The sequence below is a fragment of the Acinetobacter minutum genome (assembly GCF_035916735.1).
Taxonomy (GTDB): domain Bacteria; phylum Pseudomonadota; class Gammaproteobacteria; order Pseudomonadales; family Moraxellaceae; genus Acinetobacter.
The window spans coordinates 1-51,570 of record NZ_JAQIHG010000016.1 but is presented as its reverse complement, the minus strand read 5'-3'; the positions used below and the strand labels follow the sequence as shown (position 1 = coordinate 51,570).

Here is a 51,570-nt window from a genome sequence, read left to right as displayed (position 1 = left end):
TGTCCGAGGGTTGTGAAGCTAAAACCACAGAAATACCCAAGAAAATGCCAGTCAATTTCTTAACTGACTGGCATTACGGTTCCAACCGGGCTTTTTTATTTTTATCGTTTCATTGGGGCTCATCAGCAGAAATGTTTTTTACTTATATTTATAGAGAATTTTCTTGAGAAATGGCTGGAAAACTTACCATCATGAACAGCAATCATCTGCTAATGAATTTTTCTATTCGTGCATTTCGTTAAAATATGGCAGAATAGACGGTTTTAAAGATTCTAGAGGATTGGCAGATGCGCTTTGTTGATGAAGCAGTCATTACCGTAGAGGCGGGCGACGGTGGCAATGGCGTAGCCAGTTTTCGCCGTGAAAAATTTGTACCCTTCGGTGGTCCGGATGGGGGCGACGGTGGTCGTGGCGGCAGCATTTATATTCAGGCTGACGACGATACCAGTACCCTTGTCGATTACCGTTATACCCGTAAATTTCGCGCTGAACGTGGTAAAAATGGTGCAGGCGCAAACTGTGCAGGCCGTGGCGGTCAAGATGTGATCTTGAAAGTTCCAGTAGGCACAACCATCGTAGATACTGAATCAGGCGATATTATTGGTGACTTGGTGACCGATGGGCAACGCGTTATGGTTGCTGCAGGTGGTGATGGTGGTTTGGGTAATACTCACTTTAAATCATCCACTAACCGTGCACCACGTAAATGTACTCACGGCATTAAAGGCGAGTTCCGTGAAATTCGTCTTGAGCTGAAAGTACTGGCTGATGTTGGTTTGTTGGGTATGCCAAATGCCGGTAAATCGACTTTCATCCGTGCTGTTTCTGCGGCAAAACCAAAGGTGGCCGATTATCCATTTACCACCATGGTACCGAACCTGGGCGTGGTCGATGCCGACCGTCACCGCTCATTCGTCATGGCTGATATTCCTGGATTGATCGAAGGTGCTGCGGAAGGTGCTGGTCTGGGCATACGCTTCCTGAAGCATTTGGCACGTACCCGTATTTTGTTGCATATCGTGGATGTACAGCCAATTGATGGTTCAGACCCGGTACATAATGCCAAAGCGATTATGGGTGAGTTGAAAAAATTCTCACCAACCTTGGCGAAATTACCGATTGTATTGGTATTGAACAAGCTGGATCAGCTGGAAGACGAAGCACGTGATGAATGGTGCCAACATATTCTGGATGAGTTGCAATGGACAGGTCCAGTCTTTAAAACCTCTGGCTTGATGGCCGAAGGCACAAAAGAAGTCGTGTATTACCTGATGGATCAGATCGAACAGCAACGTGAACGCGAAGTTGAAGATCCTGAATATGCACGTGAAATGAAAGCCTTCCGTGATCAGCTGGAAGAAGAGACACGCGAGCAAACCATCGCTGCGAAAGAAGCCTACCGTGCTGCACGTAAGGCACAGCGTCTTGCAAGCCTTGAAGAAGGTGAGGATGACGACTTCGATGACGACGAAGATGATGATAACGATGTGGAAGTGATCTACGTACGTTAAGTAGAACCGAGGACAAGATGATAGAAGTGGTAAATGGGCAACGTCAGCTCACAGCGTGTAAACGGATCGTTGTAAAGATTGGATCATCTCTACTCACCGCAAATGGGCAAGGTTTGGATTTGGACGCGATTTCGCATTGGGCGAATCAGATTGCCAATCTACATAATGCCGGACATGAAATTATTTTGGTGTCCTCTGGTGCGGTGGCTGAAGGGATGGTTCGCATGAAACTGGCGAGCCGACCCACCGATTTACCGAGTCTGCAAGCTTGTGCCGCGATTGGTCAAATGGGTTTGATTCAAACCTGGTCGAGCGTGCTCGATCAGCATGATATCAAAACTGCCCAGATTCTACTGACCCATGATGATCTTGCGGATCGTCGTCGTTATCTCAACTCCTGTGATGCCCTGCAACATCTGATTGAGTGGCGCGTGATTCCTGTCATTAACGAGAATGACACGGTTTCAACCGATGAAATTCGCTTTGGTGATAATGATACTTTGGCGGCTATGGTAGCGGGTCAGGTACATGCGGATTTACTGATTATTCTGACTGATCAGCAAGGCATGTTTGATGCTGATCCACGTTCAAATCCGAATGCCAAACTGTTGACCAGTGTCCGTGCCTTGGATGATGAACTGTTTGAGATGGCGGGCGGCGGCGGCGTGTTGGGTCGGGGTGGTATGGTAACCAAAGTCCGTGCTGCACGTCTGGCCGCAAAATCAGGCTGTCCAACGCTGATCGCCAGTGGTGAGAGTGACAACGTCTTATCACGTCTGATGGCCGGTGAAATGTTGGGCACTTTGTTTACAACGGACAATGACCGTATTACCGCACACCAGCAATGGTTAGCGGCACATTTGCAAACTGCAGGCCGTCTGGTATTGGATGATGGTGCAGTCGCAGCCATCAAGGAACAGCACCGCAGTTTATTACCTGTGGGCGTGAAAACCGTCGAAGGGCATTTTGAGCGCGGTGATGTGGTGGAATGTGTCGATACACAAGGCAAGCGCATTGCAGTAGGACGAGTGAATTTCAGTTCGCGTTCAGCAGAACGGGTGAAAGGTCTGTCTTCGGATAAAGTTTTGCAGGTATTAGGTGAGGCCCGTTCTCTGGAAATGATTCACCGTGACCACATGGCAATTTATTAATTCAGTGCTGCTCTGTTATCAAAAGCTCGCTTAGGCGAGCTTTTTTATGTTTACTAGTGGCGGAAGTTGCTGATCGACACCGACCATAAAACACTGCTGTGCTAGGCTTAACATTTCTAGGTCTTCATGACTATTGCCATAAGCATAGACCTGTGCAAATTCCTCAAGTCGATATTGTTGTAACACCCGGCGTTTTTTCTCGGCACAGCTACAGTCTGCACTCAGGTAATTTCCAGTAAAACGCTGGTTCTGCACTTCAGTTGCGCTACAAATCAAGTCAATCGCCAAAGCATCACATAGGGGTTTTAAATATACGTCAACTGACGCAGAAACCAAGACCACACGGTCTCCAAGTTGCTGATGCTGTTGCAACCGTTCCAGCAATTGCGGATCTAAATCATCCAGTAACAGCTCAGCATAATCTTGAGCCAGTTTTTCTAGCTCAGTCGCAGAGGTATCTTTGAACATGGCCGCAAATAGTTTTGGACGCATGGCATGGGCAGGGTAGAGCTTTAAATAATAGGCTTGGATCCAGGGAAGAATTTTTAAACCTTGCCGCAAAATATGTCGTTTAGACAAGGCAAAGAAAATGAACCCGGTGAAACTGTCACGCTTACACAGGGTTCCATCAAAATCAAACAGGGCGAGATTTATATTTTGACGCGTTTGGCGCGTTGCATACATGAGGTATATCGTCCATTTACACGTGTTGCAAACCAGTTGGTATTGTAGTCCCGGCTCAGTTTCGGGCCGGAAATCACCACTTCAGGCATGATGGCATAAATGGGTTGTTTGCCTGTTTTGGCTTGGTACAGTTTTTTCACTGCAATGTAAGTTTGGGTTTCTTCAAAATCTTTTTCTTTTTCCTTACTGAGATCCGCACGGATCTGGCGAGGGGTGACCAGTACATTGTTAGCGGCAAAGACGGCAATCAGCTCACGTTCGGACTGGCTTTGGGTAGAACGTACATCACCATCTTTGGTATATAACAGCAAGTCGCCATCGAGATCGAGTTCTTCTTCAGTCAGGTCATTCAACATGCTTTGGAACGCTGCATTACGGCTAGAGTACATGCCTGAATTATAGTCTGCAAAACGGTACAAGGGTTTTTCATAGTCTGCCGGATACATCATCAGACGATGGATCCCGTAGTACAGACCGCCGTACTGCGTGTATAAATCGCTGCGCAATTCGGCTATATTCATGCTGGAACGTTTATGTTCCTTGGCGTAGCTGATATGGACCTGCATGGAACCCAACGTTGTAATTGGGTTCATTTTTTCTCCCATATCCTGTCCCACCAGTTTGGCGGCACCAGTTAAGGCACTGACATGGTAATGCTTGGTCATGTAGTCAAAAATTTCCTGATACAACAGGTCGAGTTCTTGCTCGGTTTTGACCTTACGCATTTGACTTAAATAATTGTTATCAGGACTAGGTTGATTCTTTAAGACATCTTCAAAATAACCGGCAATCGTTCCACCCAGCTTGTCGCCGAATTTTTCTTTAAATTTTTCTTCCAGACGTGTACTGACTTCCTTGACGGCTTTAGACCCGAGTCCCGGCACTTGAGGATCTGCAACAAAGTTGGATTCCTGATCTACGACCGCAATGACGCTACAGACATTTTGTTTATTTCGTGGAATCCCGAGCTGTTGCATGATGTCATGGATGTCTTTGGCCCAGGATGCTTTGTTTTGCACACGGCCTGGAATCAGACGGGCAATATGTTGATCCTCGAGTTCGGGTTCATCATTTTTAGACCACCATGAACTGTCGCCACAAGCAGCAAGACCAAGTGTCAAGGTAATGAGAGTGGTAGCTTTCAACAGGCGGGAAGGTTGAGACGATTTATTCATGCTGATGCAAACACATTCAGAAAAGGATGAGCCGACAGGGCGGATGCAGTATACTATGCGGGTTGCAAAAAGTATGAATATATATGTATATCGGTCCTTATCAGCTGTCAAATAATTTAATCGTTGCGCCTATGGCTGGCGTGACGGATCGCCCGTTCCGGACGTTATGCAAGTACTTTGGTGCTGGGCATGCGGTGAGTGAAATGATGACAGCCGACAAGACCTTACGTATGAGTAAAAAAAGTCTCTACCGGGCGAATTTTGATGGGGAGCTGGCTCCGATTTCCGCGCAGATAGCAGGTTCTGATCCTGAACAACTGGCTGAAGCAGCACGTTATCAGGTGGCGAATGGTGCACAAATTGTTGATATCAACATGGGCTGTCCGGCTAAAAAAGTCTGCAATAAACTGGCAGGTTCCGCCTTGTTGCAAGATGAAGATCTGGTGGCACGTATTCTGGACACTGTGGTGGCTGCGGTCGATGTGCCCGTGACTTTAAAAACCCGTTTGGGTTATTTAAATGGACAGGAAAATATTTTGCGTGTCGCACAACGGGCTGAACAGGCGGGGATAGCTGCTTTGGCATTGCATGGACGAACCCGTGAAGACATGTATTTAAATACTGCGCGTTATGAGCTGATCAAAGAAGTCAAACAACTGCTAACAATTCCTGTCATCGCGAATGGTGATATCGACAGTCCGGAAAAGGCCAAATATGTGCTGGATTATACCGGTGCAGATGCGGTGATGATTGGCCGCGCCGCGCAGGGGCGTCCGTGGATTTTTCGTGAGATCGCGCATTATCTGCAAACTGGGGAACATTTGGCTGCACCCGCGATTGCCGAGGTAAAAGCCGTCTTGCTCGGACATCTGGCCGAACTCTATGAATTCTATGGCGAATATTCAGGTTGCCGAATCGCACGCAAGCATATCGCTTGGTATACCAAAGGTCTGCATTCGAGTAATGAATTCCGCCAGCAGATGTATCAGGTGGAAAGCACTGCACAACAAGCGCAAGTAGTCGAGCAGTATTTTAATCAGTTGCTCGCGCAGGGTGAAACCCTCAATGACGTACAGACGGAAAATGTGAATCTGCTTGTAATGCATTAAGCATCATAAAACCCTTGAGGCAACTGAACCACAGTTGCCCCGGCGTGAATTAATGACCTTGTTTTATTTCTAAAACCAGCTGGTTGATCAGATCGGTTGCTTCAAGCTCACGTATTTGTGCGACATTACTGCCAGCCCAGAAAGCCCCATAACCTTGATCGCCTTGTGCGCTGGCGACAGCATGCAGTTGTTTCGCCACATCATAAGTATAAGGATAGCCTGGAACTTCAGGACGGTGTGGCTGTTCAATCTGCATGTGCCAGCGGTTGATCAGACCACGAGCCGGGCGACCGGAAATGCTGCTGGTGATTTGGGTGAGCGGCTGGTTGAATAAAGCCTGGCGATAGGCTGTATTGGCATTTGAACTGCGGCACTGTACAAAGGCAGTCCCCAGTTGAACGGCCTCTGCCCCGAGTTTTAACATCAATCTGGCCTGTTGACCATTCATGATGCCGCCCGCTGCAACAATCGGACGTTGACAGTGTTTGTGAATAAGCTGGACCAAGTCAGCGGTCTTAATAGAGGCATCAATCGCAGGATTAAAAATACCACGATGGCCACCGGCTTCAATGCCTTGGGCGATAATGATATCAATTCCGGCTGCTTCGATCGCTTGAGCTTCCGCTAGATTGGTCGCAGAAACCATCGTGATAATACCAGCCTGTTTCAGGGCCTGAATCTGTTTAGGATGTGGGATACCAAAGTGAAAACTGACCGCTTTGGGACGTGTGTCCAGTACCAGATTTAACAATTCATCATTATCACGAAAACTTGGGTAAATACATTGCAAGCTTTCTGGTGGAATAGCATCAAATTCAGCAAAAGCTGGACGTAGATATTCCATCCAGCGAGCAGCAGTTTCTGGATTCAGTGCTTCAGTTTCATGGCAGAAAAAGTTGAGCTGAAAAGGTTGCTCAGTCAGGGCGCGGGTCGCTTCAATTTGCTGGCGGGCGGATGCAATGGAACTTGCGCCTAAACCTAAACTGCCCAATGCTCCAGAATTGGAAACTTCAGCTGCCAGTTCAGGAGTAGACACGCCTGCCATTGGAGCAAGCAAAATTGGATGCTTAATGGATAATTGTTCTAGAATTGACATAAGTAACTGCTCCAGTTCATACAGATAACTTAGTCGAAATCATTTTTCTAAAGCAAACAATATTCAGTATTTTATACAAAAATACTGCATCAAATTCATCAGAAGGATTCGATTTTAAAGCATGTGTATACACGATACGGATATGTCGAAATACACTTCTATGTTCCTGACATAAGTGATTTACCAGCCAGTGTTAATGATGACCCCATGCCGAAAAATTATCCCGTTAAAAAGAAAAAAGCCCTTCGGGGCTTTTTTCTGTAGGCAAAGACTTAAAGATGATTAATTCTTCGCGTCTTCTTTCACGTTGCGAGCCCCTTTTTCTACACTATCAGCCGCCGTAGCGGTGGCGTCACGTGCGGCTTGTTCTGCTGCCTGAGCTGCTTCACGAGTTTCTTCCGCAGCTTCTTCAGCAGCCGCTTCAGTTTTAGCTGCTGCATTGCGTGCAGCATCATTCACATCATGTGCAGCTTGTTCAGAGGCTTTTTCTAAATGTTCACCTGTGGTGGCACCGGTCTCTGGTTTCTCTTCTTTATTACAGCCGACCAGTGCAACTGTTGTAGCAAGACCCAAAGCAATCAGTAGTTTATTCATTGTTGATTTTCCTTTTTTCGTTGTGATTCCAGCAGAATCTAAACACAAAAAAAGTCATGTGAATAAATGCAATTTGTTTATTCTGTTGCGAGACTGTTAAACAATGCTAAAAAAGCTGAGATCTGTTCACAGATCTCAGCTGAAAAAGTATCAAAAATAAGAGACTGTTACATTTATTGCCCATTTCGGATAATGTAATCAAAGGCAGAGAGAGAAGCCTTCGCACCTTCACCGGTGGCAATAATGATTTGCTTGTAAGGCACCGTAGTACAGTCACCGGCAGCAAATACACCTTTCAAGTTGGTTTCGTTGCGTTCATTAATCACAATCTCACCACGGCTATTCAGTTCCACCACTTCTTTCAGGAAGTCGGTATTTGGTAACAGACCGATCTGAACGAAAATCCCGGCCAAGGCAATTTCATGTTCTGTACCTGTTGTACGGTCCTGATAACGGAGTGCCGTCACCTGGCTGCCATCACCGACGACTTCCGTGGTCAAGGCTGATTTGATTACCGTGGTATTTGGCAAACTGTTTAATTTGTCCTGCAATACTTGATCGGCACGCAAAGTATCCGAGAATTCGAGCAGGGTGACGTGTTCTACAATCCCTGCCAAATCAATTGCCGCTTCTACGCCTGAATTCCCCCCACCAATCACCGCAACACGTTTACCTTTAAACAGTGGACCATCACAGTGTGGGCAGTAGGCTACACCACGGGTACGGTATTCTGCTTCACCCGGAACATTCATTTCTCTCCAGCGCGCACCGGTTGAGAGAATAACGGTTTTCGATTCAAGTTTTGCGCCATTTTCCAGCTCCACTTGCACCAGACCATTCGCGGTTTTGTCTGCACCGACCAAATGTTTCACTCGTTGCAGACTCATGATGTCCACACCATATTCACGGACATGTTCTTCCATCGCCGCAGCAAATTTAGGTCCCTGGGTTTTCTGTACGGAAGTGAAGTTTTCAATATCCATGGTGTCCATGACCTGACCACCCAAACGCTCCGCCACAATGCCGGTTTTGATGCCTTTACGTGCGGCATAAATCGCAGCGGTATTGCCTGCAGGGCCACCACCAATCACCAGCACATCAAAGGCCGCTTTGGCATTGAATTTTTCTGCATCTTTCGCGGCTGAGTTGCTGTCCAATTTGGCGATGATTTCTTCCAGCGTCATTCGACCTTGACCGATATGCTGGTTGTCCTGGAATACCATTGGAACCGCCATGATTTTGCGTTCTTCAACCTCTTCCTGGAAGAAAGCCCCATCAATCATGGTCGCTGTGGTACCCGGGTTGTAGATAGCGATCAGGTTTAATGCCTGCACCACGTCCGGACAGTTATGGCAGCTGAGTGAGACAAACACGTCAAAGTCAGCTTTCAGGTTCAGTCCTTTAATCTGGGCTAGAACTTCGTCAGACACTTTTGGCGCATAACCGGAAACCTGTAATAAGGCGAGAATCAATGAGGTGAACTCGTGTCCCATCGGCAAACCGGCAAAGTTCACGCGGGGCTGTTCACCAGCCTTGGCAATGCCGAAACTTGGACGACGGCTGTTTTGACCGTCAAAGCGAGCAGTTACCTGATCGGACAAGGCCGCAATTTCTTCCACCAGTTCTTTGATTTTGACGGCTTTGTCGGACTCATCGAGAGAAGCCACCAGTTCGATTGGGCCTTGTAAACGTTGTAATAAAGTTTTCAGTTGTGCTGTAGTGTTCTGATCTAACACGGCTTATGCTCCCAATATAGTGTCTATTTTCAATGGATTTATCATACGATAGCTTTCTTGATTGGTGAAATGTTTTATTTTTATAAAAACGATCGTTTTTTTAAATTAATGATTGGGTTTTAAAATTTTTAGGGCGGGCACTTTATTTTTCATCAAAAAATACTTTTATTTTTTACAGTAAATTTACATGATAGCGCTGCATCTTGGAGAGGGAGAGGTCAGCAGTGCAGTTGGCTCGAGGGATTTATCAGCATTATAAAGGACAGCTTTATCAGGTCTTTCACGTGGCACGGCATAGTGAAACAGGAGAAGCCCTCGTGGTTTATCAATGTCTGTATGGCGATTATTCGATGTGGGTTCGTCCACTAAGTATGTTTATTGAACAGGTTGAAATTGATGGACACTGGCAGGCACGTTTTCAATTGCTACAAGCCTTGGATTAAATGAAAAAAAGACGTGAAGAATGGGCTTCACGTCTGAAAGCGTTAAGCAATTGATAACTTGCAAAAATGTAAATCGTATTGCAGATATTTTTGTACAAAAGCCGCTTTATTCTCAGAGCGCAGCAAATTGTTATAAATAAATTCCGGAACCGGATGGTACAGTTCTCCCGTACCATTACTATAAAAAATCTTTAAGTAGCGAGATGCAGGGTTATATTTCCAGTGGATGACCACAAGCACTTTTTCCATACGCGTCCCTCCTTGTTATTTTTGTATAGGTGAAAACATCCTGTTTTTTTAAGGCTATGTCTTTATTGGTCTTGTTTGATTTGAATGTACTCCTGTTTCTGCAACCTGGGTAGAGGGATTGCATGAAAACCTTAAAATAAATCACAGACAATAAAAAACCACTCGCAGCGGAGTGGTTTTTTAGTTGAAATCTATTCTTTACAGATTAGATTTTACCAACTAGGTCGATTGAAGGAGCAAGTGTTGCATCGCCTTCTTTCCATTTAGCAGGGCAAACTTCACCTGGGTGAGCGTGAACGTATTGAGCTGCTTTTACTTTGCGAAGAAGTTCTTGCGCATCACGGCCGATACCGCCTGCATTGATTTCAACGATTTGGATTTTGCCTTCTGGATCGATAACGAAAGTACCACGATCAGCAAGGCCAGCGCCTTCAATTAATACTTCGAAGTTTTTAGCCAAAGTCCAAGTTGGGTCGCCAACCATTGGGTATTCGATTTTCTTGATTTCAGCAGAGCTGTCGTGCCAAGCTTTGTGAGTGAAGTGAGTATCAGTAGATACTGCATAGATTTCAACACCTAGCTTTTTGAATTCAGCATAGTTGTCAGCAAGGTCACCCAATTCAGTTGGGCAAACGAAAGTGAAGTCTGCTGGATAGAAGAAGAATACAGACCATTTGCCTTTAAGATCAGCTTCAGTAAGGTCGATGAATTGGCCGTTATGGAAAGCAGTTGCTTTAAATGGTTTAACTTCAGTATTAATTAAGCTCATCATTGTCTCCATGATTGAGATGATTATTGAATTTCGAGGTTTATCTTAAATAACTTTGTGTTATTGGTGAAATAGTATTTTTTTATTGAAGGAATCGGAAAAATGAATTTTATCCGTTTCCCGATGCTATTTCATCACACGCGCTGTGTTGTCTATTGAACTGGAATCAGATGATATCCGCATGACAACCACATCACGATTTTAGTGCTTTCAAATTTATGGAGACGAATGATCTGAATTCAAGGGCAGATGTTTTAAAAAAGAAAAAATATATCCCTGGTGGTTTGCTTTCTCTAGTCGGCATTCCCACGTAAAATAGGCGACCAACCTAGATTTTGTATATACAAGGATATGAGCCCGGTGCTGAGTCATTTAAATGTAGATCAATTTGTCATGGCGCGTGACCGACATCGTTTAAATCGACTGCGTAAAGGTAAAGAAGCCCATCCAGAAAAATATCAGGAACTGTTTGAACGTTCCAACCATAAAGTCCGTGAACGTCTGGCTCGCATTCCACAGATCAAGCTGAATCAGGAACTGCCGGTGACCCAGTATGCGGATCGGCTGATTCAGGCGATTCAGCAGCATCAGGTGATTATTGTGGCTGGTGAAACTGGTTCTGGTAAAACTACCCAGTTACCACAGATTGCCATGTTGGCTGGTCGTGGTCTCACTGGCCTGATCGGTCATACCCAGCCGCGTCGTCTGGCGGCACGCAGTGTGTCACAGCGCATCGCCGAAGAAGTCGGGCAGCAGTTGGGCGAGGCCATCAGTTTTAAAATCCGCTTCAATGAACAGGGTTCACAAGACTCAATTGTCCGTTTGATGACGGACGGGATTTTGCTAGCAGAACTGGCCAATGACAAATATCTGAGTAAATATGACACCATTATCATTGATGAAGCGCATGAACGTTCGTTAAATATCGATTTCATCATGGGTTATTTGAAACAGTTACTGCCAAAACGCCCTGATCTGAAAATCATTGTGACTTCAGCGACTTTAGACGTAAATCGTTTCAGCCAATATTTCAATAATGCCCCGATTTTTGAAGTCGAAGGCCGTAGTTATCCGGTTGAAGTGCGCTATCGTCCGATTTCTGAACTGACGATTGGTGGCAGTGATGATGATGACTTCGATGATTTTGAGGAAAACCTGCCGCGAGCGGTGGTGCAAGCGGTGGAAGAGTGTTTTCAGGATGCCGAAGAAAAAGGCCATCCGGAACATGCCGATATTCTGATTTTTGCCAGTACCGAGCAGGAAATCCGCGAACTACAGGAAACTCTGCAAAAATACGGGCCACGTCATACCGAAATTCTGCCGCTCTTTGCTCGTCTGGCCATTGCCGAACAGCAAAAAATTTTCAGCCCAAGTGGTAAAGGGCGACGGATTATTATTGCCACCAACGTGGCAGAAACCGCGTTGACTGTACCGAATATCCGCTATGTGATTGACAGTGGCTTTGCCCGCATCTCGCGTTATAACTATCGTTCTCGTGTACAACGCCTACCAATTGAAGCGATTTCGCAGGCAGCGGCCAACCAACGTAAAGGCCGTTGTGGCCGTATTGCACCGGGCGTTTGTATTCGTCTATATAGCGAAGAAGATTTCCTCAGCCGTCCAGAATTTACCGAACCGGAAATCAAACGGACCAACCTGGCCTCGGTGATTCTGCAAATGCAGAGTCTGGGTCTGGGCTCACTGGAACAGTTTGATTTTATTGAGCCACCGGATCATCGTTTGGTCAATGATGGACGTAAGCTGCTGGTTGAACTTGGCGCACTGAATGAAAATAAAGGTGAACTGACCAAAGTTGGACAGATGATGGCGCGGATGCCGATTGATCCGCGTCTGGCCCGGATGATCGTCGGTGGGGCACATTTTGGTGTGCTGAAAGAAGTGCTGATCGTCGTGTCGGCACTGGCGGTACAAGATCCACGTGAACGTCCGGCCGATAAACAGATGCAGGCAGATCAAAAACATGCCTTGTTTAAAGAAGCGGATTCCGACTTCCTGTTTTATTTAAAACTCTGGGATACGCTCAGTAACAATCAAGATATTCAAAGTGAAAACAAGCGGCGTGCCTTTGCGCGTCAGCATTTTTTAAGCTGGTTACGCCTGCGAGAATGGAAGCAGACCCATCGGCAACTGACCGAGTTGGCTGAAGGTTTAAAGTTATCGTTTAATGAAAAACCGGCCAATTATGAGAATTTGCATCGTGCTTTGTTGACTGGTTTGTTATCATTTATTGCCAACAAAACCGATGAACGCAATGTGTTTATGGCGGTGCGTCAGCAGAAAGCACGAATTTTCCCTGCTTCAACCTTGCATAAGACCAATACACCTTGGGTGATGGCCTTTGAAATGGTAGAAACCTCACAGGTATATTTGCGCACCTTGGCCAAGATTGAACCCGAATGGATTCTGCTCGCCGCGCGTGACCTGCTGAAATATCACTATTTTGAGCCGCACTGGTCGAAGAAAGCAGGGGTTGTGCATGCCTATGCACAAATCTCGCTGTTTGGTCTGATCATCCAGCCGAAACAGCAAGTCAATTTTGAAAAAGTTGATCAGGCCGCCGCGCATGAAATTTTCCTGCGTGATGCACTTACCACAGGCAATCTCGGCATTATGCCGCCATTCTTGCAGCATAACTTGCTCAAGTTGGAAGAGGTGGAACGGGTTGAGGATAAATTGCGCCGTCGTGATCTGGTGGTCGATGAAGAAACCATTTACCAGTTCTATGCTGAGCGTATACCGCCGGAAGTAGCGAGCCGACGCTCATTTGAAGACTGGCGAGCCACAGTTGAGCCGAAAAATCCGCGTTATTTATTTGTCGAAGATGATGCGCTGTGGCTCAATGACCGGCCGACTACACAACAGTTCCCAGATTATTTGCGTAATGGTGAGTTAAAGCTGGCGACCAGTTACCGCTTTGATCCAAGTCATGACGAAGATGGTGCGACCGTGAAAATTCCGTTACAGGCTTTGCCGCAAGTGGATGAAAACATCTGGTCGTGGGGTATTCCTGGTTGGCGTCAGGATTTGATTGAGGCCTTACTGAAAGTCTTGCCCAAGGACAAACGCCGTAATTTGGTGCCAATTCCGGATACTGCACGTAAGCTGCTACAAAAAATCGATGCGGTGCATTTGCGTGAACATCTGTTTCGGTTTTTGGCTTTCCAGTTGCGTGGTGAGCAGATCGCGGAAAAAGACTTTTCGTTTGAACGGGTCGAGCCGTATTTATTGCCTTTGATCAAGGTCGTGGATGAAAAAGGCCGGGTGATCGAGCAGGGACGTGATCTGAGTGAATTAAAAGCCCGTTGCCGTGTCGAAACTCATCGCCCTGTGAAACAACTAAAAGGGGAGTTTAAAACCTTCCCGGAGAGTTTTGTTTTTGAAGCCAGCCAGAAAGTGACCGGGGTGGTGGTCAAGCAGTATCAGGCTTTGGTTGCTGCCAAAGCATTTGCAGAATTGGAGGCTAAGGATGAATCCGGTGTGGTGATCCAGACCTTTAATGATCAGGCCGAAGCGATCCGCCAGCATCGTGAGGGCGTGATTCGTCTGATTCATTTACAGTTAGGGGATTTGATCCGCCAGTTGAAAAAGCAGATCGCCAAACCCTTAGCATTGGCCTATTCCCCTTTAGGGGATAAAGCTCAACTGGAGCAGATGCTGGTCTATGCTACCTTGCAATTGGCCATGGTGGATTTGCCGATCAATGCGGCAGAATTTCAACAGACCTTGGATGCAGTGAAAAAGAACTTCTTGTCGCAGGGACAAGAAGCTCTAAAGATGTTGAGCGAAATTTATATCCAGTGGCAAGAGATTCGACGAAAATTATTGATGATAGATGCTGATATTTTTGGCCGCAGCATCGATGATATTGAGGATCAGCTGGATTTAATGAGTCTGAAAGATTTTGTTTACTGTAAACAGGCTCGGACTTGGGTTGAATATCCACGCTATTTGAAAGCCTTGCTGATCCGTCTGGAGCGATTGCCGAATAACTTACAGCGTGATGAACAGGCGATTATGCAAGTGGATCCTTGGATGGATAAGTTATTCAACTTTAAAAATGAGGAACGTCTGCAAGATGAGTTGTACCCAATGGTGGAAGAACTGCGGATTTCCCTATTTTCACAGCCGATGAAAACCAAAATGCCAGTATCCCCAACACGTCTGCAAAAGATCTGGCAACAACTTGCGCTTTAAGTAGCAAATAGAGCAAATCTATAGTGTGAAGATGAAGCAGTCGTCTGAATGAAAAACGCAGCGACTGTTTCATCTTGCTATTTGCGCGAAAGGGTATATGGAATAAAACGATATCGTGAGCGATATTTAAAATTCGCAAATGATGCTATATCTTATCTATGAAATATCGGATCACGATTAAAAGGATCGATGCCTTTATATGAGGTTTTGAGATGAGTCAGCCGAATGATTCTGATGATCGCTAAGATTGCGATATCAGGGTCACTCGAATTAAGCCGTTACAATCCGATAGATCAGAATGACGAAAGTCGCAACGAGGACAATGAGAGATAGAATAATCAAGATATTATTAGAGGAAAATTTCATCATGGATGTTCTAGTTCTTATTTAAGAATTTATATAACAAAAACTTAACAAAAGAACAATCCGGTAGCTCTCTTTTTAAATTGATTCAATTCGCTGAAACATAAAAAATTATCAGCGTGATTGATTGAGCGTCGAGCAAAATTGCGCATATGATAAGCCCTGAAAAATCTGAACACAGAATCAAATCATGTTATTAAATTATGATCTGCAGCCAGCAGTTGATACTGCAATTTCCGATGCACCGACCATTGTCCTAATCCATGGACTCTTTGGAAGCATTGGCAATCTAGGTGTGATCGCGCGTGCCTTCAAGGAACGCTATCCTGTTTTACAATTGGACATGCGTAATCATGGTTTATCACCACAATCCGAAGAAATGGACTATGCGCACATGGCTGCCGATGTCCGAGAAACATTGGATGTCCTTCACATTGGATCCTGCATTCTGATTGGTCACTCAATGGGTGGAAAAGTGGCGATGCGGCTGGCCAGTTTAATTCCAGAACGTGTAGAAAAGCTGGTTATTCTGGATATGGCACCCGTTGCTTACCAGGTACGGCAGCATGATGAAATCCTCAAAGCTTTATTTGCAGTGGAACAAGCCCAGGTCAGTTCACGCACTGAAGCGACTCAAATTATGCGTCAATATTTGCAGCAAGACATGGTCATTCAATTTTTAATGAAATCTTTTGCTGCTGGAAAATGGCGTTTTAATATCCATGCGATCCAGGCGCATTATGCCGATATTCTGTCTTGGAAAACTCAAACCGCTTTTACAAAGCCAAGTTTGTTCATTCGAGGTGGGGTATCCCCATATGTTCAGGAGCAGTATCTATCCGCGATTGAGGCTCAGTTTCCTTTGGCACAAGTGCAAACTATTGAGCAGGCGGGACACTGGTTGCATGCAGAAAAACCAGATCAGGTGATTGATCTCATTCAGGAATTTTTGTAAGAACACAGGTAGATTATGTTGGGTAATCTACCTGAATAAATGAGGTATTTAACTGCTGTAATTTTTAGTTGAACGGGAGATATTTATATTCTTTCAGTCCTAATCCAAGGCTGCCAGCCAGGTGATCTGCTCAGGCCGTAAGAGCGGATATATTCAATAAACTGGTTTTGTTCGTTGACATGCAAGGGAGCATCGGACAATTCTAATTTCTGAAAACGAAAATGTTTACGAACTTTGCCTGCGAAGGCTGAAGAACCGAAAGCTAAATCTTCAAAACTCCCCCACCATTCAAGAATCAACATGTCCTGGAACTGTCGGTTGATTTCTTCACGTAATTCACTGGTGAGTGTTTCATGGGTTAAATCATGCAACATGGGCCAAACTACCTGATAGAGTGCCTTTAATTGACGACGATCTAATTGAAACATCAGCATTTCAATTTCAAGCAGATGATCACTCAAATCTGTAGGGCTTTCAAACCATTTAAAGACGCATAAATTTTCGAGTGCAAAGGCACCTCGGGCAAAATAGCCACAACTGTTCAATGTAGGACAAAAGTCGGTAGCGACTTCTCCCATACTGACGGCAACTGAATTTTCTATCATATTTAATAATATTTAATTCGTATTAAAAATCATAAATACCTAAAAAATAATTGAATGTAAATATCTTAAATTTAAGCATTTTGTTTTAATTTTTTTGAATCGTGATCACATTTATATTTAAGTTGGCTATTAGTGATGAATATCACAATGAACTTTTTGGCGATTTGTCAAATTTTGAGCAATCTACTTTTTCTTGATGATTGAGATGCTTAGCCACAGCCGAATTGCTGAACCTAACTATAAATTGAAAGAACATTCACGGAAGTTATAAATAACTCATCTTTAAGTTTAAGCTGTAAATAAATGTGTGAGCAGTATCTTTTGTCATTACAAAAGAAACATGTGTGCAGAATTCTGCTGAATCTTATGTTTTGGCCCATTTATTGAGTAGAGTTAAAAATACCCGCTTACTTGAGCGGGTATTCATGCAAGCATTTGGTGCTAGAGGTTTAATGGGATATTAGAATTTCTTTTCCAGAGTTAACCATACACTTGGGATCGAAGAGTTCACTCGGGATTCATAGAGCGTACCATCGGATTGTTGAGTCAAGAATTCCTTGTAATCTGTTGCCAGAATATTGCGAGCCGTCAAAGTTGTGCCCCAACCTTGTCCGAATTTCTTGCTTACACTGAGATCCAGATTTACACGTTGATTGGTGGTACGTTCATAAGGTTGATCGTTCAAGGCACGAGTAAATTTCGGTGTGTAATTCAGAGTAAAACTGGTGGAGAGCTGCCAAGGCTGGTAGCTATAAGATAGACCCATGCTGGCAGTGTACGGTGCAACATCGCTCGCCAGACGTTCACCGGTCGTATTATTGTCAATTTTAGCGCGAATGCTGGAAAGTTGCCCATTCAGCATTAAAACGTGACCTGCAGCCGTTTGTTTGATGGCATAACGCCCAGAAATTTCAACCCCATAAGCGGTTGCTTTGCTCTGGTTTTGAGGGCGCTGCACGTAACGGTCACCTTCGAGAGCAATCACGTTTTCGATATAATCCACAATGTTGCGCTGGAAAGCTGTCATATTCATACCACCTGATGCGGTGTTATAGCCTAAAGTGGTTTCAAGTGCAGTGATTCTCTCCGGTTTTAAGGTAGGATTGCCGCCGCGATCGGGGTTATTCAGGCTACCGGCATCGCTATCTGTGGAGATGCTGACCGTGGGGGCTAAACGACTGCTTTGCGGACTTTGAAAAGCACGGCTCAGGTTGGTTTGTAATGACCAGGCATCAGTGAATTCAAAGCGATGTGCTAAGACAGGACTAAAATGCTGATCATCATAATCGACCAGTCCTCTGCGTTGAATCCATTCCTGCCGAGCCCCAAAAGTTAAGGTTTGTTGTGGGGTAAAACGCCAACTGCCCTCACTATATAAAGCATATCGCCGTTCATCCAGTGTCTCGGCCACATTGCTTTTCAGTTCATTACTGCGCAAATCCGTGCCAAATTTGATCTGTTTGTCATCATCCAGCTTGCGCAAGCCATCATAAGCCAAGCCATACTCATGAATCGTTTCATCGGTATAGACCGAACGATCCAAAGAACGGGTTAATTGGGTTTCTGTCTGGCGTTCAGTTGAGAAGCGCACTTTGTCAGAAGCGTGATCGGCATTGCGTTCATAACGCGTGTTTAGCCTTATACTGCTGTTGTCATCATCCTGTAATTGTCCGTTGCGGTGACCCTGACTTTGCATGTCACGATAAAACAGTTCAGCCACCAGTTTCTGTTCATCATCCAGACTATATTCAACACGTGGCGCCAGCATTTGCATCACCCGGTCAGTAATACGTTTCTGCACGGTGCTTTTTCCCGTGTGATCGGTGGTCTGACTCATCGCTGTGGTATCTAGCCACATCTGATTGGCAGACAGGCTATAGCTCCAGGCATTTTGGCGACCATCGGTTTGTACACTGAGTTGTTTACGCATTTCCTGTTCTTGGCCAGAATCAACTTCGCCATAACCGATGCGAATATTGCCATTGATTAGAGCATCAAGCGGTTCTTTTAAAATAATATTGACGATCGCTGAAGAGGCAACTGAAGCCTGTGCCACACTAGGCTGTTTGACAATCTCGATCCGTTCAATCATATCAGTGGTAATGCTGTCGACGACCGACATGCCACCACGTGGACCACCTTGTACGGGTTCTCCGTTAATCAGGAAAGTGGGGCCACCTCCACCGCGAAAGCGCATCCCTGAAGCTACACTATTGCCACGTGGGCCTTGTCCGGGTGCAGGTAATTGGAAACCGGCGGCACGCCGTAAAGCATCACTCACTGACTGATCGCCATATTGCAACATTTCTTCGCGCGTCACGACCGTTTTGGCGACGGCGCTAATGTCTTGGTTCTGGTTGTCAGGGCTTGCCTGAAAAGTCAGGGTTTTGAGGATCTGTGGAGTAGATTCGGTTGTTGGTGTTGCCGAAGACGTTGTTTCTGTGTCTGCTGCCCACGCAGGTGAGGTGATGGCAAGGAGGGCTAAGCTCAGCGGCGTGATTTTCCTTTCAATGCGTTGAGACTTCATAATCAATCCAGCGAGTTCATATATGAGAAATTTTGTGGAAGCTTAACGTAAAATTATGAAGAAAATGAGAGGAATAGTAATTTCTATTCGCATTTATAAGAATTTTATAGCTCAGTTGAGTTGTGAAACTAGAGGAATGCCACATGCAACATATCTTTTTAGTCTAGGTGTATGGGGGAAAAACTGTTTTGTCGTAATGCAACAAGCCCCTGACTTGAGATCAGGGGCTTGAGGGTATTAGGGTTTGGGGGGGACTCTTTTTCGAGCTTCCTGCATTTGACTTATAATTATTGTTTTATGTCTGTGGAACATCCTGTTCCGTATGACTTAAATATAGAAAAAATGATACGAAGAGCAAAGCCGACAAAAACGCTTTGAGTTGTAATCTTTTGCTTACATTAAAACAATATTGTGTGCTTTAACCGTACGATTCATGTTTGAGAAAAAACTCGAAACAATTTTAAGGCTGGATTATTCATTTATTAATACTATACTAGGGTATAGTATAGATATTGGATTCAATGATGCCGAAACAAGTAGAAGACAAAAAGAAAATGCTGTTACGGGTACGCCGAATTAAAGGGCAAATTCAATCACTAGAACGAGCACTAGAAGACGACACCGCCTGTGCTTCTATTCTTCAGCAGATTTGTGCCATTCGCGGAGCAACCAATGGTTTGATGACCGAGCTTCTCGAGATCCATTTAAAAGACACCCTGGTATCGGGTGAAACCTCAGAGCAGGACAGAGCGGAGGAGCTGGTCGAGATCAGCAAAATCCTCAAATCCTATTTAAAGTAGCACCATTAGGAGATATTTCTATGAAATCTCGTGCAGCAGTCGCATTTGGTCCAGGTCAACCTCTACAAATTGTAGAAGTGGATGTCGCTCCACCGAAGGCCGGAGAAGTGCTGATCAAGATTAGCCATACGGGCGTGTGTCATACCGATGCTTTCACCTTATCGGGGGATGATCCAGAAGGCGTTTTTCCAGTCATCCTAGGCCATGAAGGTGCCGGTGTCGTGGTGGAAGTGGGTGAAGGTGTAACCAGTGTTCAACCTGGTGATCATGTGATTCCGCTGTATACCGCTGAGTGTGGTGAGTGTCTGTTCTGTAAGTCTGGTAAAACCAACCTGTGTGTGGCGGTACGTGAAACTCAAGGTAAGGGGCTAATGCCGGATGGTACGACTCGTTTCTCTTATAACGGTCAGCCAATTTATCACTATATGGGGTGTTCAACCTTTAGTGAGTACACTGTGGTTGCAGAAGTTTCTCTGGCCAAAATCCACCCCGAAGCCAACCATGAGCATGTCTGCCTGTTGGGCTGTGGTGTAACGACCGGCATTGGTGCGGTACATAACACGGCAAAAGTACAGGAAGGTGATAGTGTCGCAGTCTTTGGTTTAGGTGGCATCGGTCTGGCGGTGGTACAGGGTGCACGCCAAGCGAAAGCGGGCCGTATTATTGTGATTGATACCAATCCTGACAAGTTCGAACTTGCGAAACAGTTTGGTGCAACCGATTTTGTCAATCCGAAAGATTATGACAAGCCCATCCAGCAGGTGATTGTGGAAATGACCGGTTGGGGCGTTGATCATTCCTTTGAATGTATTGGCAATGTGAATGTCATGCGTGCGGCGCTGGAGTGTGCACATCGTGGCTGGGGACAATCCGTGATTATCGGCGTGGCAGGTGCCGGTCAGGAAATCTCAACTCGTCCATTCCAGTTAGTAACCGGACGTACCTGGAAAGGCACTGCCTTCGGTGGCGTTAAAGGTCGTAGTCAATTACCCGGCATGGTAGAAGATGCTATGAAAGGTGAAATCCAGTTAGAGCCGTTTGTCACCCATACCATGGGGCTGGATCAGATCAATGAAGCTTTTGATCTGATGCATGAAGGGAAATCGATCCGTAGTGTGGTGCACTACGATTAAGCTAAACTCTTGAGTGTAAATCTAGTCATCAAGCAAAAGGGTGCATAACGCTCTTTTGCTTGAGCCACTCTAAATTCTTTATTGATTTCACCGACTCGTTGTTCTATTCACAAGCATTTCAACCCAAACTTTCTGGAAGAATTCGATTTCTACAGATTCGAAGCCGATCAGACTAAAATTCCGGCAGAATTCTTCTTCTCAAGCAGATTGATCTCAAAAAAACGCTGAATGCAAACATCGCTCAGTTGTGATTGCTTGGTCATGTAGAGCTGTCAAAAGCAGATTTTTTAGCGCGATGTCATCATGAATTCATACCCATCAATAGACAAAAACATAATCAAACAAAACAATAGCAAAAAAGCCAAGGCTCAGTTACGATCAAGCTATAGCTTGAGTTTTGTGTAATAAAAGCAACACGTGCATAACAAAAAAACTGTCTTACAGGCGGATCTATTTTTATTCAGGTGAAGCACGTTTCAAGCGCGATGACATTTAATTTTGACAACCATAGAATGCACATCGCAGAGGGAAGTTTAGAACTTTATTAAAACGATAAACGGAGATGCATATGAGTGAACAACATTCAACAACAAAAGGTCAGTGCCCGGTGATGCATGGTGCACATACCGTGAGTGGTACATCGAATATGGCGTGGTGGCCGAATGCACTCAATCTAGATATTTTGCATCAACATGATCGCAAGACCAATCCATTACAAAATTTCAATTATCGTGAAGAAGTTAAAAAACTGGATGTCGCTGCACTGAAAAAAGACCTGACTGATTTCATGACTCAAAGTCAGGCTTGGTGGCCAGCAGATTGGGGTCATTATGGTGGTTTGATGGTGCGTATGGCTTGGCACTCTGCTGGGACTTACCGAATTGCGGATGGTCGTGGTGGGGCAGGAACCGGCAGCCAGCGTTTTGCTCCGCTTAACTCTTGGCCAGACAACGGTAACCTGGATAAAGCCCGTCGTTTACTTTGGCCGATTAAAAAGAAATATGGCAATAAACTGAGCTGGGCTGATCTGTTTATTTTGGCCGGTAATGTGGCTTATGAATCGATGGGATTCAAAACTTTCGGTTTTGCTTTCGGACGCGAAGATGTCTGGCACCCAGAAAAAGACATTTACTGGGGTGCTGAAAAAGAATGGTTGGCACCAACTGGAAGTGAAGGTAGCCGTTATTCAGGGCAACGTGATCTGGAAAATCCGTTGGCTGCGGTAATGATGGGGCTGATTTATGTCAATCCTGAAGGGGTGGATGGTCACCCAGATCCATTAAAAACAGCACAAGACATGCGTGTGACCTTTGCCCGTATGGCCATGAATGATGAAGAAACGGTGGCTTTGACAGCGGGTGGACATACTGTCGGGAAGGCGCATGGTAATGGTAATGCAGCCAATTTAGGACCTGCACCGGAAGCCTCTGATATTGAGGAACAAGGTTTGGGTTGGGTGAATCACACGACACGTGGTATTGGTCGCGATACCGTTACCAGTGGTATTGAAGGAGCATGGACCACCCATCCAACCCAATGGGACAACGGCTATTTTGATATGCTACTGAACCATGATTGGGAGCAGACTAAGAGTCCTGCAGGTGCTTGGCAATGGCAACCGGTGAGTATCAAGGAAGAAGACAAACCGGCGGATGTCGAAGATGCTTCTATTCGCTGTATGCCGATGATGACTGATGCCGATATGGCATTAAAAATGGATCCGGAGTATCGCAAGATTGCCGAGCGTTTCCATCAGGATCCTGCCTATTTTAATGAAGTCTTTGCACGTGCCTGGTTTAAATTGACCCATCGTGATCTTGGGCCAAAAACCCGTTATATCGGTCCGGAAGTACCTGCTGAAGACCTGATTTGGCAGGATCCAATTCCTGCAGGTCGTCGTGACTATGATGTGGCTGCTGTTAAAGCAAAAATTGCTGCAGCGGGTTTGCCAATTGCTGAAATGGTGGCGACAGCTTGGGATAGTGCACGTACCTTTCGTTGCTCGGATTATCGCGGTGGTGCCAATGGTGCACGTATCCGTCTGGCCCCTCAAAAAGACTGGCAGGGTAATGAACCTGAACGTTTAACTAGGGTTCTGGCGATTTATGAAAAAATTGCTGCCGAGACGGGGGCGAGTATTGCAGATGTGATTGTGCTGGCAGGAAATCTGGGGGTCGAACAGGCTGCCAAAGCCGCCGGTTTTGACATAGACGTTCCTTTTGTGCCTGGACGTGGTGATGCGACACAAGCGCAAACCGATGTGCAATCTTTTGAAGTGTTGGAGCCACTTGCTGATGGTTTCCGTAACTGGCTAAAACAGCATTATGTTGCGCAACCGGAAGAATTATTGCTGGATCGTGCGCATCTGATGGGATTGACCGCCATTGAAATGACCGTGCTAATGGGTGGGATGCGTGTCTTGGGAACCAATTATGCTGGTAGCCAAGATGGGGTCTTCACCGATCGGGTAGGTGTCTTGAGCAATGACTTCTTTGTACATCTGACCGATATGACCTATCGCTGGCAGCCGACTGGACGTAATTCGTATCAGATAATTGATCGTGCAACCGGTACCGTGAAGTGGACAGCGACTCGTGTAGATCTGGTTTTTGGTTCTAATTCGGTATTGCGTTCCTATGCGGAACATTATGCCCAAGATGACAACCAGGAGAAATTTGTTCATGATTTTGTTGCGGCTTGGAACAAAGTCATGAATGCAGACCGTTTTGATCTTGCCTGATGTTGATTCGTTTTCCTCAAGCTGAGCGTACTTGGCTTGAGGGGCAGGTTTGGATAGGTTGCAAGTGAAGCATGTATACAAAACCGATCCATAAAAAAAGGCCTTATCAGTGATAAGGCCTTTTTGAATTTTGGAGCGGGAAACGAGACTCGAACTCGCGACCCCAACCTTGGCAAGGTTGTGCTCTACCAACTGAGCTATTCCCGCAATCTATGTCGCGCATTATAGAGTGTTTCATTAAACTGTCAACACTCTCTCTGCATGACTGTCTAATTAATCGGCACGACGCCAGATGGTACCCTGACGGGTATCTTCCAGAACAACACCTTGCTCAAGCAAAGATTGACGAATTCCATCTGCTTTCGCGAAGTCTTTGGCTTTTTTTGCATCAATACGTTGCTGGATCAGATCTTTAATTTCAGCTTCTGACAAGCCTAAAGTTTCTTGACCAATATCTGATTTTAAGAACTCTTCAACCGGATGCTGCACAATCCCGAGAATGTTGGTGAGATGGTGTAGAGTAGAGTAATACACTGCTGCTTGTTCAGCTTGCTGCTCTTTGACAGCACGGTTCAATTCTTTATTGATTTCAAACAGTACAGCAATTGCTTCTGCGGTATTAAAGTCATCACGCATCGCCACATTGAAACGTTCGACAAAATTTTCATCAAGCGTATCTACGCTGTGATCAGCATACACTTGTTGATAGGCTTTAAAAGAGTGATAGAAACGAGTCAAGGTCGTTTTGGCTTCTTTTAATGCGGTATCCGAGAAATTGATCGGACTACGATAATGTGAAGAAACAATAAAGTAGCGGATCACTTCAGGATGGAATTTCTCCATCACGTCACGGATGGTGAAGAAATTTCCCAGTGACTTCGACATTTTTTCGCCATCGACATTGATGAAGCCGACATGCATCCAGTAATTAACATATTGCTCACCAGTCGCCGCTTCGCTTTGTGCAATTTCATTCTCATGGTGCGGGAACAGCAGATCGCTACCACCGCCATGAATGTCAAAATGGTTGCCTAGGCAGCAAGTGGACATTGCAGAACACTCAATGTGCCAGCCTGGACGGCCTTTGCCCCAAGGGGAGTTCCAGAACGGTTCATTTTCTTTGGCATGTTTCCACAGTACAAAGTCAAACGGGTGTTTTTTCTCGACTTCGACATCGACGCGTTCTGAGGCACCTGCTTGCATATCGTCGAGTTTACGACCCGATAAACGGCCATATTTGGCAAATTGGTCGACCTGAAAGTATACGTCACCATTGTCTGCCGGATAAGCAGCACCTTTATTAACTAAAGTGCCAATCATGCTTTGCATCTGATCAATATATTCGGTCGCGCGAGGAGACTCATCCGGATCCAGGCAACCCAAATGATGAGCATCGTCATTCATGGCCTGAATAAAACGGTCAGTCAGGGCTTGAATGGTTTCGCCATTTTCATTGGCACGTTTGATAATTTTGTCGTCAATATCGGTAATGTTACGCACATATTTGACTTGCCAACCCTGACTACGCAAAAAGCGGATGATGTAGTCAAATGCAACCATGACTCGAGCGTGGCCAATATGACAGTAATCATAAACCGTCATACCGCAAACATACATGTCGATATGACCTTCGACGCGAGGTACAAATTCAACTTTTTTACGTTGCTCTGAGTTGTATAGAACAAAAGGTTGCATATATAAAGGTCTTCAAAGGCTCAAACACAGGTTACTCATCATAACTGAAGCTCCATTTTTCACAAAGTTTTATGCAGTATTTTTATGGTGTTGTGAAAAGTTCATATTTTGAAAGCTGAGATTCGCGTAGATATGTTAAACTTCTGCACAATATTTTGATTGAAATTATGCGACTCTAATAAGAGTGAAGGTACGTTTATCTTGAATTCATCGAACATGTCCAATCAGATCGATTTCCAAAAAGTGGCACGCGAAACATTGCGCCTCGAAGAACAAGCCTTGCATGTATTGGCTGAGCAAATTGATGAGCGTTTTAGTCGTGCCTGTGAAATTATTTTGCAGTGCCAAGGCCGTTTGGTCGTGACGGGAATGGGGAAATCCGGTCACATTGGCCGTAAAATGGCAGCAACTTTTGCCTCTACCGGAACACCGTCTTTCTTTATGCATCCAGGTGAAGCCGGACATGGTGACTTGGGAATGCTAGTACGTGGTGACGTACTGATTGCGATATCGAACTCCGGTAAAAGTGATGAGATCATGATGTTGATGCCGTTAATCAAGCATCTTGGTGTGCCACTGATTACGATTAGCGCGAATGATACTGGACCGATGCCACAAAATGCCGACGTTGCTTTGACGCTGGGTGATTTGACTGAGGCTTGTCCACTTGGTTTAGCACCAACTTCGAGTACCACTGCAACGTTGGCTTTGGGCGATGCCTTAGCGGTTGCTTTGCTTGATGCACGTGGCTTTACTGCGGAAGATTTTGCCCGTTCACATCCGGCTGGTGCTCTCGGCAAACGTTTACTTTTGCATGTGAAACATCTGATGCATAAAGGGGCTGAATTGCCAAAAGTCAGACCGGATATGCCAATGAGTAAAGTGCTTTACGAAATCAGTGATAAACGTCTGGGTTTAACCACCGTAGTCGATGAACATGACACCTTATTGGGTATTTTCACCGATGGTGATTTACGTCGTATGATTGACCGTCAGCAAGGGTTTGATATCAATGTAGCGGTTGCTGATGTTATGACAAAAAAACCGTTTACAATTTCTGCGGAAGCACGTGCGGTAGAAGCTTTGGAATTATTGCGTGACAAGAAAATTAACCAGTTTGTTGTGGTGGATGAAGCGAATAAAGTCATTGGAGTCATTAGCATGCATGATCTGATTCAAGCAGGGGTAAATTAAATCATGGCATCGTATGTATTATTAGAGCATGCACGTCATATGCAGGCATTGGTTCTGGATGTAGACGGTATTTTAAGTGATGGTTTTATTACCTTAACCAATAGCGGCGATGAAATTAAATCCTTTGATATTCGTGACGGTCTGGGGATGAAGCTGGTACAACAGGCGGGCATGAAGGTGATCATTATCACCGGACGTCAAAGTCATATCGTCAATAAACGTATGACCGATTTAGGCGTAGACCTGATTTTTCAGGGTCGTGAAGATAAAGGTGTTGCACTGCGTGAAGCCTGTGCACAGCTCAATATCTTTCCTGAAGACTGTCTATACATGGGGGATGACTGGCCAGACCTTTCAGCTTTCTCGATTGCCGGCATGAGTGTGACTGTTCCAAATGGTCATGTAGAAGTACGACGTCGTGCAGATTTAGTCACACAAGCTATGGGCGGACGTGGTGCAGTACGTGAAGTTTGTGACATGTTGTTAACAGCCAAGGGTGTTTATCAGGAATTGCTTGAAAAATACTTGGCTGTGCCACATTAAACCTTTAAGCCTCTTTTGAAATGGAAATAGTGCCTGACCTATGGATACCAAAGTTCTCTATGCAATAGCGATTACCGTTGCGACCGTGAGTGGGGGCTATTACTATTTCAGTGGCAAAAGTCAAAAACTGGACATTGAGTCTGGCCGTAATATGACTTATGCCGCACAGGGAATCCAACTCACTCAAACAGACGAGCAAGGCAATTTGCATATTCGTGCAAAAATCGATCGTCTTGAGCAAGACATGCAGCGCAAAACCTCGCATTTGCAACACTTGGATGCCAGCCTGTATCAGCAGGGCAAAGTGGATGCCACTTTTTCTGCGCAACAGGGCAATGGTTTTAATGACAATGAAAAAATTGTCTTGAGTGGAGATGTGGTTGCTCGCAAGTTTGGTCCTCAAGGACAACTAGATTTCCGTACTGATGAGCTGACTGGTTATCCAAAACTCCGCCAGATTGAGACCAATCACCAGGTTGTGGTGCAGTCGCCACAGGCTGAATTTATCAGTCAGGGGCTTAAAGCCAATTTAAATGAAGGGCAGTACGAGTTTTTTAATATTCGAGGAAAGTATGCACCAAGTTCATAAATCATCATTATTCAACGCTTTCCTAAAAAAAGCGGCTTTTGTGGGATGCATGACCGCGTTTGCTACGGCTGCCTGGGCTTTACCATCGGATCGTAACCAGCAAATTTCCTTGGTGGCGGATCGTGCGACCTATAATGAGCAAAGCGGTGTAACGACTTATAGCGGCAATGTGGTGATTGAACAGGGCACTATGCGTCTGCAGGCTGATTCGATTGTAGCGAAGTTAAATGCGAATCGTGAGATTAGTACAATTACGGCTACAGGACGTCCGGCAAAATTCCAGCAGCAGATTGATGTGAAAAAAGGCTTGGCACGTGGTCAGGCACAAAAAATTGTTTATGATGCCTCAACGGGTATTATTACCTTATCGGGTGGCGCTTATCTTGTTCAGGATGGGGCGAGTATTCGCGGTTCAACCTTACGCTATAGTATGAACAAGGGCGATATCGAAGCAACGGGCGGAACAAATGGTACAGGTAAAGGCCGTGTACAAATTATTATTCCGCCGTCAGCGAGTAAGACTTTCCCGGGAGCACGTGATTAATGGAACAATCACTTCAGCAACCACAAACTTTATGTATCAAGCATCTTGCAAAAAATTACAGTAAACGTTGGGTCGTGCAAGATGTTTCCTTTACCATGCAAAGCGGCCAGATTGTTGGACTGTTGGGACCAAACGGTGCAGGCAAAACCACCAGTTTCTATATGGTGGTCGGATTGGTGCGGATGGATAAAGGTGAGATTCATCTGGATGATCTGGATTTATCTGATCTCGCGATGCATGAGCGTGCCCGCAAAGGGATTGGTTATTTACCGCAGGAAGCGTCGATTTTCCGTAAATTGACCATCGCTGAAAATATTATGGCGATTCTGGAAACTCGTAAAGATCTCAATAAACAGCAACGTCAGCAACGTTTAGACGAGCTGTTGCACGATTTTAAAATTACCCATATTAAAGATTCTCTAGGGATGAGTGTCTCGGGTGGTGAGCGCCGTCGTGCTGAAATTGCGCGTGCCTTGGCTGCTGATCCGAAATTCATGTTACTGGATGAACCTTTTGCTGGTGTTGACCCGATTTCCGTCGGCGATATCAAAGAAATTATCCGTGGTCTTAAAAATCGTGGTATCGGCGTTTTGATTACCGATCATAATGTTCGTGATACGCTAGCGATTTGTGAAAAGGCGTATATCATCAGTGAAGGTGCGGTGATAGCGGAAGGAACTTCACAAGAAATCCTGGACAACGAAACTGTTCGTCAGGTGTACTTAGGTAAAGATTTTACAGTTTAAGCTGTTATCAATTGCTTTAGAATCCTCATGTTTGCATGGGGATTTTTTATTTTCAAAGCAAAAAGCAAAACAGGTTATAATTTTACCGTTTTGTAGCCGTATTCTGATTTGACCTTATGCCATTCACGCTTGCTTATCCTGTTCAGTTTGAAGAAGAAATCAAAAAAAGCCGTTTTCAGGCGATGGCTGTGCCTGTTGACAGTGAGCAAGCGGTGAAAGACTTTCTTGAAGAAAACAAAGATCCTACCACCACACATCAGTGCTGGGCCTGGAAAATTGGTAATCATGTACGCTTTAATGATGATGGGGAACCCTCAGGTACAGCGGGACGTCCAATTTTAGCTACGATTGAAGGCAATGAGCTGACTAATGTGCTGGTCTTGGTCAACCGCTGGTATGGTGGCATTAAGTTGGGGACGGGTGGACTGGTTCGTGCTTATGGTGGCTGTGCAGGGCAATGTTTGAAACTGGCAGAAAAAATCGAGCTCATTCTGAAAAAACAGGTTACATTTCATTGCCATTTCAATGAATGGGCCATTTTGCAGTATGAATTGACCCAGCAGCAAATCGACTATCAGGAACACTACGAAGCCGATGGGGTGAGGATTGAAGCTCTAATGCAACTCCATCAAATTGAACCGTTTGCTTTAAAAATTCGGGATATCACGCGTGGTCGTGAGTCGTTAAAAATCATGGAAGATGAAGAAAATGACTGAAGCCGATCCTCTATTAAAATATCGTGAACAGCATCAGCATCGTCTGAATTACATGCCTTGGCTGTATTATTCACTTAAGCCCAAACATCGTGCTTGGGCAGAAGCTTGGCAAAAAGACTATCAAGCCTATTTGATGGAAATGGAAACCGTAGAGATTGGAGAGAACTGCTTTATCTCACCGCTCGCGCATATATTTGCCGAACCTGGCCGAAAAATCATCGTTGGTGACAACACTTTTATTGCAGCAGATTGTACCTTGCATGGTCCATTAACGATTGGTCGTGAAGTCGCGATCAACCATCACTGTATTCTGGATGGTGGTCGTGCAGGAATCATCCTGCATGATCAGGTGCGTATTGCCGCCTATAGTCATTTATATGCCTTCGATCATGGCATGGATCTGCAACAGCCCATCTATCAGCAAGCTGTCCGCTCACAAGGCATTGAAATTGGACGAGATGTCTGGCTTGGAGCACATGTCGGCATTAAAGATGGTGTCCATATCGGGGAACAGGCGATTGTTGGCATGAATAGCATGGTCTGTAAGGATGTTGAGTCGCGCCAGATTGTGGCGGGAAATCCAGCACAATTTATTCGTTGGCGTGAATAAAAACAGCAAAAAATGCGCTTTTAGGAATTTTCTTACAGAAATCCGACTGCTTTGCAAAAAAGTTGTGTTAATTTAAAAAATAAGAAAAAACCAAGGCCTGAAGCCCGAAGAGAGGCAGATTAAAATGAAAAGAGTGATTGCCTGTATTGATTCGTCGCCGTGTATTAATGCGATTGCAGAAGCTGCGGCATGGATTGCCAGTCAAACCCAACGTGAATTGGTCCTCTTACAGATTTTAGACTACTATCCGGCAAGCTATCATTTAGGGGAAATCAGTGGTGTCATCGGCTTTGAAAGTAATGCCATGTTACTGAAAGAGCTGGCTGAACTCGAACAGAAGCAAAGTGAACTGGCAGTTGATTACAGTAATAATCTGTTAAAGCATATCAGTGAATTGATCCAGGAAAAATATGGCATTACCGCCAGCAAAATTCAGGAAAAAGGCGATTTTCTGGAACAGAGTTTCCACATTCTGCAGGAAGATGACATTGCGGTGATAGGTCGCGTGGGTGATCATTCCGCAGACCGCCATAAACCGATAGGCACCAATGTGGAAAACTTTATTCGTGGTGCAAAATCAACTGTGCTTACAGTCGGAGAAAAGTTTACGCCACCGACACGATTTATTTTTGCCTATGAATATTCCCCAACCTGTCAAAAAATGATGAAACGGATTGCACAAAGTGATTTATTGCGTCAACTGCAATGTCATCTGCTTTATGTAGGCGATCAACCGGAAGTGCTGAATGAACCTGAGCAATATCTCCGCGATGCAGGGCTCGATGTCGTGCTTGAATACCGTTATGGCGATGTTGCAGAAAATATCCTAGAGTATCAGCGTGAACATTCTATTCAGTTGATCGTGCTCGGTGCATTCAGCCATAGCAAGATTCACCAGTTTTTCTTGGGCAGTATTGCAACGACTATTTTCCGTAATGCCAGTGTACCGCTGTTGGTGGCGAAATAATCCCTGACTTGTGATTTAAATTTATCCATAGTTATCCGCATTTATTGTGGATAACTGTATGGACAAGCACGTTAATCACTTGATAATTCTTGTAAAAAAAGACATGTTTGTTTTTTGTACAAGTGTAAGCGTTTATTTCACAATCGCTAAGGCGAAGCCATCATGTCCTTTGCAGCCCACTGTTTGCAGTGCCGTGCAGGATAAAATTTTCGGGTGATTTTGTAAGCTTGCAAACAGTTCGCGAATCCCTTTAATGCTGGGTTTATTGTTGTCGGGATTAATAATTTCTCCGGCACGAATGACGTTATCCATCACAATCACGCTGCCCGAATGGCACAAATTCAGACTGAGCTCGAGGTATTCGGCATAGCTCTGTTTATCCGCATCAATAAACACAAAATCAAAGGGTTCAAAGTTGCTGACTTCAATGCCACGTAAAATATCGGCTGCACGACCCACGCGCAGATCAATCGTTTGAGGCAGCTGGGCATTGTCGATATTCTCTTGCGCTAAAGCCGCATGTGTATCACGACCTTCGATGGTTAAAATATATCCATCGTCGGGCAATGCACGTGCCAGCCACAAAGTGCTATAGGCGGCAAAAGTTCCCAATTCCAGCACACGTTTACAGTGATTCATCTGTATCAGCATTTGCAACAGCATACCTTGGTTGGGAGCCACGGCAAGATGATCCGGGAAACCTTTATCGGCTGTATTTTTGAGGTTCTGTAGCAGCTTTGGGTCTTCAGGAATTAAATGTGAATCAATGAATTGATCGACTTCTGTCCACATTTGTTGCATGAGCGTGTTCCCTATAATGCGTTAAGCGCATTGTAAACTTTTCAATCTAGAGTGCAATTTTTAACAGGTAGATTGCTGAAATCTTCAACAAATCAATATCAAAAAAACTCTAAAATTAAGAATAACTGCTGCACATCGAACTGTTACGGGTGAGGTCAGGCCCCCAAGTCCGATAGCCTTGGGTATCAATATGGATTTGCCCTGAACGGTAGAGGCCTAAGCCCATATTTAAACTTTGTCCATGTTCAATCCAGAATTGACATAATTTAAACTTGGTATTTTCAATAAAGGCATAATCTTCCGGTTGGGGGATTTCGGGTCCAATCCTGAAATCAATGGCCGAGTTGAACAGGTGGCGTGAAGAATTTGCCCCTCCCGCACACTGATTTAATGGCAAATCCCGATACACAGAGGTCACTTCAAAATCGGTCAGGATTTTTGCAGCCACCATATATTTAAAAATTCGAATAGTCGCCAGCTGATTGTCCCAGAGCTGTTGGTTCGGTACAGCATATTGTGAGCCACCACAGCGTTGCCAATCCCGTGCCGTACGTAACAGTTCAAAGGTGGGGATAATATTGGAAACATTATTACGTGCAAGAAAATGTTCATATTCCTGCATCTGTTCCAAATTATTGCCGATTGCAGTCCAATTATAGAAAGATTCTGGTGTGACCTTAGGGGATGTCGGACGTTCAATGCTGATCCGTTCTTGCGGGATATAAATACGTGATCCGCTAGGAGAGGTCATTTGACCGGTTTTTTGAGGGGAGGTCGCACACCCGATCATAACAAGTGGGACGATACTTGTGGTAAGCAGGCCCTTCAAAAATTGCTTCATCGAAAAATCAATTACTTAATACACTACCGCCAGTATTTTAATCTAAATCGCCGCAAAAAAATGCTTTAAATTGCAATCAAATGTTCCGACTATGTATAAAAAAAGACCAGCATGTGCTGGTCTTTTATTGATCTTACTTTTCTAAGTATTGCAATTTATTAGGTTTACCATTCCATTCTTCACGATCAGCAGGCTGTTCACCAATCTGCGTGATATTTGGCCATTTCTGTGATAAATCCGCATTCAGTTCGATAAATACTTCTTGGCCTTCTGGTAATTCATCTTCAGAGAAAATGGCATTTGCTGGGCACTCTGGTTCACAAAGCGCACAGTCGATACATTCATCTGGATTGATTACGAGGAAGTTTGGACCTTCATAGAAACAGTCTACTGGGCAGACTTCTACGCAGTCTTGGTATTTACATTTAATACAATTTTCAGTGACAACAAAGGTCATGGCGACAGCTACCTAAAAATATGGTTTTAATTAATTGCCTTATTTTAGGCAAAAAAAGCCTCTAGTAACAATTGCTTTTATTGATATTTGTTATATGCCGGGCTACTAAATTTAATAAAAGTTGATCAAAATCGTGTATGGCTCCTATAAAAACGGACTTTTCCCCAAAAAAGTCCGTTCATATTTAGAAGATCAACACCGCTTTAATTTTGTTGAGCCAGTAATTCCTTTAATGCATATAATTCAGCGAGCGCCTGACGTGGACTAAGCTCATCAATGTCCAGATGCTGTAATTTTTCCAGCACAGGAGAAGGTGACACTACCTCAATCAGTTCAGGTTCAGGAGCGATTTCAACACTCTTTTCTAATGGTGCAAACAAGTCATTTTGTACGGCGGTATGTAAATGTTGCTGTTGCTGCTTTTCCAGAATTTTTAAGCGTTTTTGTGCTTCTTTAATCACGCTAGCCGGGATACCCGCAAGTTTGGCCACCTGTAAACCATGACTCTGACTGGCTGGGCCATGCTGGACTTTATGCAACAAGATCAGATTGCCATTGAGTTCTTTGGCGGTGACATGGTAGTTGTCGATCCCCGGTTCTTGTGCCAATTCGGTTAATTCAAAATAATGAGTGGCGAACAGACACAGACACTTCACACGTTTGGCCAGTTCTAAAACGCATGCCCACGCTAAAGACAGACCATCATAGGTACTGGTTCCACGACCGACCTCATCCATCAAGACCAAGGATTGCGAAGTGGCATGATGTAAAATCTGCGAGGTTTCGGTCATTTCCACCATAAAGGTTGATTTGCCTGTTGACAGGTCATCTGCAGAACCAATACGGGTAAAAATCCGATCAATCGGTCCGAGTCGGGCGGATTGTGCCGGAATAAAGCTACCGCAATAGGCTAGTAAGGTAATCAAGGCCGTTTGTCGCATAAAGGTTGATTTACCGCCCATATTTGGACCTGTAATGATGGCCAGACGGTGATGAAAATCCAGGCTGGTATCATTCGGGGTAAATGCCGTTTTACTTAAGGCCTCTACGACTGGATGCCGTCCTGCGACAATTTTAATGCCGATTTCTGCGTGAAATTCTGGACGTGCCCAGTTACGCAATCGGGCCTGATGGGCAAAGTTTGCCAGCAAATCGATTTGGGCAATCGCACTACTCATGATCTGCAAATTGGCAATGTCTTGTCGTAATTCTTCTAGCAACATCTCGAACAGCATTTTTTCCCGTGCCAGTGCACGAGATTCGCTGGAGAGGACTTTGTCTTCGAAACTTTTCAGCTCAGGCGTGATATAGCGTTCGGCATTTTTGAGCGTCTGCCGACGAATATAATGCTGAGGAGCCTGTTCGGCCTGGGCACGGGTGAGTTCAATGTAGTAGCCACTCACCCGGTTATAGCCAATTTTTAGGGTCGGAATCCCCGTTGCTTCACGTTCCTGAATTTCCAGATCAATCAGGAATTGTCCGGCATGGTCACGGATCTTGCGCAGTTCATCCAGCTCACTGTCAAAGCCTTCTGCAATAACATTGCCATCACGTAACAAAACCGGAGGGTGCTCGACAATCGCGGCCATCAATCGTTGATGTAATCCGTTAAAATCGCCAAGTTCTTGGTCTAGCTGTCGCAATAGCAGTGATTTTTTTTGCTCAATGATCGGTTGCAGAGCGTGACGTAAAAATGGAATTTGGGCACAGGCCTGACGTAACTGAACCAGATCACGCGGACGCGCGCTGCCCAGCGCGACACGGCTTAACACCCGCTCAATGTCGCTGATTTCCTTCAGCACCAGACGAAGTGGTGTTTCATGATAGCCTTTAAGCAGCTGTTCAATGGCATCCAGACGCGCATCTAGCAGTGCAGTATCGCGCATGGGCTGCATTAATGTTCGGCCCAGTAAGCGTGCCCCCATGGCAGTTTCACAATCATTGATTAGTTGAAACAGTGAAGTTCCATGTTCAAAGAGGGGCTCAATAATTTCCAGATTACGTCGGGTGACCGGATCTAAGGCAATAAAGTCACTGCTTTGCTCGAGCTGTACAGAGCGGATATGCGGTAAGGCGGTTTTTTGTGTTTCTTTTGCGTAGTGGATGAGCGCGGCTGCAGCAGCTTTGGCCAGAGGTAAATGATCGATACCAAAGCCAGATAAGGTCGATACTGCAAATTGGTCACACAGGGTTTTTTGTGCGTTATTTAGGTTGAAATCGACATTAGGGCGTTTGGTCAGGGGACACTCGATCTGTTTCTTGATCTGTTCAATAATATTGGGATCGATCAGGTCTTCATCAATCAGAATTTCACTGGGCATCAGACGTGCCAGTTCAATCAGCAGTTGTTCCGGCTTATATTCCTGTTGTTGAACTTTAAAAATACCCGCACTCAAGTCGAGTAAGGCTATCCCGATCTGGTTTTGTTGCAGACATAAAGCCACCAGATTGGAGGATTGATGGCTGTTCAGTAAGGCATCGTCTGTGAGGGTTCCAGGGGTCAGGATACGCACTACTTGACGTTCAACCGGGCCTTTACCTGTGACTTCTCCGACCTGTTCACAAATTGCCACTGTTTCACCAGCCTTGACCAAACGTGCAAGGTAGCCTTCGGCAGAATGATAGGGCACGCCTGCCATTGGAATCGGTTCGCCTTGGGTTTTACCGCGATGGGTCAGGGTGATACCGAGCAGTTTGGCCGCTTTGTGGGCGTCGTCAAAGAACAGCTCATAAAAATCCCCCATACGATAAAACAGCAACGCATGCTGATGCTGCATCTTGACCTTAAGGTACTGTTGCATCATCGGGGTATGCGAGGAGAGATCAGCCATGACGTCTTGCATGCTCATGTAGGGGAGGTCCTTCAATTTGAACAATAAAATTACAGGGAAATAGAGGTCTGTTTTGCCAACAGGATGATTGCAGAATTGAACCGTGGTGCACAAGAGAACAGGGCATTCTTGTTATCAACAGGCAGCATTCACCTGAAGCGCAATCACGGCTCAAGTCTAACAAATTTAATAACTTGATCCAAAATATATTACCAGTAGCATCAAGTTGAAATATGGGATTCTTGTTGAAAGAAGACGAAGCGGGTGTCCATATTTTTACAGTGATTTAAGTTGGTTTGGGAGGTTGTTCATCTATTCAAAATTGGAAAACAGTAGCGAAATAAAAATGTTCTGGCAATTGAGGTTTCTTTATCCTTCCTTTTAATTGAATTTTTTAAGAGCGTATTTATGGCAAAAATGCGGTAACAAGGAGTGAACCATAAAAACTTTTTGAAAGTATCTGTACTTTTATCTCGTTGATTATCCTCGCACATCTCCCTCTCAGTTTTCTCGTGTTACTTAAATATCGTTAGTTACATTTGTACATAAAAACATCAAGCAGCTGTAATAGGGCTTTAACATAGAAAAGGTTAATTTGTGTGCAGATTCTGAGGAATCTTTGTGGATCCACTCAACCATTTTTCGAGTTGCTAAAGGTAAAGATATGTCCGAAAGAAAAGTCGCATTTGTGACAGGGGCACTAGGTGGTATTGGTAGTGAAATTTGTCGTCAGCTGGTAAAAGCAGATTATAAAATTATTGCAACGGTTGTTCCACGTGAGGAAGACCGTGAAAAGCAATGGCTAGAAAGTGAAGGATTTCAGCCAGAAGATGTACGTTTTGTCTTAACCGATCTGACCAACCATGCTGATGCAACGACAGCGATTCAGGAAGCGATTGAAGCCGAAGGTCGTGTAGATGTTTTGGTGAATAATGCAGGGATCACACGTGACGCGACATTCAAAAAAATGTCATTTGATCAGTGGTCACAGGTACTCGATACCAATTTAAAAACCCTGTTTACCGTGACCCATCCAGTCTTTAATAAAATGCTTGAGCAAAAGCAGGGACGGATTGTCAATATCAGTTCGGTGAATGGTCTAAAAGGACAGTTTGGACAAGCCAACTATTCAGCTGCGAAAGCAGGCATGATTGGGTTTACTAAAGCGCTGGCCCAAGAAGGCGCACGCTCGAATATATGCGTGAATGTGGTGGCACCTGGTTACACCGCGACACCAATGGTGACTGCGATGCGCGAAGAAGTAGTCAAAAGTATTGAAGACCAGATTCCGTTAAACCGTCTAGCTCAGCCTGAAGAAATTGCAGCAGCCGTCATGTATCTGGTGGGCGAATATGGCACCTATATTACCGGTGAGACCTTGTCGATCAATGGTGGTCTATACATGCAGTAAGCTTTATGCTGATGGCATTTGTTTTTTGACATTTTGAACAATAACTAAATTTTAAGCACTATAAATCCATGGAGTAGTACCAATGCTATACGGCGATATCTTTTCAAACATGAATGCTCAATACAAAAATATGTTTGAACCTTATGCAAAATTTAACAGTCTTGTGGCAAAAAACTTTGCTGACCTGACCAATTTACAACTCAACGCGGCGCGTCATTATGCTGACATCACCTTGTCGCAAGTGTTTGCCAACAGTGAAGTGAGAGACATGCAAAGCATGATCAACTGTGGCACCAAACAGTTGGAAACCATGACTAAACTCAGCCAGCAAATGATTGAGGACGGACAAAAGCTGGCGAGCTTGGCGACTGAATTTAAAGCCGAGTTTGACAAGTTGGTGAGTGAATCAATGCCGAACAATAAATAACGGTTTGCAATCCAGATGAAGATTGAAGACTAGTATGCGGGGAAGTGGAAATCACTTCCCCGTTTGCTATCCCATTCCTGATAAAGCATGAGGAATGACCCAGTAGGCGGAGTGGCGCAATGCAACAGAACATTTTTCAGTTTAACCAGAACGTCCAACGTTTTTTTGATGTACATGAGGAAATCTGGAAGAAAGTACAAGAATTTTATTATGGTGATAATCCACTCAATGAAGCATTGAGTAAAGTCAATAATGAAGACATGACGCTGTTCTTTCAGGCATTAACCAAAAACCCGGCTCGCTTGATCGAGATGCAGAGCAAATGGTGGATTGGCCAGATGCAGATCTATCAAAATATCATGTTGCGTAATGTCAACAAGGATATCCAGCCTTTGGTCACCCCCGAGCAGGGGGATCGCCGGTTCAAGGATTCACTGTGGCAGGAGCCGAATTATGATCTTTTGACCCAGTCCTATCTGCATTTCAGCAAATTGGTGCAAGAGATGCTGGATGAGGTGGAAGGCATTCCGGATAAAGTGCGTCACCGAATCCACTTTTTTACCCGTCAAATGGTCAATGCCTTTTCTCCGGGGAATTTTTTGTGGACCAATCCTGAAGTGATTCATCAGACCGTACAGGAACATGGACAGAATCTGGTACGTGGCATGGAAATTTTCCATGATGATGTCATGAACAGCAGCAAATATCTGTCTGTACGTATGGTCAATAATGACTCGTTCCGTTTAGGGAAAGATCTGGCTTATACGCCGGGTGCAGTCATTTTTGAAAATCCGGTCTTCCAACTGTTGCAATATGAAGCGACAAGCGAAACGGTTTACCAGACACCGATCCTGTTGGTTCCGCCTTTTATCAACAAATACTATATTCTGGATTTGCGTGAGCAGAATTCTTTTGTGAATTGGTTGCGTCAGCAAGGGCATACCGTATTTTTGATGTCCTGGCGGAATCCGGGGGCTGAACAAAAGGAAATGCGCTTTGATGACCTGATTACCTCGGGTACGGTTGAAGCGATGCGGGTCATTGAGGAAATGACCGGAGAAAAAGAAGTCAATGCGATTGGTTATTGTATTGGTGGGACGGTTCTCGCAGCGACGCAGGCCTACTATGTCGCGAAACGCCTGAAGAATCACGTCAAAAGTGCGACCTATCTAGCGACTTTATTAGACTTTGATAATCCAGGCAGTTTGGGTGCATTTATTAATGAACCGGTCATTCAAGGGATTGAAACCCTGAATCAACAGGTGGGCTATTTTGATGGCCGCATGTTGGCAGTAACGTTTAGCCTGTTACGTGAAAATACCTTGTACTGGAACTATTACATTGAAAACTATTTAAAGGGCAAACATCCGTCTGACTTTGATATTTTGTACTGGAACAGTGATGGCACCAATATTGCCGGACATGTCCATAATTTCCTGGTGCGTAATCTTTATCTAAATAATGAACTGATTCAGCCGAATAAGATCAAGGTTAATGGCGTAGGTCTGAACCTGTCAAAAGTAAAGACACCAAACTTTTTTATCTCGACTCAGGAAGACCATATTGCACTCTGGGATGCGTGCTTTAAAGGTTCAACGTATCTTGGGGGCGAAAGCACTTTGGTGTTAGGTGAATCTGGCCATGTAGCGGGGATCATCAATCCACCCAGCCGGAATAAATATGGTTGTTATACCAATCACGCGGCTTATGAAAATCCTAAGCAGTGGCTCGCAGATGCTCAATTCCATCCCGAATCCTGGTGGTTACGCTGGCAGGAGTGGCTTGCCCCTTATACCGGTGAGCAAGTGCCGGCTCGCAGCTTAGGCAGTGTTGCCTATCCTGTCAAGGAAGCTGCACCGGGCAGTTATGTACAGGCCAGTCTATTTTAATATTTGGGCATTATCAGTGCAGGCCTATAGTATAGGTGCAGGCACTTCAAGCAATAGATAAATGAAAAGATAGGATATAAAATGAAAGAAGTTGTGATTGTTGCTGCAAAACGTACTGCAATTGGAAGTTTTTTGGGTGGTCTTGCTAGTGTTAGCGCACCTCAATTGGGACAGATAGTGATTCGTGCTGTCCTCGAAGATGCTGGCGTCAAACCGGAACAGGTGGATCAGGTTATCATGGGGAATGTACTCACTGCAGGTGTAGGTCAAAACCCAGCACGTCAGGCAGCTATTGCGGCCGGTATCCCGGTTTCGGTGCCGGCTTCAACCTTGAACGTGGTTTGCGGTTCAGGATTGCGTGCTGTGCATCTCGCAGCACAGGCGATTGTAAGCGGCGAAGCGGATATTGTGGTGGCGGGTGGCCAAGAGTCGATGTCACAAAGCGCCCATATTATCCAGATGCGTAATGGCCAAAAAATGGGCAATGCACAGCTGATAGACAGTATGGTCTATGATGGTTTGACTGATGTGTATAACCAGTACCATATGGGCATTACCGCGGAAAATATTGTAGAAAAACTGTCGATTAGCCGTGAAGATCAGGATGCCTTGGCACTTACTTCACAGCAACGTGCTGCCAAAGCGCAGGCTGAAGGCAAATTTGAAGCGGAAATTGTGCCAGTTCAGATCCCGCAACGTAAAGGTGATCCGCTGAATTTCGAGCGGGATGAATATATCAAGGCGGACAGCAACGAGCAGAGTCTGGCCAAACTACGTCCGGCCTTTAAGAAGGATGGAACAGTGACGGCAGGAAACGCTTCGGGCATTAATGATGGAGCAGCCGCGGTCTTGGTGATGAGTGCTGATAAAGCTGCCGAACTGGGCCTAACGCCATTAGCCAAAATTAAATCTTATGCCATGTCGGGTATTGAACCAGAAGTGATGGGGCTAGGACCGGTTAATGCGGTACGAAAAACACTGGAAAAAGCCAGCTGGTCACTGCAAGAAGTGGATCTGGTTGAAGCCAATGAAGCCTTTGCTGCACAGGCTCTAGGGGTATCGAAAGAATTAGGTCTGGATATGGATAAGGTTAATGTGAACGGTGGTGCAATTGCATTGGGCCATCCAATTGGCGCATCCGGCTGCCGTATTCTGGTGACGTTGTTACACGAAATGCAACGCCGTGCAGCGAAAAAAGGTTTGGCAACATTATGTATCGGTGGCGGGATGGGGGTGGCTTTAGCGGTTGAACGCGTTTAAGTCGAGTTCCTTACCCAACAGAGTAAAAAGAATCCTTCGGGATTCTTTTTTATTGGAGATTCATAACATACATCAAAACTGAAGAGATCTTTTAATCGTTTCCTTAAGAGGGTTAGGGATGATACAGACCTAGTTCCGTTAAATGCTGGCGTAAAATTCGTCGTAGCTCCAGCACAGCATCAGGCGTCATCTGAATGGAATGTCCACCTTTAAAAATCTTTTCTGAACGTGCACCTGGCAAATGGGCACTTTGATAACTGACAATACCATCGCTCATTTGTGTTTTCTGTTCAGTATCCGTCTGATTGCCCAAAATTGAATGATAAATCAGCCCTTGACGTGGCATCACATCTTGCGTCAGGGCAATAAAACGCGATTGATGGCTGAGGTCACTGGGGCCATTCTGAATTAGCCCCCGATCCATCTGTTGTAACAGAGATTTCATATCGGGGTCTTGCGCTTGGATGGCTTCGCTCAGGCTTGACACAAAGACACCCGGAAGGCGGATGATTTTTCGTGCTGCGCGGGTGAACCAGCGTTCAGCATACTCGGTTCCGCGGTGTGGCGTCGCCAGAAAAATGGCACGGCTGAACTGATCAATTGAACGGATTTGTAAACGCTCATTCAGCATCGGGTCATTTTTCAGAGTGCTTTGCTGTCTTGCATTCATGGTGTGTAGCGCATCTCGGGAAAGATCAGCATTACTGACTAATAAGCGGCTGATAATTCCGCCCATGCTATGCCCAATCAAAACGGCATCCTGTTTGGCCGGTGCTTGTGTATTGAGCTGGCCAAAGGCATGTTTCAATAAGGCATAAATTTGCAAACGACTTTCGATCATGGGCATATTGGTCGAATAAAAAACCTGCCAGACCTGATAATGTTCACGTAACACCTGATCACCCATGATGTCATTGGTCAGTGCAATCCAGGCTTCCGGGCTACTGGCCATCCCATGTATCAGCACAATGACTTTTTTTTGCGGGTTATACGGCTCCAGCATATACAAATGGGGCATCGCCAGATTTTTTTCCCGGTCAATCAGGGAGAGATAGGCTGCAATGCCAAGATTATTTTGTGCTAGCCACAGTCCATAGGGTGCAGAAAAATTGGCTGCCAGAGGATACTGTTTATTGCCCACCCTAATTTTGTCGACCCGGTAAGGATCATAAAGCTGAATCTGTATTTCCGGCTGATTCAGAATATCCTCGACACTCTGTAGCGATTTGGGTTGCATGGCAATTGTGGCTGCCAAGTAACGTGCCTGATGAATATTGGGATGCTGGCCATTGCGATAGGAAAAATTGAGCGGATCCAAAATATAGCGGTCATTGACCGGTTGCTGATCTTTGGCCAGAACCACCACAAATTCTGAACCGAAGCCATCACGGCGGTTGATGGAACGTAATCCGGAAAAGTTAAGATTATAACTCGACAGTAACTGTTCCACCTGCAGATGAGCCAGCTGAGGGAAGTGTGAAAAATCGATGTTATAGACGCTCTTACCGACCTTGATTTGGGACTCGACTTTGCCACTTTGATGGCGGTTGGCATAGGTCATGATCAGTTTCGCGACCGCCTGATTATAAAAATCACGGATCTGAACCTGACGGTTGTCAAAAATGCGCTCTTGTGGCTGACGTCTGGTTTTAAACAGATAGGCATAACTGTAACGAATACTTTTGTCCAGTAAATCCAGTTGCTGATCCAGACACTGTTCATACTGTTGTTGCTGATTGTGCTGTTGCGGATTTTTAGTTTGCTGTTCAGTTGGGCTATATTGGCAAGCGGTGGAGTCACCAAGCTGCATGGCACGCGCCAGATAAATTTCACTACTGGTCGAGAGGAGCTGTTCATCCTGGATTTGTGGAATCTGTTGGAGCTCGGCAACGCAATGAACCGCCTGCTCGATACAGGCTTTGGCTTCTCGACCCGTCATGGACAGTACATTCAGGCTGGCTTCACTCAGTTTATGGCGTGTCAGAATGCTGTCACGTTCATTGGCAATCGTGACATTCAGCGCTTGCTGTTTGACACTCACCACCTGACAGCCGCTTATCCCTAGTAGACTGAGACCCATCGACACAGCAATTATTTTTTTTGTTATGAGCGTTGGCATAGTTCAACATAGTAGAACAGATGCGGTCATCATACGTGAAGGCAGAATTTTTGTAATGTATTTCGTATAAAAAATAGGCTGAACAGGCAGCCTATTTTTTAGCGTTTTTGTAATACCAACCTTAGTTAAGAAGCGGAATTGAGGACTTGCCAGACGTTCCAGCGGCCCTGTTTTTCAATTTCCTGGATTAAACGGTCGGCGACTTCAGCTTCACTTGGATACTTGCCTTTATAGGCTTTTAAGGTGTTTATGGCGTTTTTCTTTTGTTCCATGGCAATGTAATTGTTGGCTGCAGACAAATAAGCTTCTTGTACCCCTGCCTTCATGGCTTTGTCTAGATAAGGAATCGCTTCACGTTGACCACCCCCTTCAGACAAGCCAAAACCAAACCAGAAATTCGCTTCCGCATCATTTTGATTGATTTTGAGAATACGCTGTGCATAGGTTAAGGATTTGCTGGTATAAGCATGACCTAAATCCAGATTGCGGCCCATGACACTAGCTTTAAACGCACGCATCAGTACATCAAATGAAGCATTCGGATGGCTGGCCAACGTATCGAGCTGCTGGCTGACTTCACGCAGCTTGCTTTCAAAACCTCGACGTTCCTGACGGTCAGTAAAGCGTGGGGGATAATGCCGTGCTTTACCTTCGACCAGTTGCAGAAAATCGTCAATCTCAGTCACATCCAGTTCATTTTCACCAGCCATCACAGCAAATTTCATGGTGCGTTCAGGTTGATTGATTGTCGGAATAATCAATTTGTTCACTTCCAAGATAATGGTTTTGCTCGGATCCTGAGGTGATTTGATCTGCATCTTGTTGACGGGTTGCGCTGCGGCCTGTTTTAAGGCCAACTCAAACGGAGGCGGTGCATCATAATTAAACGGATTCAGCGCATAGAAGGCCGGGCTAATTTCAGGTTCGATAAAGATGATCGGCTCAACCCTTTCTGGTTGGGTTGAAACGGTACTACAGGCTGTGGTGAGGAGTGAGGTCGCAATCAAAGTACAGGCCAGCGGTGTTAGGCGCATAAGATTCATCCGTTGTTCTATTTTATCATTAGACAGGCTGTAGCTGAGTCTAAGAAAAAGCTCAGCAACATACAACGCTGTCCTTGTTACAGTCTTTATTGAGTGGTTTAAGGCTTGGCTTGACTGTTTTGTGCTTCGCATTCACGACGCACATCTTCGATAATTTGCAGTTCTTTTGCACTATAAGGCTGTTCATTTTGCTGCTGGGATTTAAAGGTCGGATCTAGCTGGGAAAGACGCTGACATAAACTGTTGATACGTTTTTCATTCAGCTGCAAACGATCCAGTAAAACACGCATACCTTCCAGAATAGGGTCGGACTGATCCTGTGTGGTAGCATACGGTTGGAAGCCAATGCTTTCTGCATAATCACGGCGGCGGGCTTCCTGTTCCTGTTTGCTTTTATCCTGCTCTTTTTGATCTTTCAGGATATAGCGTGCCGAGTAACCGACCGCAGTTGCACCGGCCGGTACTTCTTTGGTGACGACCGCATTTGATCCGATTTTGGCCCCTTTGCCGACCGTAAAAGGCCCCAGAATTTTGGCACCAGCGCCCACGATCACGCCATCTTCCAGCGTCGGGTGACGTTTACCTTTGTTCCAGGTTGTACCGCCTAAGGTCACGCCATGATACAGGGTGACATCATCACCAATTTCGGCGGTTTCTCCGATGACCACGCCCATACCATGATCAATAAAGAAACGTTTACCAATTTTTGCGCCTGGATGAATTTCGATGCCGGTCGCAAAACGGCTGAAAGAGGATAACAGGCGTGCTGAACCCTTACAGTTTTTTTTCCACAGTTCATGGGCCATACGGTGCATGAGCAGCGCATGAATACCCGGATAAGTCGTTAAAACTTCTAAAGTATTGCGAGCGGCGGGATCTCGCGCAAATACAGCTTGGACATCTTCTTTGAGCTGTTTAAGCATCTGTTTGATCCTCTTGATCTGTCGATTTTTTCCATGTGCCCTGTGTCAGAGCCTGTACCCGGCTAAAAATGCCACGTAATAAATGATATTCCATACGGTCTAATTGTATCCGTCCAAACAAACGGCGCAAGCGTAAAGGTAACAATCGCGGATTTTTTGGATCCAAAAATTCAATATCTTGCAGCATTTTCTCCATATGTGGATAAAACTGCTCCATTTGCGCATGGGTGACTAGCGGTTCATCCCATTGCATGGATTCCTGTTCTGTGACCGGCATTTGTTCTTCATGTGCAGTCGGTTGCACCTGCAACTGCAGGGTGGCCATGCGCATTTCATAGCAGACGACCTGAATGGCTTGGGCAACATTCAGTACCCCATAGTCAGTATTAACTGGAATGGTGACATGATAATTCGCTAAAGCCAGTTCTTCGTTGGTCAAACCGCGATCTTCCCGTCCAAATACCACAGCGACTTGTTGTTGATGGTGTACCACGGCCTGCATGGATTTTTCTGCGGCTGGGCGGACGTCCAATAAAGGCCAGGGAATGGTTCTGCTGCGCGCACTGGTGCCAAACACCAGATGACAGTCCTGGATGGCTTGTTGCAGCGTTTCTACAATCTCGATCTGTTCAATCAGGTCGCTGGCACCGGCTGCCAACGCATCAATATCCGGATGTGGATAGGTTTTGGGTGCAACCAGGACCAGTTTACTCAGCCCCATGGTTTTCATGGCGCGTAAGGCACTACCAATATTGGCAGGTAGGGTGGTATTCACCATGACAATACGTACATTTGAGAGAGATGCCGAAATTGCGGCATTGTCCAGTTGATTCATATTTGATCCGGAAAATGTTTTAAGAATATTGGCTGGTTTCGGCCTGATATAGATCCAAGGCTTCATCCATGCTCATATTGGGGGATAGCGGCGTGGTTACAGGTATTGCAGGGGATGGCTCTGCTGCTTTTGCCGCTTTGGATTTCACTTGATATTCAACATGCAAGGCCTGTTTACCGAAATAGTCACGCAATTTGCTGAGCAATTCATCCTGTGGGGCCACTTTCCAGTTCATGCCCAGATGTAACTCTGCTGTGGCATAGGCGGTTTCCACATGCAGTTGTAACGGAATATGCTGGCACATGTCGACATTGCAGAATGGCAGCAAGATTTGCTGTAAATCATGTCCCAGTTGTGGTGTCAGCATCTCATGATCAAGCTTGATTCTAATGCTATTGGCACGTTTCTGGCGAATTTCATTTAAGGTAAAAGCTTTGGTGAGGCGTCCCATCGGACGGTCAAAGCCTTCACGTTCGTAGATTTCACCTTCGATGACCACAACCCGTTCGTTTATGATAATCTCTTTGAAACGCTGGAAACGTTCGTGGTTACAGCTGACTTCAATCCGTGCTGTACCATCGTCTAGCGTCACCATCATCCGGTTCGGGAAATTGGCCACGTCAATGACCAGTCCAGCAAATACGGTGGTGACACCGCGTCGTGTTGGTGTCAGCTCATTAATGCGTGCGGGAATAAAGGCTTTTAATTCCTGTCGGTAAACATCAATCGGGTGACCGGTGAGATACAGGCCTAGAGTGTCTTTTTCACCTTTTAAGCGGACTTCATCACTCCATGGTTTTACCGGCTTGGCAGGTTTGCGTTGTACCTCTTCTACTTCACCGAACAGATCCATGATGCCGGTTTCACGGTTTTGTCGCGCCTGTTCGGCGGCTTGGACCGCTTCCGGCAGTTGAGCCATCAGACTGGAGCGTTCAATACCCAGGCAGTCGAGCGCACCTGCACGAATCAAGGCTTCCAGGGTGCGTTTATTGATTTTTTTCAGATCAATCCGATGGCAGAAATCAAACAGGTCTTTATATGGACCTTCTTTCTGCCGCGATTCAATCACCGATTGCATGGCCTGTTCACCCACGCCTTTGATGGCACCTAAACCGTAAACAATGGTTTTTTCATCTGTGGCATGGAAATGATACAGAGATCGATTCACCGAAGGAGGTAAGACTTCCAGTCCATTGCTGCGACAGTCATCGATCAAAAATACCACACTGTCGGTGTTCTGCATTTCCGACGACATCACCGCAGACAGAAATTCAGCCGGATAATGCGCTTTTAACCAGGCGGTTTGATAGGCGACGAGGGCATAGGCTGCAGCGTGTGACTTGTTAAAACCATAACCTGCGAACTTTTCCATATAGTCGAAGATATGGTTGGCGGTGACTTCATCAATACCTTTTTCTGCGGCACCTGCATTAAAGATCTGGCGCTGTTTGACCATTTCTTCCGGTTTTTTCTTACCCATGGCACGGCGTAGCAAGTCCGCACCACCGAGGGTATAACCGGCACAAATCTGTGCCGTTTGCATCACCTGTTCCTGATACACCATGATGCCGTAAGTTGGTTCTAGTACGCCTTCAAGTAGAGGATGCAGATATTCAAATTCACCGCCGTGCATACGGTGGATAAAGTCCGGAATCAGATCCATCGGACCGGGACGATACAGGGAAACGAAGGCAATAATTTCCTCAAATTTGCTTGGACGTGCCTCTTTCAGCATTTTTTTCATGCCGACGGATTCAAACTGGAATACCGCCGTGGTGTTGGCATCTGCGAACACTCGATAGGCATCCGCGTCATCCAGCGGAATATGGGAAATATTCAGTGGTGTTTCTAACTGGTTGTGCTTGTTAATGTTCTGGACGGCATCTTCAATTACGGTCAGGTTACGCAGACCCAAGAAGTCAAACTTGACCAGGCCCGCAGATTCCACATCATCCTTATCGAACTGTGCAACGCGGCTGCTACCATCCGCTTCGCACATGACTGCAGAGAAATCGGTAATTTTGGTCGGTGCAATCACCACACCACCGGCATGTTTACCGGTGTTACGGGTAATGCCTTCCAGCTTGAGTGCCATTTCCCAGATTTCAGAGGCATCGTCATAATCCGGATTAGACGGATTGGTCACCATGTCTTTCAGTTGGGGTTCCATTTCCAGCGCAGTTGCCAGATCGACACCCAACGGTTTGGAGGGAATCAGTTTGGATAGGCGGTCGGCCAAACCATAGGACTTGCCCAGTACCCGTGCGACATCACGGATGGCGCCTTTCGCTGCCATGGTGCCGAAGGTGGCAATCTGTGAAACGGCATCACGACCATAATTTTGTGCCACATAATCAATCACGCGATCTCGACCGGCAATACAGAAGTCGATATCGAAATCGGGCATCGAAACACGTTCCGGATTGAGGAAACGTTCGAACAGCAGCTCATAACGCAATGGATCAAGGTCAGTAATTTTCAGGCTATAGGCCACCAAGGAACCTGCACCTGAACCCCGTCCTGGACCGACCGGAACGCCATTATTTTTTGACCACTGAATGAAGTCCATCACGATCAGGAAGTAGCCTGGGAACCCCATGTTATTGATGATGTCGATTTCATAAACGATTCGTTCATCATAAGGTTTACGGATCTCGGGCCAATCCTCACCCCGTTTCTCGGGCGGGTAGAGGTGGGCTAAACGTTCTTCGAGACCTTCTTTGGAGAGATGGGCAAAGAAGGTTTCAATGGTATGACCTTCTGGAATTGGATAATCCGGCAGGAAGTATTTACCTAATTGCAGCGTGACGTTACAGCGCTGAGCAATGTAATAGCTATTTTCAATTGCCGATGGCAGATCGGCAAACAGCTCGGTCATCTCACTTGAGCTTTTAAAGTATTGTTCAGGACTATAGTTTTTCGGACGGCGCTCATCCCCGAGCACATAACCATCGGCAATACAGACACGCGCTTCATGTGCTTCGTAATCTTCAGAGTCAATAAAGTGCACATCATTGTGTGCCACGACACCGATTTGGTATTTTGCTGCCAGTTTGACTGCTTCACTGATGAAATCATCTTCACCTGGGCGATTGGTCCGGGTAACAGCCAGATAGACGCGATTGCCAAATTTTTCGATCCAGGCTTCCAGCAACGGTTCGGCTTTTTGTGGATTGGATGAACATAGCATTTGTCCGACATCACTATGCATGCCGAGCAGGACAATCAGATCCTGATGTTGTTGCAGGATCCAGTCTTTTTCTACGCAGGGAATATCTTGTTGCTGTCCTTCAATCCAGCCACGTGATACCAGTTCGGTTAGGCTGCGCCAGCCGTGATTGGTCATCGCCAGTAGGATTACTTTGTGTTGTGCATCGTTCAGGCGCAAGGTGCTGCCCAGAATCGGTTTGATGCCTTTACCCAGACAAGCGCGGTAAAACTTGACCGCTGCATGTAGATTGGACAGATCGGTGAGTGCCAAAGCCGGCATTTGCTCTTTGACCGCTGCTTTGATGAGATCAGGGACCCGGACTATGGATTCGGTAATCGAAAATTCTGTGTGAATACCCAAATGAACAAACCGCATAGATTAACCCTTACCTAGACCGCCGAACATTTTAACATGCTATCTCGAGTGAATTTGTTGAATATTTTCGCAAAAAGAATTTTTAGTGCACGCATCACCTCAAAATAACTGATTGCTATTTTGTAGGGAAATTTTAAAATTTCACAAATTCTTTGATTGTTCTCTTATGAGTATAAATTATCGGCCGGATATTGATGGTCTGCGTGCTATCGCGGTGTTGTTGGTCATTTTCAACCATGTCGGCTGGAGTTTCTTCTCTGGAGGATATATCGGTGTTGATATTTTCTTCGTCATTTCCGGTTATCTCATCACCACGATTTTGCTGAAAGACATGCAACAGCAACGCTTTTCGGTCGCGCAGTTTTATAAGAAACGCGTGATCCGTTTAGCACCTGCCTACTTTACCGTGCTACTGACGGTGAGTGCAGTGGGGTATTGGTTGTTGCTGCCGCAGGAGTTGGTGCAATATTCAAAAAGTCTGATTTATTCGACTTTTTTAATGGCCAATATCTATATGCGTAAAGAAGTCGGAGATTACTTCAGCAATAGCGTGGATGAAACCCCTTTACTGCATTTATGGTCTTTAGGGGTAGAGGAACAGTTCTATATTTTCTGGCCATTGATTCTGTTGTTTTTGCTACGCAAAGTTCCCTTGAAATGGCTTGGCGTCATTATTGCGGGCTTGATTCTGTGCTCTTTGCTCAATGCTGAACTCGCAATTGCAGAAAATGCTGCGAAGGCCTATTACACCATGCCTGTGCGCGCATTTGAGTTGCTGTTGGGCGCAATTATCATTTTCGTGCCTACATGGCCACTGAAACGTTTTTGGTCGTGGCTGGGTATTACCTTAGGCCTTATCATCTTGGCATTCTGTGCATTGTATTTTAATGAGAATACCCATTTTCCAGGGCGTACAGCTTTGTTGCCTTGTCTGGCGACAGCACTGATTATTTATCTTGGGCAACTCGATCACAAGAGTAATCTTCTGCTCAATAATCCACTCAGTCGCTATCTCGGTAAATTATCCTACCCGATGTATTTGTGGCATTGGCCGCTGATTGTTCTGTTTCAGTTGCATTTATGGCCATTAACCCTATTCAATCAGTTCTTGATCATCGGCGTGACGCTGATCTTGGCCTATATCACCTATCGTTGGGTGGAAACACCTTGTAAGACCTTCGTTCGTGTGTCGACTTCAAAAGTGATTCTGTGGGGATTCGTGATACCTGCTGTAATTGTCACTACGGCTGCAGCCAGTGTGATTCAACACAAAGGTTTCCCCCAGCGCTTTTCACCTGAAGTGAATCAGCAAATCGCTGCATTACAGTCCTTTGCCCATCGGATCCGGATTAATTGTCATGGTTATCCGAATGCAGAGGAATTGCCGAGTATAAAACGCTGCATTTTAGGTGAACATAAAGCGGAAATTGATTTTCTCTTGATTGGTGATTCCCACGCCAACCATTTCACGGGCATGCTGGATGTTTGGGCGAAGGATGCGCACCTGCGTGGGTATGATGTCACACAAGATACTACAGTCTATTTGCCAGGTGTTGAAATGCTGGAGGAGTCTTCTGCCAGCGCTGATACCGTGGATCAAACGTAAGCGTTCGCTGAACACACCTTATGAATTCATCCTATAAGCCTTAATTTAGTCCCCACTTAAAAACAAGTGGGGACTAAAATTT

The 51,570-nt window shown here is 45.3% G+C and carries 41 protein-coding genes and 1 tRNA gene; 22 read left to right on the top strand and 20 right to left on the bottom strand.

The annotated features are described in order from the left end of the window. Nucleotides 1-287 precede the first annotated feature (287 nt). Both cgtA and proB read left to right on the top strand, forming a co-directional pair. A complete protein-coding gene (gene cgtA, locus PAE54_RS08220) occupies nt 288-1,511 on the top strand; it encodes an Obg family GTPase CgtA (protein ID WP_273778876.1) in 1,224 nt (407 codons plus the stop codon). 17 nt (nt 1,512-1,528) lie between these two features. After that, nucleotides 1,529-2,662, top strand: coding sequence for a glutamate 5-kinase (gene proB, locus PAE54_RS08215; RefSeq protein ID WP_273778877.1), 1,134 nt, complete (start codon nt 1,529-1,531; stop codon nt 2,660-2,662). A 30-nt stretch (nt 2,663-2,692) separates the two neighbouring features. Here proB and PAE54_RS08210 read toward each other — a convergent pair whose 3' ends face one another. Together PAE54_RS08210 and PAE54_RS08205 are read right to left on the bottom strand one after the other, a co-directional pair. Next, nucleotides 2,693-3,346 carry an HAD-IB family hydrolase gene (locus PAE54_RS08210; RefSeq protein ID WP_273778879.1) on the bottom strand — a complete coding sequence of 218 codons (654 nt, stop codon included), beginning with the start codon at nt 3,344-3,346 and terminating at the stop codon, nt 2,693-2,695. Further along, the gene (locus PAE54_RS08205) at nt 3,313-4,521 is read right to left on the bottom strand and encodes a DUF1615 family protein (RefSeq protein ID WP_273778880.1); all 1,209 of its coding nucleotides are present in this window, start codon (nt 4,519-4,521) and stop codon (nt 3,313-3,315) included. The genes PAE54_RS08210 and PAE54_RS08205 overlap by 34 nt, the downstream gene beginning before the upstream one ends. Nucleotides 4,522-4,604: 83 nt before the next feature. On the opposite strand from PAE54_RS08205, the gene dusB reads away from it, so the two are divergent. Continuing rightward, nucleotides 4,605-5,630, top strand: coding sequence for a tRNA dihydrouridine synthase DusB (dusB, locus tag PAE54_RS08200; protein WP_273778881.1), 1,026 nt, complete (start codon nt 4,605-4,607; stop codon nt 5,628-5,630). 49 nt (nt 5,631-5,679) lie between these two features. Here dusB and PAE54_RS08195 read toward each other — a convergent pair whose 3' ends face one another. The 3 genes from PAE54_RS08195 to ahpF all read right to left on the bottom strand — a co-directional run bounded on the left by PAE54_RS08195 (nt 5,680) and on the right by ahpF (nt 9,056). Continuing rightward, complete coding sequence (locus PAE54_RS08195) at nt 5,680-6,726, bottom strand: NAD(P)H-dependent flavin oxidoreductase (protein WP_326519063.1); 1,047 nt, start codon at nt 6,724-6,726, stop codon at nt 5,680-5,682. 282 nt (nt 6,727-7,008) lie between these two features. Next, a complete protein-coding gene (locus PAE54_RS08190; RefSeq protein WP_326519062.1) occupies nt 7,009-7,320 on the bottom strand; it encodes a hypothetical protein in 312 nt (103 codons plus the stop codon). 173 nt (nt 7,321-7,493) lie between these two features. Continuing rightward, on the bottom strand, nt 7,494-9,056 hold the full coding sequence (ahpF, locus tag PAE54_RS08185) for an alkyl hydroperoxide reductase subunit F (RefSeq protein WP_326519061.1): 1,563 nt from the start codon (nt 9,054-9,056) through the stop codon (nt 7,494-7,496). A 224-nt stretch (nt 9,057-9,280) separates the two neighbouring features. On the opposite strand from ahpF, the gene PAE54_RS08180 reads away from it, so the two are divergent. Continuing rightward, nucleotides 9,281-9,499, top strand: a complete 219-nt coding sequence (locus PAE54_RS08180; protein WP_326519060.1) for a DUF1653 domain-containing protein — start codon at nt 9,281-9,283, stop codon at nt 9,497-9,499. 42 nt (nt 9,500-9,541) lie between these two features. Here the strand turns inward: PAE54_RS08180 and PAE54_RS08175 are convergent, their stop codons facing one another. Both PAE54_RS08175 and ahpC read right to left on the bottom strand, forming a co-directional pair. Continuing rightward, a complete protein-coding gene (locus PAE54_RS08175) occupies nt 9,542-9,748 on the bottom strand; it encodes a KTSC domain-containing protein (RefSeq protein WP_326519059.1) in 207 nt (68 codons plus the stop codon). 205 nt (nt 9,749-9,953) lie between these two features. Beyond that, on the bottom strand, nt 9,954-10,517 hold the full coding sequence (gene ahpC, locus PAE54_RS08170; protein WP_273778887.1) for an alkyl hydroperoxide reductase subunit C: 564 nt from the start codon (nt 10,515-10,517) through the stop codon (nt 9,954-9,956). Between the two features lie 351 nt (nt 10,518-10,868). Between ahpC and hrpA the strand changes: the two genes are divergently transcribed. Beyond that, the gene (gene hrpA / locus PAE54_RS08165; protein ID WP_442784392.1) at nt 10,869-14,732 is read left to right on the top strand and encodes an ATP-dependent RNA helicase HrpA; all 3,864 of its coding nucleotides are present in this window, start codon (nt 10,869-10,871) and stop codon (nt 14,730-14,732) included. A gap of 553 nt (nt 14,733-15,285) precedes the next feature. Beyond that, nucleotides 15,286-16,050, top strand: coding sequence for an alpha/beta fold hydrolase (locus PAE54_RS08160; protein ID WP_326519057.1), 765 nt, complete (start codon nt 15,286-15,288; stop codon nt 16,048-16,050). Between the two features lie 83 nt (nt 16,051-16,133). Here the strand turns inward: PAE54_RS08160 and PAE54_RS08155 are convergent, their stop codons facing one another. Together PAE54_RS08155 and PAE54_RS08150 are read right to left on the bottom strand one after the other, a co-directional pair. Beyond that, entirely contained in the window at nt 16,134-16,655 is a 522-nt protein-coding gene (locus PAE54_RS08155; RefSeq protein WP_326519056.1) for a hypothetical protein, read from the bottom strand. Between the two features lie 460 nt (nt 16,656-17,115). Continuing rightward, the gene (locus PAE54_RS08150; RefSeq protein ID WP_326519055.1) at nt 17,116-19,182 is read right to left on the bottom strand and encodes a TonB-dependent receptor plug domain-containing protein; all 2,067 of its coding nucleotides are present in this window, start codon (nt 19,180-19,182) and stop codon (nt 17,116-17,118) included. 524 nt (nt 19,183-19,706) lie between these two features. On the opposite strand from PAE54_RS08150, the gene PAE54_RS08145 reads away from it, so the two are divergent. The 3 genes from PAE54_RS08145 to katG all read left to right on the top strand — a co-directional run bounded on the left by PAE54_RS08145 (nt 19,707) and on the right by katG (nt 23,855). Further along, nucleotides 19,707-19,982 carry a metal/formaldehyde-sensitive transcriptional repressor gene (locus PAE54_RS08145; RefSeq protein WP_273778892.1) on the top strand — a complete coding sequence of 92 codons (276 nt, stop codon included), beginning with the start codon at nt 19,707-19,709 and terminating at the stop codon, nt 19,980-19,982. Nucleotides 19,983-20,002: 20 nt separating this feature from the next. Next, nucleotides 20,003-21,115 carry an S-(hydroxymethyl)glutathione dehydrogenase/class III alcohol dehydrogenase gene (locus PAE54_RS08140; RefSeq protein WP_326519054.1) on the top strand — a complete coding sequence of 371 codons (1,113 nt, stop codon included), beginning with the start codon at nt 20,003-20,005 and terminating at the stop codon, nt 21,113-21,115. Between the two features lie 568 nt (nt 21,116-21,683). Continuing rightward, nucleotides 21,684-23,855 (top strand): catalase/peroxidase HPI, encoded by a 2,172-nt coding sequence (gene katG, locus PAE54_RS08135; protein ID WP_326519053.1) that lies wholly within the window; start codon nt 21,684-21,686, stop codon nt 23,853-23,855. A 131-nt stretch (nt 23,856-23,986) separates the two neighbouring features. Here katG and PAE54_RS08130 read toward each other — a convergent pair. Then, nucleotides 23,987-24,062: transfer RNA gene (locus PAE54_RS08130), tRNA-Gly, on the bottom strand. A gap of 66 nt (nt 24,063-24,128) precedes the next feature. Beyond that, on the bottom strand, nt 24,129-25,550 hold the full coding sequence (gene cysS / locus PAE54_RS08125; protein ID WP_326519052.1) for a cysteine--tRNA ligase: 1,422 nt from the start codon (nt 25,548-25,550) through the stop codon (nt 24,129-24,131). Nucleotides 25,551-25,766: 216 nt separating this feature from the next. Between cysS and PAE54_RS08120 the strand changes: the two genes are divergently transcribed. The 8 genes from PAE54_RS08120 to PAE54_RS08085 all read left to right on the top strand — a co-directional run bounded on the left by PAE54_RS08120 (nt 25,767) and on the right by PAE54_RS08085 (nt 31,459). Then, a complete protein-coding gene (locus PAE54_RS08120; RefSeq protein WP_326519051.1) occupies nt 25,767-26,744 on the top strand; it encodes a KpsF/GutQ family sugar-phosphate isomerase in 978 nt (325 codons plus the stop codon). A 3-nt stretch (nt 26,745-26,747) separates the two neighbouring features. Then, the gene (locus PAE54_RS08115) at nt 26,748-27,287 is read left to right on the top strand and encodes a KdsC family phosphatase (RefSeq protein ID WP_273778899.1); all 540 of its coding nucleotides are present in this window, start codon (nt 26,748-26,750) and stop codon (nt 27,285-27,287) included. A gap of 40 nt (nt 27,288-27,327) precedes the next feature. Further along, nucleotides 27,328-27,876, top strand: a complete 549-nt coding sequence (gene lptC, locus PAE54_RS08110; RefSeq protein WP_326519050.1) for an LPS export ABC transporter periplasmic protein LptC — start codon at nt 27,328-27,330, stop codon at nt 27,874-27,876. Further along, on the top strand, nt 27,860-28,420 hold the full coding sequence (gene lptA / locus PAE54_RS08105) for a lipopolysaccharide transport periplasmic protein LptA (RefSeq protein WP_273778902.1): 561 nt from the start codon (nt 27,860-27,862) through the stop codon (nt 28,418-28,420). Before lptC ends, lptA begins: the two co-directional genes overlap by 17 nt. Next, entirely contained in the window at nt 28,420-29,166 is a 747-nt protein-coding gene (gene lptB / locus PAE54_RS08100) for an LPS export ABC transporter ATP-binding protein (RefSeq protein WP_326519049.1), read from the top strand. Before lptA ends, lptB begins: the two co-directional genes overlap by 1 nt. A 116-nt stretch (nt 29,167-29,282) precedes the next feature. Then, on the top strand, nt 29,283-29,882 hold the full coding sequence (locus PAE54_RS08095; protein WP_326519048.1) for an IMPACT family protein: 600 nt from the start codon (nt 29,283-29,285) through the stop codon (nt 29,880-29,882). Next, entirely contained in the window at nt 29,875-30,492 is a 618-nt protein-coding gene (locus tag PAE54_RS08090) for an acyltransferase (RefSeq protein ID WP_326519047.1), read from the top strand. The genes PAE54_RS08095 and PAE54_RS08090 overlap by 8 nt, the downstream gene beginning before the upstream one ends. 124 nt (nt 30,493-30,616) lie before the next feature. Further along, nucleotides 30,617-31,459, top strand: coding sequence for a universal stress protein (locus tag PAE54_RS08085; protein ID WP_326519046.1), 843 nt, complete (start codon nt 30,617-30,619; stop codon nt 31,457-31,459). A gap of 132 nt (nt 31,460-31,591) precedes the next feature. On the opposite strand, the gene PAE54_RS08080 is transcribed toward PAE54_RS08085, so the two are convergent. The 4 genes from PAE54_RS08080 to mutS form a co-directional block, all read right to left on the bottom strand. Further along, nucleotides 31,592-32,260: an O-methyltransferase gene (locus tag PAE54_RS08080; protein WP_326519045.1), complete on the bottom strand. Its 669-nt coding sequence runs from the start codon at nt 32,258-32,260 to the stop codon at nt 31,592-31,594. Nucleotides 32,261-32,375: 115 nt separating this feature from the next. Next, nucleotides 32,376-33,101, bottom strand: coding sequence for a D-Ala-D-Ala carboxypeptidase family metallohydrolase (locus tag PAE54_RS08075; protein WP_273778908.1), 726 nt, complete (start codon nt 33,099-33,101; stop codon nt 32,376-32,378). A gap of 133 nt (nt 33,102-33,234) precedes the next feature. Then, complete coding sequence (gene fdxA, locus PAE54_RS08070) at nt 33,235-33,558, bottom strand: ferredoxin FdxA (protein ID WP_273778909.1); 324 nt, start codon at nt 33,556-33,558, stop codon at nt 33,235-33,237. Nucleotides 33,559-33,761: 203 nt separating this feature from the next. After that, nucleotides 33,762-36,407 (bottom strand): DNA mismatch repair protein MutS, encoded by a 2,646-nt coding sequence (mutS, locus tag PAE54_RS08065; protein WP_326519044.1) that lies wholly within the window; start codon nt 36,405-36,407, stop codon nt 33,762-33,764. Nucleotides 36,408-37,053: 646 nt separating this feature from the next. Between mutS and PAE54_RS08060 the strand changes: the two genes are divergently transcribed. The 4 genes from PAE54_RS08060 to PAE54_RS08045 all read left to right on the top strand — a co-directional run bounded on the left by PAE54_RS08060 (nt 37,054) and on the right by PAE54_RS08045 (nt 41,376). Then, complete coding sequence (locus tag PAE54_RS08060) at nt 37,054-37,800, top strand: beta-ketoacyl-ACP reductase (RefSeq protein WP_273778911.1); 747 nt, start codon at nt 37,054-37,056, stop codon at nt 37,798-37,800. 82 nt (nt 37,801-37,882) lie between these two features. Beyond that, nucleotides 37,883-38,227: a phasin family protein gene (locus tag PAE54_RS08055; protein ID WP_273778912.1), complete on the top strand. Its 345-nt coding sequence runs from the start codon at nt 37,883-37,885 to the stop codon at nt 38,225-38,227. A 119-nt stretch (nt 38,228-38,346) separates the two neighbouring features. After that, complete coding sequence (phaC, locus tag PAE54_RS08050) at nt 38,347-40,116, top strand: class I poly(R)-hydroxyalkanoic acid synthase (protein WP_326519043.1); 1,770 nt, start codon at nt 38,347-38,349, stop codon at nt 40,114-40,116. 81 nt (nt 40,117-40,197) lie between these two features. Then, complete coding sequence (locus PAE54_RS08045; protein WP_326519042.1) at nt 40,198-41,376, top strand: acetyl-CoA C-acetyltransferase; 1,179 nt, start codon at nt 40,198-40,200, stop codon at nt 41,374-41,376. A gap of 112 nt (nt 41,377-41,488) precedes the next feature. On the opposite strand, the gene PAE54_RS08040 is transcribed toward PAE54_RS08045, so the two are convergent. From PAE54_RS08040 to dnaE, 5 genes are all read right to left on the bottom strand, one after another. Next, nucleotides 41,489-43,495: an esterase/lipase family protein gene (locus PAE54_RS08040; protein WP_442784391.1), complete on the bottom strand. Its 2,007-nt coding sequence runs from the start codon at nt 43,493-43,495 to the stop codon at nt 41,489-41,491. 125 nt (nt 43,496-43,620) lie between these two features. Continuing rightward, entirely contained in the window at nt 43,621-44,529 is a 909-nt protein-coding gene (locus tag PAE54_RS08035; RefSeq protein ID WP_326519040.1) for an ABUW_2363 family tetratricopeptide repeat lipoprotein, read from the bottom strand. 107 nt (nt 44,530-44,636) lie between these two features. Continuing rightward, nucleotides 44,637-45,461: a serine O-acetyltransferase gene (cysE, locus tag PAE54_RS08030; RefSeq protein WP_326519039.1), complete on the bottom strand. Its 825-nt coding sequence runs from the start codon at nt 45,459-45,461 to the stop codon at nt 44,637-44,639. Further along, nucleotides 45,454-46,296 (bottom strand): RNA methyltransferase, encoded by an 843-nt coding sequence (locus PAE54_RS08025; RefSeq protein WP_326519038.1) that lies wholly within the window; start codon nt 46,294-46,296, stop codon nt 45,454-45,456. Before PAE54_RS08025 ends, cysE begins: the two co-directional genes overlap by 8 nt. Before the next feature lie 19 nt (nt 46,297-46,315). Further along, nucleotides 46,316-49,882 (bottom strand): DNA polymerase III subunit alpha, encoded by a 3,567-nt coding sequence (gene dnaE / locus PAE54_RS08020; RefSeq protein ID WP_326519037.1) that lies wholly within the window; start codon nt 49,880-49,882, stop codon nt 46,316-46,318. Between the two features lie 166 nt (nt 49,883-50,048). Between dnaE and PAE54_RS08015 the strand changes: the two genes are divergently transcribed. Continuing rightward, nucleotides 50,049-51,488 carry an acyltransferase family protein gene (locus tag PAE54_RS08015; protein ID WP_326519036.1) on the top strand — a complete coding sequence of 480 codons (1,440 nt, stop codon included), beginning with the start codon at nt 50,049-50,051 and terminating at the stop codon, nt 51,486-51,488. The last annotated feature ends 82 nt before the right edge of the window (nt 51,489-51,570 follow it).

Coding starts and splice junctions, on each gene's coding strand:
- PAE54_RS08080 (WP_326519045.1), bottom strand. CDS start 32,260: ATGCAACAAATGTGGACAGAAGTCGATCAATTCATTGATTCACATTTA.
- proB (WP_273778877.1), top strand. CDS start 1,529: ATGATAGAAGTGGTAAATGGGCAACGTCAGCTCACAGCGTGTAAACGG.
- PAE54_RS08025 (WP_326519038.1), bottom strand. CDS start 46,296: ATGAATCAACTGGACAATGCCGCAATTTCGGCATCTCTCTCAAATGTA.
- PAE54_RS08155 (WP_326519056.1), bottom strand. CDS start 16,655: ATGATAGAAAATTCAGTTGCCGTCAGTATGGGAGAAGTCGCTACCGAC.
- PAE54_RS08085 (WP_326519046.1), top strand. CDS start 30,617: ATGAAAAGAGTGATTGCCTGTATTGATTCGTCGCCGTGTATTAATGCG.
- mutS (WP_326519044.1), bottom strand. CDS start 36,407: ATGAGCATGCAAGACGTCATGGCTGATCTCTCCTCGCATACCCCGATG.
- lptB (WP_326519049.1), top strand. CDS start 28,420: ATGGAACAATCACTTCAGCAACCACAAACTTTATGTATCAAGCATCTT.
- cgtA (WP_273778876.1), top strand. CDS start 288: ATGCGCTTTGTTGATGAAGCAGTCATTACCGTAGAGGCGGGCGACGGT.
- ahpC (WP_273778887.1), bottom strand. CDS start 10,517: ATGAGCTTAATTAATACTGAAGTTAAACCATTTAAAGCAACTGCTTTC.
- PAE54_RS08115 (WP_273778899.1), top strand. CDS start 26,748: ATGGCATCGTATGTATTATTAGAGCATGCACGTCATATGCAGGCATTG.
- PAE54_RS08150 (WP_326519055.1), bottom strand. CDS start 19,182: ATGAAGTCTCAACGCATTGAAAGGAAAATCACGCCGCTGAGCTTAGCC.
- PAE54_RS08075 (WP_273778908.1), bottom strand. CDS start 33,101: ATGAAGCAATTTTTGAAGGGCCTGCTTACCACAAGTATCGTCCCACTT.
- lptC (WP_326519050.1), top strand. CDS start 27,328: ATGGATACCAAAGTTCTCTATGCAATAGCGATTACCGTTGCGACCGTG.
- hrpA (WP_442784392.1), top strand. CDS start 10,869: ATGAGCCCGGTGCTGAGTCATTTAAATGTAGATCAATTTGTCATGGCG.
- PAE54_RS08190 (WP_326519062.1), bottom strand. CDS start 7,320: ATGAATAAACTACTGATTGCTTTGGGTCTTGCTACAACAGTTGCACTG.
- fdxA (WP_273778909.1), bottom strand. CDS start 33,558: ATGACCTTTGTTGTCACTGAAAATTGTATTAAATGTAAATACCAAGAC.
- PAE54_RS08145 (WP_273778892.1), top strand. CDS start 19,707: ATGCCGAAACAAGTAGAAGACAAAAAGAAAATGCTGTTACGGGTACGC.
- dnaE (WP_326519037.1), bottom strand. CDS start 49,882: ATGCGGTTTGTTCATTTGGGTATTCACACAGAATTTTCGATTACCGAA.
- PAE54_RS08015 (WP_326519036.1), top strand. CDS start 50,049: ATGAGTATAAATTATCGGCCGGATATTGATGGTCTGCGTGCTATCGCG.
- PAE54_RS08210 (WP_273778879.1), bottom strand. CDS start 3,346: ATGTATGCAACGCGCCAAACGCGTCAAAATATAAATCTCGCCCTGTTT.
- lptA (WP_273778902.1), top strand. CDS start 27,860: ATGCACCAAGTTCATAAATCATCATTATTCAACGCTTTCCTAAAAAAA.
- PAE54_RS08045 (WP_326519042.1), top strand. CDS start 40,198: ATGAAAGAAGTTGTGATTGTTGCTGCAAAACGTACTGCAATTGGAAGT.
- cysS (WP_326519052.1), bottom strand. CDS start 25,550: ATGCAACCTTTTGTTCTATACAACTCAGAGCAACGTAAAAAAGTTGAA.
- dusB (WP_273778881.1), top strand. CDS start 4,605: ATGTATATCGGTCCTTATCAGCTGTCAAATAATTTAATCGTTGCGCCT.
- PAE54_RS08140 (WP_326519054.1), top strand. CDS start 20,003: ATGAAATCTCGTGCAGCAGTCGCATTTGGTCCAGGTCAACCTCTACAA.
- PAE54_RS08160 (WP_326519057.1), top strand. CDS start 15,286: ATGTTATTAAATTATGATCTGCAGCCAGCAGTTGATACTGCAATTTCC.
- PAE54_RS08120 (WP_326519051.1), top strand. CDS start 25,767: ATGTCCAATCAGATCGATTTCCAAAAAGTGGCACGCGAAACATTGCGC.
- cysE (WP_326519039.1), bottom strand. CDS start 45,461: ATGCTTAAACAGCTCAAAGAAGATGTCCAAGCTGTATTTGCGCGAGAT.
- PAE54_RS08205 (WP_273778880.1), bottom strand. CDS start 4,521: ATGAATAAATCGTCTCAACCTTCCCGCCTGTTGAAAGCTACCACTCTC.
- PAE54_RS08055 (WP_273778912.1), top strand. CDS start 37,883: ATGCTATACGGCGATATCTTTTCAAACATGAATGCTCAATACAAAAAT.
- PAE54_RS08035 (WP_326519040.1), bottom strand. CDS start 44,529: ATGCGCCTAACACCGCTGGCCTGTACTTTGATTGCGACCTCACTCCTC.
- PAE54_RS08040 (WP_442784391.1), bottom strand. CDS start 43,495: ATGCCAACGCTCATAACAAAAAAAATAATTGCTGTGTCGATGGGTCTC.
- PAE54_RS08095 (WP_326519048.1), top strand. CDS start 29,283: ATGCCATTCACGCTTGCTTATCCTGTTCAGTTTGAAGAAGAAATCAAA.
- PAE54_RS08060 (WP_273778911.1), top strand. CDS start 37,054: ATGTCCGAAAGAAAAGTCGCATTTGTGACAGGGGCACTAGGTGGTATT.
- phaC (WP_326519043.1), top strand. CDS start 38,347: ATGCAACAGAACATTTTTCAGTTTAACCAGAACGTCCAACGTTTTTTT.
- PAE54_RS08175 (WP_326519059.1), bottom strand. CDS start 9,748: ATGGAAAAAGTGCTTGTGGTCATCCACTGGAAATATAACCCTGCATCT.
- katG (WP_326519053.1), top strand. CDS start 21,684: ATGAGTGAACAACATTCAACAACAAAAGGTCAGTGCCCGGTGATGCAT.
- PAE54_RS08195 (WP_326519063.1), bottom strand. CDS start 6,726: ATGTCAATTCTAGAACAATTATCCATTAAGCATCCAATTTTGCTTGCT.
- PAE54_RS08090 (WP_326519047.1), top strand. CDS start 29,875: ATGACTGAAGCCGATCCTCTATTAAAATATCGTGAACAGCATCAGCAT.